Genomic DNA, 57,671 nt, shown 5'->3' with positions numbered 1-57,671 from the left:
CCCTGGACCGTTCGGTGATGCCCGATGTGCTGGGTACGATCGCGGGCGACGACACGGTGCTGCTGATCGCCCGCGACCCGGTCGGCGGGGAGCGGCTGGCCGCCCGCCTGCTCGACATCGCCGACGGCCGCCACGAGGAGGGGGAGTCCGAGCTCGACGACTCCATCCTCTGACCGACCCGTCGTCCCCCCGAACCTCCCGGGGACGCCGCCCGGCGTCCATCCGGACCCCTGCACCCCGACTCGCACCCAGGAGAACCATCCCGTGACCGACCGCATCGTCCTCGCCTACTCCGGCGGCCTCGACACCTCCGTGGCCATCGGCTGGATCCACGACGCCACCGGCGCCGACGTCATCGCCTGTGCGGTGGACGTCGGCCAGGGCGGAGAGGACCTCGAGGTGATCCGCCAGCGCGCCCTGGACTGCGGCGCCGTCGAGGCCTACGTGGCCGACGCCCGCGACGAGTTCGCCAACGACTACTGCATGCCCGCGCTGAAGACCAACGCGCTGTACATGGATGCCTACCCGGTGGTCTCCGCGATCTCCCGCCCCGTGATCACCAAGCACCTGGTGACCGCAGCCAAGCGCTTCGGCGCCTCCACCGTGGCCCACGGCTGCACCGGCAAGGGCAACGACCAGGTGCGTTTCGAGGTCTCGATCACCTCGCTGGCACCCGAACTGAAGTGCATCGCCCCGGTGCGCGACCTCGCCCTGACCCGCGACAAGGCCATCGACTACGCCGAGCGCAAGGGCCTGCCGATCGCCACCACCAAGCACAACCCCTTCTCGATCGACCAGAACGTGTGGGGCCGCGCCATCGAGACCGGCTTCCTCGAGGACATCTGGAATGAGCCCACCAAGGACGTCTACTCCTACACCGACGACCCGGCCTTCCCGCCGGTCGCCGACGAGGTGGTCCTCCGCTTCGAGCGCGGCATCCCCGTCGCCATCGACGGCCGCCCCGTCACCCCGCTGCAGGCCATCGAGGAGATGAACCGCCGTGCCGGCGCCCAGGGCGTGGGCCGCATCGACATCGTCGAGGACCGGCTGGTGGGCATCAAGTCCCGCGAGGTCTACGAGGCCCCCGGCGCGATGGCGCTGATCGCCGCCCACCAGGAGCTGGAGCGGGTCACCCTGGAGCGCGAGCAGTCCCGCTTCAAGCGCCAGGTCTCCGACCGCTGGACCGAGCTGGTCTACGACGGTCAGTGGTTCAGCCCGCTGAAGAAGTCCCTGGACGCCTTCGTCGACGACACCCAGCACTACGTCAACGGCGAGATCCGCATGCAGCTGCACGGCGGCCGCGCCACCGTCACCGGGCGCCGCTCCGAGACCGGCCTGTACGACTTCAACATGGCCACCTACGACGAGGGCGACGCCTTCGACCAGTCCCAGGCCCGCGGGTTCATCGAGATCTACGGGCTGGCCGCCAAGCAGGCCGCGGCCCGCGACGTGGCCAACGGCCGCGGCGAGGACCTCGGCGAGGACACCACCGGGGCGCAGGCGTGAGCCAGCACGACGCCGCGGCCGGACAGCCGGGCGCGAGCGCCGCCCTGTGGGGCGGGCGCTTCGGCTCCGGGCCCGCGGCGGCCCTTGCGGCGCTGTCGGTCTCGACCCACTTCGACTGGCGGCTGGCGCCCTACGACCTCGCGGGCTCCCGGGCCCATGCGGGCGTGCTGCACGCCGCCGGTCTGCTGGACGACGCCGAGCTGGCCGGCATGCGCGAGGCCCTGGACGTCCTGGGCGCGGACGTCGCCTCGGGCGCCTTCGCCCCGGCCCCGGACGACGAGGACGTGCACACCGCGCTCGAGCGCGGGCTCATCGAGCGGGCAGGCCCCGAGCTCGGCGGCAAGCTGCGTGCGGGACGCTCCCGCAACGACCAGATCGCCACCCTGATCCGGCTGTTCATCCGCGACCAGTCCCGGGCCGTCGGCGCGCAGGTGCTGGACCTGGTGGAGGTGCTCCTGGAGCGCGCACGGGAGGTGCACGGGGTGCCCATGCCGGGGCGCACCCACCTCCAGCACGCCCAGCCGCTGCTGCTGAGCCACCACCTGCTGGCCCACGCCTGGCCGCTGCTGCGCGACGTGCAGCGCCTGCGGGACCTTGATCGGCGGGCTGCGATCTCCCCCTACGGCTCCGGGGCGCTGGCGGGATCCAGTCTGGGCCTGGACCCGCAGACCGTCGCCCGCGACCTGGGCTTCACCGACTCGGTGTGGAACTCGATCGACGGCACCGCCTCCCGGGACCTCACCGCGGAGTTCTCCTTCGTGCTGGCCATGATCGGCATCGACCTCTCGCGGCTGGCGGAGGAGGTGATCCTGTGGAACACCAAGGAGTTCTCCTTCATCACCCTGGACGACTCCTTCTCCACCGGCTCCTCGATCATGCCGCAGAAGAAGAACCCGGACATCGCCGAGCTGGCCCGTGGCAAGGCCGGCCGCGTGGTGGGCGACCTGGTGGGGCTGCTGGCCACGCTCAAGGCGCTGCCGCTGGCCTACAACCGGGACCTGCAGGAGGACAAGGAGCCGGTCTTCGACCAGGTCGACTCCCTGGACCTGGTGTTGCCGGCCTTCACCGGGATGATGGCGACGCTGACCTTCCATCCCGAGCGGATGGCGGAGCTCGCGCCGCAGGGCTTCTCCCTGGCCACGGACATCGCGGACCACCTGGTGCGTCGCGGGGTGCCCTTCCGGGTGGCCCACGAGATCTCCGGCGCTTGCGTGAAGGTCGCCGAGGAGCAGGACAAGGAGCTGTGGGACCTCACGGACGCCGAGTTCGCGGGCATCTCCGAGCACCTGGACTCCTCCGTGCGCGAGGTGCTGACCGTCGAGGGCTCCATCGCCTCCCGCGACGCCAAGGGCGGCACCGCTCCCGTGCGCGTCGCCGAGCAGGGCGATGCGCTCGCCGCCGACGTCGCGGTGCTGCGTGATTTCGCCGCCTCCCCGGTGCTCCCGGCCTGACGGCACGGCGGGGGACCGGGCCGGTCGGTCCGGGACCCTGCCTCCCCGCCGTCCCCAGGCTGCCCGGTCACGCCCGGCGTGTATTCGGGCGACGCCACCGGCCCCCGTGGGGGAGAATGACCGCGGCGCCGTGACCACGCCGCCGCCCCGACCCGAGAGGACCCGATCGATGTCCACCGTCCTGGACGAGCTCGCCTGGCGAGGCCTCGTCGTGCAGACCACCGGGCGCGAGGCGCTCGGCCGCGCGCTGGCGGACGGACCGATCTCCCTGTATTGCGGCTTCGACCCGACCGCGGCCTCCCTTCACGTCGGCCACCTGACCCAGGTGCTCACCATGCGCCGCTTCCAGCTCGCCGGACACAAGCCCGTCGCCCTGGTCGGCGGGGCCACCGGCCTGATCGGCGACCCGCGCATGTCGGGGGAGCGGGTGCTGAACGACGAGTCCGTCGTCGCCGGCTGGGTGGATGCGCTGCGCGGCCAGATCTCCCGCTTCCTCGACCTGGAGGGGGAGCACGGCGTGCGGATGGTCAACAACCTCGACTGGATCGGGCAGATGGGCGCGCTGGAGTTCCTGCGCGACATCGGCAAGCACTACCGCATGGGCACGATGCTCGCGAAGGAGACCGTGGCCCGGCGGCTGGCCAGTGAGGAGGGCATCAGCTACACCGAGTTCTCCTACCAGGTGCTGCAGGGCATCGACTTCCTCGAGCTCTACCGCCGTCACGGCGTCACCCTGCAGTACGGGGGCAACGACCAGTGGGGGAACTTGCTCTCCGGGGTCGACCTGATCCACAAGGTGGAGGGCGCCGAGGCCCATGCGCTGACCACCCCACTGGTCACGAAGGCCGACGGCACCAAGTTCGGCAAGTCCGAGGGCGGCGCCGTGTGGCTCGACCCGGAGCTGACCAGTCCCTACGCCTTCCACCAGTTCTGGCTGAACGCCGCCGACGCCGACGTCATGAACTACCTGCGCTTCTTCACCTTCCGGGACCGGGAGGAGCTCGAGGAGCTGCAGGCCGTCACCGAGGCGGAACCGCATCGCCGCCGGGCGCAGCGGACCCTGGCGGACGACATGACCACCCTGGTCCACGGCGAGGAGGCCACCCGTCAGGCCACCGAGGCCGCGGCGGTCCTGTTCGGCCGGGGGGACGTGCGCTCCCTGGACGAGATGACGATAGGGGCCATTGCGGGGGAGCTGCCCGGGGCCGCGGCGGGCGGGACCACCGAGCTGGTGGACGCCTTCATCGCCGCCGGCATCGTGACCTCCAAGGGAGCCGCCCGCCGCGGCGCCGAGGAGGGCGGCCTCTCCGTGAACGGCCAGAAGGTGTCGACGGAGGACCTGGACCGGGAGCTGGGGGAGTTCGATCCCCTGCCCGGCGGGTACCTGCTGCTGCGCCGGGGCAAGAAGAACGCCGCCATGATCGAGCGCCGCGGCTGACCCCGGACCGATGACCATGCCACGCACCCCCATGACCCCCGCGGTCATGGGGGTGCGTCGCGTGCGGGGGAGCGAGGCCGGATGGGTGGGCCCGACGACGCGGACCCGACTGTGCGGACCCGTGGCCTCGGGCCGGGCGCGCACGTACCCCGCCCCCGGGCTTTTTGTCAGATCGACGTGATGGCCCTCTCAGACCTAGGTCACATCGGCCTCCGGGAGCGTTCACATTCACCCTTGATGATGCTCTGACCTGCGAAAACGGGGTGAACGGCGGGCGAACAGAGGGTCGCCCGGCCGGTTTGACGCGCCCCGCCGCGGCCCGTAGTGTTTTCTCTTGTCAGCACGGAAGATGCCGACACGGAAGGCCCGGAGGAACCCGCGAGGGGGGCACCGGAAGCCGGACGGGGACGCGACGGACGGACTGACCCGATCCCCTCGGGGAGCGGCCGTGGGAACGGAAGCGCAGGACTCTCCCCGCGAGAGGATGTGGCCCGGATCGCACGGAGCGGAGTTGAAACGGCTCCGGGGAACTGCTAGATTAGGTCCTCGTGCCGGAGCGACGAAGCGAACATCGCCGGTCGAACTGATCGCCGGCACGACGAGCCTCCGAAGCGAGCTGCAGAGCAGCGAGCGGACGATGTGCGCGTGTTGCTTGATATCTCAATAGCGTGTCTGTTTGTTGATGCCAATATTTTGATTGGCAGATTTTACGGATGATTAGCAGAAATGCTGGTTGTTTGTTGTTTGCCAGGTATGATTTTTCATTTTTTCATGGAGAGTTTGATCCTGGCTCAGGACGAACGCTGGCGGCGTGCTTAACACATGCAAGTCGAACGATGACGACCGTGCTTGCACGGTCTGATTAGTGGCGAACGGGTGAGTAACACGTGAGTAACCTGCCCCCCACTCTGGGATAACCTCGGGAAATCGGGGCTAATACCGGATATGAGCTCCTACCGCATGGTGGGTGCTGGAAAGTTTTTCGGTGGGGGATGGACTCGCGGCCTATCAGTTTGTTGGTGAGGTAATGGCTCACCAAGGCGATGACGGGTAGCCGGCCTGAGAGGGCGACCGGCCACACTGGGACTGAGACACGGCCCAGACTCCTACGGGAGGCAGCAGTGGGGAATATTGCACAATGGGCGAAAGCCTGATGCAGCGACGCCGCGTGGGGGATGACGGCCTTCGGGTTGTAAACCTCTTTCAGTAGGGAAGAAGCGAAAGTGACGGTACCTGCAGAAGAAGCGCCGGCTAACTACGTGCCAGCAGCCGCGGTAATACGTAGGGCGCAAGCGTTGTCCGGAATTATTGGGCGTAAAGAGCTTGTAGGTGGCTTGTCGCGTCTGCCGTGAAAACCCGAGGCTCAACCTCGGGCGTGCGGTGGGTACGGGCAGGCTAGAGTGTGGTAGGGGAGACTGGAACTCCTGGTGTAGCGGTGAAATGCGCAGATATCAGGAAGAACACCGATGGCGAAGGCAGGTCTCTGGGCCATTACTGACACTGAGAAGCGAAAGCATGGGGAGCGAACAGGATTAGATACCCTGGTAGTCCATGCCGTAAACGTTGGGCACTAGGTGTGGGGAACATTCCACGTTTTCCGCGCCGTAGCTAACGCATTAAGTGCCCCGCCTGGGGAGTACGGCCGCAAGGCTAAAACTCAAAGGAATTGACGGGGGCCCGCACAAGCGGCGGAGCATGCGGATTAATTCGATGCAACGCGAAGAACCTTACCAAGGCTTGACATGCACCGGACGACCTCAGAGATGGGGTTTTCTTTGGACTGGTGCACAGGTGGTGCATGGTTGTCGTCAGCTCGTGTCGTGAGATGTTGGGTTAAGTCCCGCAACGAGCGCAACCCTCGTTCCATGTTGCCAGCGCGTAATGGCGGGGACTCATGGGAGACTGCCGGGGTCAACTCGGAGGAAGGTGGGGACGACGTCAAATCATCATGCCCCTTATGTCTTGGGCTTCACGCATGCTACAATGGCCGGTACAATGGGTTGCGAAACTGTGAGGTGGAGCGAATCCCAAAAAGCCGGTCTCAGTTCGGATTGGGGTCTGCAACTCGACCCCATGAAGTCGGAGTCGCTAGTAATCGCAGATCAGCAACGCTGCGGTGAATACGTTCCCGGGCCTTGTACACACCGCCCGTCAAGTCACGAAAGTCGGTAACACCCGAAGCCAGTGGCCCATCCCTTGTGGAGGGAGCTGTCGAAGGTGGGATCGGTGATTGGGACTAAGTCGTAACAAGGTAGCCGTACCGGAAGGTGCGGCTGGATCACCTCCTTTCTAAGGAGCATCACCAAGTAATGGTGGCCATCTGCTCACCCGCGTGTGGTGGGGGTGGTTGCTCATGGGTGGAACATCAACGAATGGGCACTTCGCCGGCTCGGCGAGGCATGGAGTACTCCCTTGTGGATGGAAACGTGCTGGTTCGAGTGGGTTTGAGGTGGAGACACGCTATTGGGTTGTGAGGCTGCACGCGGCCTGCCGTCATCTTCGGGTGGCTGGTGGGTGTGTGGCTGGTCCTCCCCGTCATCGTCTGCATGTGGTGCAGGTGGTGGGGGTGTGGGGTTGTTTCTTGAGAACTACATAGTGGACGCGAGCATCTTGTAAGCAATTTTAGTGTCTTTGTGTGTTGCCAAGTCTTAAAGGGCGCACGGTGAATGCCTGGGCACGAGGAGCCGACGAAGGACGTAGGAGTCTGCGATAAGCCTCGGGGAGGTGACAACCGACCTGTGATCCGAGGATGTCCGAATGGGGAAACCCACCGGGAGTCATGTCTCGGTACCCGCCACTGAATGTATAGGTGGTGTGGAGGGAACGCGGGGAAGTGAAACATCTCAGTACCCGCAGGAAGAGAAAACAAATAGTGATTCCGTGAGTAGTGGCGAGCGAAAGCGGATGAGGCTAAACCTGGTCTGTGTGATACCCGGTAGGGGTTGCAGGCTGGGGGTTGTGGGACGCATGTGGTCTTTCTACCGGAAGGCCGGCGTGGACGTGTGATGGTAGTCGAAGTCGTGTTGAGAGCGACGGCGTAGAGGGTGTGACCCCCGTAGACGAAACTGTGACGCGGCGTTATTGCTGTTCCCGAGTAGCACCGGGCCCGTGAAATCCGGTGTGAATCTGCCAGGACCACCTGGTAAGCCTGAATACTACCTCGTGACCGATAGCGGACAAGTACCGTGAGGGAAAGGTGAAAAGTACCCCGGGAGGGGAGTGAAATAGTACCTGAAACCGTGCGCTTACAATCCGTCGGAGCCTTGAGGGGTGACGGCGTGCCTTTTGAAGAATGAGCCTGCGAGTTAGTGGTCGGTGGCGAGGTTAACCCGTGTGGGGTAGCCGTAGCGAAAGCGAGTCTGAACGGGGCGTTCAGTCGCCGGCTCTAGACCCGAAGCGAAGTGATCTATCCATGGGCAGTGTGAAGCGCGGGTAAGACCGCGTGGAGGCGCGAACCCACTTCAGTTGAAAATGGAGGGGATGACCTGTGGATAGGGGTGAAAGGCCAATCAAACTTCGTGATAGCTGGTTCTCCCCGAAATGCATTTAGGTGCAGCGTTGCGTGTTTCGTGCCGGAGGTAGAGCACTGGATAGGCGATGGGCCCCACCGGGTTACTGACCTTAGCCAAACTCCGAATGCCGGTACGTGAGAGCGCAGCAGTGAGACCGTGGGGGATAAGCTTCATGGTCGAGAGGGAAACAGCCCAGAACATCAGCTAAGGCCCCTAAGCGTGTGCTAAGTGGAAAAGGATGTGGAGTTGCTGAGACAACCAGGAGGTTGGCTTAGAAGCAGCCACCCTTGAAAGAGTGCGTAATAGCTCACTGGTCAAGTGATTCTGCGCCGACAATGTAGCGGGGCTCAAGTACACCGCCGAAGCTGTGTCATTCCGGTTTGTGCCGGGATGGGTAGGGGAGCGTCGAGCAGCCAGCGAAGCCGCGGGGTAACCCAGTGGTGGAGGCTGTTCGAGTGAGAATGCAGGCATGAGTAGCGAAAGACGGGTGAGAAACCCGTCCGCCGATTGATCAAGGGTTCCAGGGCCAGGTTAATCCGCCCTGGGTTAGTCGGGACCTAAGGCGAGGCCGACAGGCGTAGTCGATGGACATCGGGTTGATATTCCCGAACCGATCGTAGGAGGACCCATACCGAGGCGGCTGATGCTAACCACCCGATCTGTGTTCCCGCCCTTCGGGGCGGGTGTCATGGTGAGGCTGGGAACCAAGGCCGTAGTAGGTCAGCGTATGGAATGACGCAGAGAGGTAGCTTCCGCGGACTTAATGGAATAGTCCGTCTAAGCGTGCAGCCCGACCCCGGGTAATGCTGGGGTCATGAGGGTCAGACGTGATGGGGATCCCGTATGGGCGAAGGTGAGTGATCCTGTACTGCCTAGAAAAGTTCCGGCGTGACGAATACGGTCGCCCGTACCCTAAACCGACTCAGGTGATCAGGTAGAGAATACCGAGGCGTTCGAGAGAATCGTGGTTAAGGAACTCGGCAAAATGCCCCCGTAACTTCGGGAGAAGGGGGGCCCTCGGGGTGAGAGCCCTGTGGGCCGCAGAGACCAGGGAGAAGCGACTGTTTACTAAAAACACAGGTCCGTGCGAAGTCGTAAGACGCTGTATACGGACTGACGCCTGCCCGGTGCTGGAAGGTTAAGAGGACCGGTTAGATCTTCGGATCGAAGCTGAGAATTTAAGCCCCAGTAAACGGCGGTGGTAACTATAACCATCCTAAGGTAGCGAAATTCCTTGTCGGGTAAGTTCCGACCTGCACGAATGGCGTAACGACTTCTCCACTGTCTCAACCGCGAACTCGGCGAAATTGCATTACGAGTAAAGATGCTCGTTACGCGCAGCAGGACGGAAAGACCCCGGGACCTTTACTATAGTTTGATATTGGTGTTCGGGACGGCTTGTGTAGGATAGGTGGGAGACTGGGAAGCATTCACGCCAGTGAGTGTGGAGTCGTTGTTGAAATACCACTCTGGTCGTTCTGGATTCCTAACCTCGGTCCGTGATCCGGATCAGGGACAGTGTCTGATGGGTAGTTTAACTGGGGCGGTTGCCTCCCAAAAAGTAACGGAGGCGCTCAAAGGTTCCCTCAGCCTGGTTGGCAATCAGGTGTTGAGTGTAAGTGCACAAGGGAGCTTGACTGCGAGACAGACATGTCGGGCAGGTGCGAAAGCAGGAACTAGTGATCCGGCACCTCATTGTGGAATGGGTGTCGCTCAACGGATAAAAGGTACCCCGGGGATAACAGGCTGATCTTGCCCAAGAGCTCATATCGACGGCATGGTTTGGCACCTCGATGTCGGCTCGTCGCATCCTGGGGCTGGAGTTGGTCCCAAGGGTTAGGCTGTTCGCCTATTAAAGCGGTACGCGAGCTGGGTTTAGAACGTCGTGAGACAGTTCGGTCCCTATCCGCTGCGCGCGTTGGATATTTGAGAAGACCTGTCCCTAGTACGAGAGGACCGGGATGGACTGACCTCTGGTGTGCCAGTTGTTCTGCCAAGAGCATGGCTGGTTGGCTACGTCGGGAAGGGATAACCGCTGAAAGCATCTAAGCGGGAAGCCTGCTTCAAGATGAGATATCCGTGCACCTTGTGTGTGGGAGGCCCCCAGTAGATGACTGGGTTGATAGGCCAGATGTGGAAGCGCGGTAACGTGTGGAGCTGACTGGTACTAATGGCCGATGACTTATCAACACATTTCTTGTGCTTTTTGTGCGTTCGCGTCCACTGTGTGGTTCTGGAGGAACAACCCCGGGACACCTGCCCTTGCGGGGGTCTGGGTGTTCGTGGATCGGTTGGGTCTCATCGTGTTACGGCGGTCATAGCGTCGAGGAAACGCCCGGTTCCATTCCGAACCCGGAAGCTAAGCTCGATTGCGCCGATGGTACTGCACTCGGGAGGGTGTGGGAGAGTAGGTCGCCGCCGGACATCTTCACCGATCAAGGGGTGAGGACACGACGCAGAGATCCTGTGGGTCTCGCCGTGCCCTCGCCCCTTTTTCATGCCCGCACACCCCTCGGGGTGTGCGGGCGTTTCTGTGTCCGGTGGTCGTCGAGGGAGAGTCACCTGGGCACGCGAGTGCTTCCGTGCCCGCGGAAGTACACGGAGGAGGAGTGATCAGGGCGCGGGTGCCCTCGGGTGCGGGGAGTGCGCCCTATGCCACCCCGGGCGGTCGGTTCCTCCCGGGACCGCCCGGGTAGACTGGGCTCTCGCACGATCCGGTTCCACCGGCCCCGTGGCGGACCCCGCCACCACCCACCCTTCGACGGGGAGTACCGCTCCGACCGTCGCCGACCGTCAGGAGAGCCATGCCGCCCACGCTGCCGGCCGTTCCCGACATCGACGAGGATCTCGCGGGAAGCGTCGCCGACCGGCTCCTCCTGGTCGAGGACCGTCTGCGCGAGTCGGTCGCCACCAGCGATGACATGGCCCGCTGGACCGCGCGCCACCTGATGGACGCCGGTGGCAAACGCGTGCGCCCCATGCTGGTGCTGCTGGCCGCCTCCCTCGGCGACGTGGACGCCCCCGGCGTCGTGGACGCCGGAGCTCTGGTGGAGCTGACCCACCTGGCCAGCCTTTATCACGACGACGTGATGGACGCGGCACCCACCCGGCGCGGGGCACAGAGCGCCCACAGCATCTGGGGCAACAACGTCGCCATCCTCACCGGTGACTTCCTCTTCGCCCGCGCGAGCGCGCTCAGCGCCGGCATCAGCACCGAGGCCGTCCGTCTGCACTCCCACACCTTCGAGCGACTGTGCCTCGGCCAGCTGCACGAGACCGTCGGCCCGCAGGAGGGGGAGGACCCCTTCGACCACTACATCTCGGTGCTCGCCGACAAGACCGCATCCCTGCTCGCCCTCGCCGGTGAGCTCGGGGCCTCCCAGTCCGGCGCACCCGAGGGCAGCGCGGAGATCATGCGCCGCTACGGCGAGAAGGTCGGCGTGGCCTTCCAGCTCGCCGACGACGTGCTCGACCTCGGCAGCGACCACTCCACCAGCGGCAAGACCCCCGGCACCGACCTCCGCGACGGCGTGCCCACCATGCCCACCCTCCTGGTGCGCCGGCGTGCCGCCGAGCAGGACGACCCCCGCACCCGGGAGATCATCAAGCGCCTCGACGGCGACCTCTCCTCCGATGCGGAGCTCGCCACCCTGGTCACCTTGCTGCGGGAGGATCCCGCCCTCGCGGAGACCCAGGCCCTCGCGTCCCGGACCGCTGACGAGGCCGTGGAGATCCTCAGCGAGCTGCCTGAGGGGTCCGTCCGCGAGGCCCTCACCACCTTCACCCGCAGTCTGGTCGAGCGCCGCAGCTGAGCCCCGGGCCCACGGCGACCGCGGCCTTCGGTCTCCCCCACGGGCGCTGGTCCTCCCCACCGCCTGGTCGTCCCCGCCGGGGCGCCCTCCGCCTCGCCGCGTCCCTGCTCCTCCTAGCCTGGCCAGCATCACGGTCGGCGCAGCTGCCGGCCTGCCGCCGTGGCCGGCGGCCCGCAGGCGGAGGATCGAGGGGACCACATGGCACGCACACCGACACCCCGGGAACCACGGAGAGCATCCGGACCGACCGACCCCTTGGCACCGCCCCCGAGCCTCACCCGAAGCCGACTGCTCGGGCCCGGCTTCCTCGCGCTCGGTCTGACAGCCCTCGGCGCGCTCGCAGCGCGACAGCCCACCTCGCCGACCGTCGTCCCCGCGCCCTCGAGCGGAGGACTCTGGACCCTCGACGCCACGCGCGGACTCCTCGCCCGTGTCCACCTCGACGCCCGCCGGGTCGACGCCCTGGTCCCCGCGGCCGCGGGCACCACCGCCGTCCTCTCCACCGCGCACGCGCTGCTCCAGCTAGGGCCCGCTGGTCTCACCCCCGTCGACCCGTGCACCCTCCGCCAGGGCCTCCCGTTCACCCTGCCCGAGGGGAGCCGCATCGCGCTCGGGGCGGACCGCCTCGCCGTCGCGACCCCCGACGGCGCCGTGCGAGTCCTCGACGCCACGGCGCTGCCGCCCGGGGGACTGACCTCCGTGGCCCCCGCCCATCGTGCCGCCACCGGGCCGTGCCCGATCGTCGTCGACCTCCACGGCGGAGCCCACCTCCTCGACGGGACCACCCTGCACAGCCTGCCCCGCCGAGACGTCGCCTCCGAGATCATTCCGCGGTCCGCCATCGACCTCCCCGGACTCACAGCCGACCCCGCGGCCCTCGAGCTCAGCACCGTGGGGGAGCATCCGATCGTGCTGGACCGGGAGCATCGCCTCCTGCGCACACCCGGCCGCGTCCTGGACCCCTCGCGACACGGCGTCACCGACCTCGCCTCGGCCCGGCTGCAGCGTCCCGGTCCCGACGCCGCCGACATCCTGGTCGCCACGGGGGACGCCCTGATCGCGCTGCCTCGAGACGGATCCGCTCCGCGGCGACGACCGGCCGGGGCCTCCGCCGTCCCGCTTCCGCCGGTGCGCACCCGCCACGGAGCGTGCGGCGTCTGGCAGGACCCGGCCCGCGTGCTCCGGTGCGGCCCCGAGCACGCGCCGCAGCTGTTCGACCTGCCCTCCCTCCCCGCCGACGCGTCCCTCGCGCTGCACGCCCAGGGTGATCTGCTGCTGCTCGAGGACCGCCGCTCCGGCTGGTGCCACGTGCTCGACGAGGACCCGGCATCCCTGGAACTCGGCCCTGAACTCACGATCCTCCAGGAGCAGCGATGAGCGCCCCGGCCCCCGCCGTCCCGGGCATGACCGATGCCCAGGCCGGATGGTTCGCCGACACGGGAGACCTCATCGCCCGGGATCTCGACGACCAGCTCCCCGGCGCCCCGTACGCGGTCCGCTTCGGCGTCCTCGCCCTCATGGCCGGTGGTCCGCTCTGGCTCGCGGGCGCCCCCGGCACCGGGAAGTCCACCCTCGCCCACGCCCTGGGCGGCTGCGTCCAGGGACTCGCGCCGGTCACCGTCCCCGGACCGGACCCCCGGGTTGAGCTCCTGCTGCTCGATCTCTGCCCGGGGGAGTGGCGTGCCGTCCAGCCGGCGGTGCTCGGCCGAGAGGAGGCCGACGTCCGCCCTGCGCCGCTGCTGACGGTCATCTCCTCCCACGAGGACCCGGATACGGGTGAGAGCGGCCCGTCACAGGCCGTGCGCGACCGCATCCTGCTGCGGACGCCGATGGGTCTCCCCGATCATGCCGCCACCGTGCGGCTGCTCTCCCGGCATCCGGCGACGTCCGCCGCGCCCGCGCGCCCGCCGCTCCTGACCCGGGAGGCCCTGCACGACATGCGAGCACTCGCCTCCACGGTCGAGCTGAGCGCACCTCTGCACGGCTACCTCGCCCACCTGATGGAGGAGACCCACCGTCGCGCCGAGCTCCGCGGCGGCGTCTCCCCGCGTGCCGGTCTCGACCTCGTCCGCGCGGTGCGCACCCGAGCGGCCCTCGCGGGACGCCCCCGCGCCGTCCCCGCGGACATCCAGGCGCTTCTGCATCCCGTGTGGGCCCATCGCCTTTGTCTGGACGCCGAGGCGGAGTACGCCGGCAGCACCGTCGACGACGTCCTCCGGTCCGTCCTCGGGTCGGTCTCCGCCCCCCGAGTCCGCGGGCGCGGCGCATGAGCGGGGCCGGTCCCCGGGCGTCGAACCGGGCGGCGCGCTCCCTGGGCCTGACCTCCCGCGGGACGGGGGTCCTGCTGCTGGCCGCGGGCACTGCCGCACTGAGCATCCTCAGCCCTCTCGCGGAGCTGCGGGCCGTGGCGCTCACCCTGGTGCTCGGCCTCCTGGCCGCCGGCGTGGCCGCGCTGCCCGTCCGGAGGCGGCACCTCGGCCTGACCGCCTCGACACCGCGCACCCCGACCGGCACCGGGACCGTGCTGACCCTCTCCGCCCGCCACCCCGGGCGCCGGATGCTGCCCGCGGTGACCCTGCAGCTCCCGGAGACAGGGGAGGAGGCCGGCCCTGTCGCGGTCACGCTGCCGGCGATGCCCCCCGGAGCCGAGCACCGGCAGCGGATCCCGATCACCCCCGGTCGCCGTGCCGTGCGGATGCTCGGGCCCCTGCGAGAGATCCGGGAGGACTCGCTCGGTCTCTGGCGGCGCACCGTGCACCACGGGAGCGCGGCGACGGTCACCGTGGCCCCGCGCAGCGTGCGGCTGACGGGGGTGCCCGTCGCGGAGGTCCACGCCCGTCTGCATCCCCCGCTGATCGGCTCCGAGCACGCGCAGGAGCTCGCCCTCGCGGTGCTGCACTCCCTCGCCCTGCGCACGGCCGTGTCCGGGGCGCCGCTCCGCGTGCACCTGGAGGGTCGGGCGCGTGCGGTGCGCTCCCTCGCCGAGCTGCAGGACGAGCTGGCCCGCTGGACCTGGTCCCCCGCGGACATCCCCGCGGCCCCGCCGGCGCGCCACGGGACCTCTGCCCGGATCCTGGTCACCGGCTCCGGGGCGGGGCCGCGCGTGCTCGCCGCCTGGTCCGGGCCGTCCGCCGACGCCCGCCTCGTCATCCGCTGCGCGGGCACCGGATCCACCCGTCGGACCGCCGTGGCCGGCCTCCCCGTGGTGGACCTCGCCCGGCTCGAGGACCTCCCGCGCGCCCTCGACCCGGTCGGAGCCGCCTCCCGGGACCTGGCCCGGACCCCGACCGCGACGACGCCGGACGCGGGGGTGACCGCATGAGCTCGTCCCGCCGGCCCCCACGCGACGCCGCGGCCCCTCGTGACACCGCGGCCCCTCGTGACACCGTGGCTTCTCGTGACACCGTGGCCTCTCGCGGCACCGTGGTCCGCGACGCCGCCCGGCGTCTCCTGCCGATCCTCGGAGCCAGCGCCCTCACCCTGCCGGGGTTCGCCCCGCTGTTCCGCGACGAGCGGTACCTGGTCACCGGGGCGATCGCGTGCGCCGCCGGCCTGCTGATCGCGGTGCTCGTCCACCGGCGCCGCTGGGGTGTGCTGCGGGCGGCCGGCCTGGGTCTCGCGGCCACCCTGCTGCTCGGCACCGTCGCCATCGCCCCCGCGGAGGCCCGCTGGGGGCTCGTCCCCACCCGCAGCTCGCTCCTGACGCTGCTCACCGCTCCGGTCACGGCGTGGATGCGGCTGCTCGGCGCCGACGGTCCGTCGAGGGCCGCCGCCGGGGTGCTGATCGTGGTGTGGGTGCCGGTGCTGACCGCCACCGCCGTCGGCGGGGTGCTCGCCCTGCGGCGCCGTGCGCTCGCCGCCCTGGCCGCGTCGATGCTCGTGCCGGCCGTCGCGATCCTGCTGGCTCCGGCCCAGGAGGTCGCCGCGGCAGGGCGCGGGATCGGCCTGGGGATCCTCTGCCTGATGGCCCTCGTCCTCACCCCCCGCGCCGACCGGGACATCGACCCCCCGGCCGCCCCCGCCCCTGTCCCGTCCGCGAGCTCCACGCCGCGGACCGCCGCGGCACGTGCCCGTCTCTTCTCGTCGCCCGCGCCCCCGCCTCCGCCCAGCCTGCCCGGGGGAGTGACCCGACGCGCGGCCCTGGAGACCGCGGCCGTGCTCGGCGTGGCCGGGGGCGGTACCGCGGCCCTCACGCGGCTCCGGCCCGCGCCGGAGCCGCGCCCGGCACCGCGCGACGGGCTCGTGCCCGCCTGGGACCCCCGGCAGGAGCCGTCCCCGCTCAGCACCTTGCGCGGTCACCGCACCCGACGCGCCGATCGTCCCCTGCTGACCGTCGAGGGCCTGCTCGACGGCGACCGGCTGCGTCTGGCCGTGATGGACCGCCACGACGGCCAGGCCCTCCTCACCGCCGGCGGTGGGGAGCACCCGCGGCGCGACGGCGCGGACTCCGGTGCCTTCCTGCGGCACCCCTGGGGCGCCTCGCTCTCGCGGCCAGCCCCGTCCGACCGCCGGCTGGAAATCACCGTCCACGAGCTGCGGGGCCCCTGGCTGCCGCTGCCTGCCGGGCGGCTCGGGCTGCTCGAGCGGAGGGATCGCTCGGGCCGTGCGGAGACCGCCGAGCAGCCCGTCGTCAACCGGCGCAGCGGCACCCTGGCCCTGCCGGCAGGGTTGCGCGGAGGGGAGCGCTACCGGGTGGCGTGCCGCACGGAGCCCGCGGACCCCGCGCGCTGGCGCGCCGCGGCCGCCGCCCCCGACCTCCTGCCGCCCCCGCTGCCGCTCCCGGCGGCCTGGCGCCACGCCGTCCCCGTCCTCGGCCCCGGGCGTCGCGGCGCCCTCGACGCCCTGAACGGGCTCGCCGCGGAGCTCGCGGAGGCCCGGACGCCCCGCCCCGACGGCGACCCCCCGGGCCTTCCGGGCCACGGCCTGGCCCGGCTGCTCGCGATGACCGCGGGAAGCATGCTGGACCCCGGGCGTGCCGAGGAGGCGCCGCGCGGCCTGGACGGTGACGAGGAGCAGCTCACCGTCCTGCTGGTCCTGCTGGCGCGCGCCGCCGGCATCCCCGCCCGGGTGGTGATGGGCGCCCTCGCCCCGCCCTCGCCCCCGGACCGCCTGATGCTGCACGGCGCCGACATGACCGCCTGGGTGGAGCTGCGGCTCGCGGGCCACGGCTGGATCCCCCTGGACATCCCCGGGGCTGCGGTCCCCGGACGCGGCACGGGGGAGGGGCGATGACGGGCCCCGGAGAGTCCCCGCGGACCGGCGACGTCGGCCCCCGCTGCCGCCGCTGCCTCGCCCTGCTGGGACCGGCCGCCGCCGTCTGCGGGGAGTGCGGCACCCGCTGCGGCGACCCCGGCGGCACCGCCGGGCACCCCGTGTCCCTGCCCCGTGCCTGGGCCGCCGTCCCCCGTCCACCGTCGCCGAGCGCGCCCACCGGCCCGGGCCAGTACGATCGGGGGATGCTCACGCCCCCGGGAACGCGGCCGGCCGGCCCGCCCGCGGCGGCGCCGTCCCCCGAGCGCACCCCCTCTCCGGGGCGACGTGCATCCGCAACCCGTCCCGGGGAGCGCCGCCCCGCCCCGGCCGTGCGCCGCGCCCTCGCCAGCGGCCTCGACGCGCTGCTGCTGCTCCTGGCCGCCGCACCCCTCACGGCGGGCCTGCTGTGGATGCTGCGTGGAGAGGAGACAGGGGAGGGGACGTGGCCCGCCCAGCTGCTGATCGGGGCCGGCACCTCGCTGCTGTGCGCGCTCGCGCTGACCCTGCTGTGGTGCCAGGGCGTGCGGGGCCGCGCCCCGGGGGCCGCCGCGCTCGGGCTGCGGCTCGTGCGCGCCGTCGACGAGAGGCCTGCGGGAACGGCGCGGTCCCTGGCCCGGGCGGCCCTGTTCCCGGTGCTGCTGCCCGTCGCGCTCCTCGGCCTCCGTCGGGGGAGCGGCGTGCACGACCGTCTCACCGGCGCGCTGCTGCTGGACGTCCGCCGCGGGGAGGACCCCTGGCACCCGCGTCCCGTCCCCGCCTCCCGGGTCCCTGCCGCCCTCCGCCTCGGACCAGCCGCCGCCCCGGTGCTCGTCCCGGGATCCCCCACCGGGGGACGTCCCGTCCTCACCCCTCGTCCCCGACCCGTGGAGACCGCGCCGTGATCGACCCCTCGCTTGCCGCCCCCGATGGGCCGGGCACCATCCGGGTGGTGTCCACCGCCCGCACCCACGTGGGCCACGTCCGCGCCACCAACGAGGACAGCTACCTCGCCGACGCCCCCGTCTTCCTCGTCGCCGACGGCATGGGCGGGCACAACGCGGGCGAGGTGGCCAGCGCCATCGCCGTGGAGGAGTTCGAGAAGCTCACCCTGCAGAGCACCGTCACCGTGGCGCAGATGTCCGACGCCCTGCGCGGGGCGGGGGAGCGCATCGGAGCCCTCGGCGGCGAGACCCAGCAGGGTGCCGGCACCACCGTCGCCGCGGTCGCCACCGCCGTCGAGGACGGCATCGGCTACTGGGTGGTGATGAACCTCGGCGACTCCCGCGTCTACCGCCTCTCCGGCAACCTCTTCGAGCAGGTCAGCATGGACCACTCGGTGGTGCAGGAGCTGATGAACCGCGGGGACCTCACGCCCGAGGAGGCCCGTGTCCACCCCTACCGGCACATGGTCACCCGGGCCCTCGGCGCCGGCCCCGACTCGGAGCCGGACTTCTGGCTGATCCCCGCCGAGGTCGGCGACCGGATGCTGGTCTGCTCGGACGGCCTCACCGGGGAGGTCGAAGACCGGATGATCGAGCGGGTGCTGCGCAGCTCCGCCGCGGTGGAGAGCATCGGCCAGGACCTCGTCCGCCTCGCCCTCGACGGCGGCGGCCGCGACAACGTCACCGTGGTCGTCCTCGAGGCCACCGAGGTCGTCGGCCATGGCGGCCTGGTCCCCGGCGCCGCGAGCGAGGCACCCGCCGAGGACGGCACCTCCGAGGAGGACACCCAGCCCCGCCCCGTCGCCGAGCGGTCCCGGGACTGAGCATGACGGGGGAGGGCAGCGCCGCGACCGCCCCCCTGCTCGGCCCCGGTCTGTGGATCCACAAGGGGCCCGCCCGCCTGGTGGCACGGCCCGCCGGATGGATCGTGCTCGTCCCCACCGCGGCAGCCGTCGTGGTCGACGCGGCCTGGGACCTGCTCGCCGACCCGCCTCCGGCCCAGGAGGTCCCGGCCGCTCTCGCCGCCGCCTGCCCGGACCGGCCCCCGACCGACCTCGTCGTCGCCCTCCGCACGGGACCGACCTCGATCGACCTCGCCCTGCTCGGCACGGCCCCGCTCGCCGTGCACGACGCCGGGGGCGCCCGCCTGCTGCAGGGGGAGGAACGGGGCACATGCTGCTGGCAGCTCCCCGACGTCGACCGCCTCGCCTTCGGCGCCCTGCCCCCCGAGGAGTCCCGCGGTGCGCCCCGCCTCGAGGCCGGGGTGCTCGGCATCCGCGGACTGGTCCAGGTGCTGCAGGATCCCGCCGCGCTCGCCGCCGCACCCCGGGCGGCGCTCGCCGCCGAGGTGACCCGGCTCGGTCGCCGGATCGAGGAGCCCGAGCAGGCGGCACGCCGGGAGGCGGCAGACGCCGCCCGGAGCCACCCCGCCTCGTCCGCACCCCCGCCGGACCGTGCGGCCGCAGCGCGACCGCCCGTCGCCGGCATCACGGCACCTCCAGGAGGGCCCCGGCCCGCGGTCTCGGACGGCCCGCGGGCCGGCAGACACGAGCACGACCCCCGCGCCGGGCGCCTCGCGGGGCCCAGGGCGGGGACGGAACAGCCCGGCCCGACCGTCGCCCCCGACCGGATCGACCAGCTGTTCGCCGGGGAGTTCGCCCCCCTGCGGAACCTCCGGGGCCCCGGCCGCCCCTCGGAGGACCGCCCTGGACCCGCGCGGGGATCGCGCTCCGCGGCGGCCGCTGCGGCTCCGGTCCCCGTGGCTCCCCCCTCGGCCGCCCGGCTCCGCCCCGGCGGGATCGCCCCCGCCGGGCGATCCGCGTCCGGGCCTCCCTCGCTCGGCGATCCGACGACGGGCCCTCCCGTGTCCGGCCCTCGCACGCCCGGCACTCCCGCCGCCCCCGCCACCGCCCCGGAGGGTCGCGCCCGCGATGCCGAACCGGCGGTCGACACGTCGACGCCCGACCCCGCCCTCACCGGGCCCTCCCCGCAGCCCGCGTCGAGCTACGACGAGCTGTTCGGCTCCACCCGACAGCGCCGCGTCGAGGACGCCGCCGTCCGCGAGCACACCTCTCCCGACACCCCCGGGGACACGCTGCGCGGCAGGGACGTCCCGCCTGCCGTCGGCGGGAGCAGCCTCGACAGCCGGCCGCCGCGCGAGGCCGCGCCCCCCGACGACGGCCCTCTCCCGCCGCCCTCGTCGCCCCCGGCCCTCATCGAGCACGTGCCCGGCATCGACCGGCCCGAGCGGTTCCCCGGTGCCCCGTCGCCCGCCGCACCCGCGCAGCTCCCTGCACCCGCGCAGGGGGACGCGCCCGTGCGCCGCGTCCCCCGCCTGGTCGCTGTCCAGGCCGACGGCCCGCCCGGGGAAGGGGCCGTGCTGACCCTGGACCGGGACGCCGTGATCGGCCGTCGGCCCCGCGCCGCGCGCCCCGACGGGACTGCGCGGCTGCTCACCGTCCCCAGCCCCGCCCAGGGCCTCTCCCGCAGCCACCTCGCCGTGCACCTCGTCGACGGACAGGTGCGCATCAGCGACCTCGGCACCCTCAACGGCACGGTCCTGCACCCCCGCGGCGGCCGGAGCCGCGCCCTCCGCGCCCGCGAGCAGGTCGTTCTCGCCGACGGGGACCGGCTGGTGCTGGGCGGCGAGCTCGAGCTGACCTACCGGGAGGCGACGTGATCCCCGCCGGCCATACCCCGCCGCGACGTCCCGGCACGCGGGCGATGCTGCTCGCATCCCTGCTCGTGCTCGTCCCCGGCGCGGCCGCCGGGCTCACCGCACCCCACTGGCCGGGCGTGGACGGCCCCACCGGGCCCGCTGACGTGACGGGGACCCCCGCCCCGGCGCCGTCCCGAGCCCCGGACGCCCCCGCGCCGCCGGCCGACCTCGGCCTCGCCCTGCTGCTGCCCGCCGGGGAGATCGACGCCGCCGCCCGCGCCCGGGTCACCTGGTCCCACCCCGGCCCCGGGGGCGAGGAGCACGTGGAGCTGCGCTGGCACGAGCTGCCCGAGAACTACGCCGCCCATGCCGGGACCCATCCCGTGCACGGCCGCCGCAGCGCCGTCCTCACCGTGCCGCCCGGACTGGACGGGGTCTGCGTCGAGGCGCGCACCGTGCGCGAGGACGGCGCCGCGAGCGCTGCCGAGGTCGCCTGCCTCCCGGGGGAGGCGCCATGACGTGCCAGGATGGCCGCCGGGCCCCCGGAACGAGCCGGGAGCGCCGACATCGGGGGACGAGAGGGAGGAGACACGGATGACCGCGACGATCTCGGTCGAGTTCTGTGGGGAGTGGTACCGCATCGAGGAGGGCCAGGACTTCGTGATCGGCCGCGACGCCGATCTCAGCGTCGACGAGGACAACCCCTTCCTGCACCGCCGCTTCCTCACCATCACCCAGGTGGAGGGCATGTGGTGGCTGGTCAACATCGGCACCCGCCTCTCCGCCACCATCACCGACGGCGTAGGGGCGATGCAGGCCTGGCTCGCCCCCGGCGCGCGGCTGCCGCTGGTCTTCGACGTCACCAAGGTGGTGTTCACCGCCGGACCCACCACCTACGACCTCGCCGTCCACACCGAGTCGCCCTCCTTCGAGCGCACCGCCGGACCCGACGACCCCCTGGGCGAGACCACCGTCGGCGCCGTGCCGCTCACCCTCAGCCAGAAGCAGCTGATCCTCTCCCTCGCCGAGCCGCTGCTGCTGCGCGAGGGCAGTGGCATGAGCGCCGTCCCGACCTCCGCCCAGGCCGCGCAGCGCCTCGGCTGGGCCCTGACCAAGTTCAACCGCAAGCTCGACAACGTCTGCGACAAGCTCGACCGGCAAGGCGTGCGCGGCCTCCGCGGCGGGCCCGGCAAGCTCGCCAGCAACCGGCGCGCCCGCCTCGTCGAGCACGCCGTCTTCTCCCGACTGGTCACCAGCGAGGACCTCCCGCTGCTGGACCGGCGCGAGGACGCCGAGGACGACTGAGGACACCTGATGCGGATCACCCTCACGGTGCAGCGGGCCGGAGCCGGCCCCACGGACCTGGAGGTGACCGCCGACGCGACCGCCACCGTCGCCGACCTCGCCGAGGCGCTGCTGCGCGCCGACCCGCTGCACCCGCAGGACCCGCCACCCGAGCAGGCCACGCTGCAGGTCGGCGACGCCCCCGAGGCCGGCGGACGGGGCACCCGCACGCTGGCGCGGGACCAGGACCTGATCCAGGCCGGGCTGCGCTCCGGCAGCACCGTCCGCCTCGTGCCCGCGCCCGCCCCCGGCGACCCCCTCGACGACGCCGAGCGGGACGGCGCCGTCGCCCTGCTGCGGGTGCTCTCCGGTCCCGAGGCCGGCCGTGAGATCCCGCTCGGCAGCGGCTCCCACGTGATCGGCCGCGAGGGGGAGCTCGACGTGCGCCTCGCCGACCCGCAGCTCTCGCGCCGCCATGCCCGGCTGAACCTCGGGGAGGTCGTCGAGATCATCGACCTCGACTCCACCCACGGCCTGCACCACGGCGAACGGCGGGTGCCGCGCGTCGTCCTCGGCCCCGCCGACACCGTCCGGATCGGCGGCAGCACCCTCGCGGTGATCCCCCTGCAGCGCGTCGGTGGCCTGGATCCGACCGCGCCCGTCCTGGAGATCAACCGCTCCCCGCGTGTGGTGCCCCGGTTCCCGCCGCGCAGCCTGCGCGCCCCGACGCCGCCGCGGGAGCCGGCCCCCACCGTGTTCCCGATCTTCATGCTGTTCGCCCCGCTGCTGATGGGCGCCTTCCTCTTCGGCCTCACCCGCAGCCCCTTCGCCCTGGTCTTCGTCGTGATGATGCCGATGATGGCCGTCGCCGGCTACCTCAACCGCCGCTACCAGCAGCGACGTACCCTCGAGCAGCAGATCGAGACCTTCGAGCGGGCCCTGGCCGCCCTCACCCGACGCCTCGCCGCCGCGCAGGAGATCGAACGGGCGGTGCGCGACGTCGAGGCGCCCTCCACGGCGCAGGCCGTCGACGCCGCGCTGCGGATGGGACCCCTGCTGTGGACCCATCGTCCCGAGCATCCCGCCTTCGCCACCCTCCGCCTCGGGCTCGGCATCGCCCCCTCCCGGGTGGGCATCGAGGCGCCGAGCGAGATGGGCACCCTCCCCGAGTACCAGGACCTGCTCGACCAGGTGCAGGAGGACTACCGCGACGTCGCCGGGGTGCCGGTCGTCGCGGACCTGCGGGAGGCCGGGAACCTCGGGCTCGCCGGCAGCGGGGAGGACGCGGACGGCGCGGCCCGCGGGCTCGTGCTGCAGCTGTGCGCCCTGCACTCCCCGGCCGAGCTGGTCCTGGCCGCGCTGGTGCCCCCGCGCGGCCTGGGTCGATGGGGCTGGCTGCCCTGGCTGCCGCACACCGCGAGCCCGCACTCGCCGCTGCCCGGGGAGCACCTGGCCGACTCGGCGGCGGCGGGAGGCGCCCTGCTCGGCCGTCTGGAGGACCTCCTCGCCGAACGCGGCGGCGGGCCGGCGCGTCCCCGTCCGCCGATCCCGGAGACCCGGCCGGGGGAGGGGGAGGAGCCGCCCGCACCGGTCCTGCCCACCGTGGTGGTGCTCGTCGAGGACGACGCCCCCGTGGACCGCGCCCGCCTGGTGCGCCTGGCCGAGCGCGGCCCCGACGTGGGCGTGCACCTGATCTGGCACGCCCCCACCCCCGCCGACCTGCCGGCCGCCTGCCGCACCACGCTCGACCTGTCCGCGCCCCGCCCGGTCCCCGAGACCCCCGGCGCCGCCGCCACGGGGGAGGGCACGACCGTCGCCGGGCACGTCCGCCGCGGTGAGCGATTCGCCCCCGTCAGCGTCGAGACCCTCGACGCGGCCGCGGCCGCCACCACCGCCCGCCGGCTCGCCCCCATGGTCGACGCCGGGGTGCCCCTCGGCGACGACTCCGACCTGCCCCGCAGCATCGGTCTGCTCGCCCTGACCGGGCCCGCGCCCGCCGCGGACCCCGGCGCCGTCGCCCGCGCCTGGACGGGGACCGGCACGGACGCCGCGCCCGGTGACATCTCGCCCGGGGACACCGTGCCCGCGGATCCCGCCCGGGACGGCCTGGGGGCGCTGGTCGGCCACGACGGCCAGCACCCCTTCCGTCTCGACCTGCGCCGCCAGGGCCCCCACGCCCTCGTCGGCGGCACCACCGGCTCGGGGAAGTCCGAGTTCCTGCAGTCCTGGGTGCTCGGCATGGCCGCGGCCCACTCCCCGTCGCGGGTGTGCTTCCTGTTCGTGGACTACAAGGGCGGGGCCGCCTTCGCCGACTGCGTGCGGCTGCCCCACGCGGTGGGGCTGGTCACCGACCTGTCCCCGCACCTCGTGCGGCGCGCCCTGACCTCGCTGCGGGCCGAGCTGCGCCAGCGCGAGCACCTGCTGCAGCGCAAGGGCGCCAAGGACCTGCTCACCCTGGAGCGGCGCGGCGACCCCGACTGCCCGCCCTCCCTGGTGGTCGTGGTCGACGAGTTCGCGGCCCTCGCCACGGAGATCCCCGAGTTCGTGGACGGGATGGTCGACATCGCGGCCCGCGGGCGTTCGCTGGGCCTGCACCTGATCCTCGCCACCCAGCGACCCGCCGGCGTGATCAAGGACAGTCTGCGCGCCAACACGAACCTGCGGATCGCGTTGCGCACGGCCGACGCCGAGGACTCCACCGACATCCTCGGCGACCGCATGGCCGCCCACATCGACCCGGACCTGCCAGGCCGCGCCGTCGCCGCCAGCGGTCCCGGGCGGCTGGTGCCCTTCCAGGCCGCCTACGCCGGCGGACACACGGGCGCGGACGGACAGCGGCCCGACCTCGACATCGTCGAACGGCCCTTCTCCCGCGGCCGGGCCTGGGAGCAGCCGGCCCCCACGGCCCGCCCCGGCGGACCGCCCGACATCACCCGCATCGTCGCCACCCTCACCACCGCGGCACGCCACGCCGAGCTGCCCCCGCCGCGCCGCCCCTGGCTGCCCGAGCTCGCCGCCCGCTACGACCTGGCCCGCCTGCCCAGCACCCGCCGCGACGAGGAGCTGCTGCTCGGCGTGCAGGACCTCCCGCGGGAGCAGGAGCAGCCCACCGTCGCCTACCGCCCCGACCGCGACGGCACCCTGGCGATCCTCGGCACCGGCGGCTCCGGCAAGTCCACCGCCCTGCGCACCCTCGCGATCTCCGCCGCCTCCACGGTCCGCGGCGGCCCGGTCCACGTCTACGGCCTGGACCACGGCGCAGGCGGGCTGCGCCTGCTCGAGGAGCTGCCGCACGTCGGCGCGATCATCGACGACGACGACGAGGAGCGGACCGTGCGGCTGCTGCGCACCCTCCGCGGCGTCGTCGAGGAGCGCGCGCGGGACTTCGCCCGGCTGCGCGCCGGGTCCCTGGACCGCTACCGGGAGCTGGCCGGGGCGCCCGACACCCCCCGCATCCTGCTGCTGGTGGACGGCTTCGGCGCCCTCCGGGAGTCCCTGGACACCCCGGCGCTGGCCCCCTGGATGACCGTGCTGGGGCAGATCGCCACCGACGGGCGCCAGGTCGGGGTGCACCTGGTGCTCAGCGCGGACCGCGCCGGCGCGGTGCCCACGGCGATGGCCTCGACGATCCAGCACCGCCTGGTGCTGCGCATGGCCGGGGCGGACGAGTACGCCGTCCTCGGGGAGCCGCGGGACGTGCTGGGGCCCGCCTCACCGCCGGGCCGCGGACTGCTCGCGGGATCCGAGGTGCAGGTGGCCGTCCACGGCGGCGACGGGGACCTCGCGGTGCAGGCGCAGGCGGTCTCGGCGCTCGCCGGGGCGATGCGCCGCGCCGGCGTGGCCGAGGCGCCTCCGGTCCGTCGCCTGCCGGAGCACGTGCCGGCCTCGGCGCTCGCCCGAGCCCGCGACGGCTGCCCCGTGCTCGGTCTCGCCGACGAGGACCTGGACGAGCTGACGACAATCCCGCGCGGAGCGTTCCTGATCTCGGGACCGCCCGGGGCGGGCCGCAGCACCGCCGTGCTCACCCTCGCCACGCACCTGCGGGCCCTCCCCGGCCCGCGACGCCTGGTGCGCTTCTCCGGCCGCCGCACCACGCTGAGCGGCCGCGAGCTGTGGGACCTGGAGTCCTCCGAGCCGGAGGAGGTGGCCGAGCTGGCCGCGCAGCTGCGCGCGAGCATCGACGCCGGCGCCGTGGGGGATGACCGCCTCGCCCTCGTGCTCGACGGCCTCGCCGAGTTCGCCGGCACCCGGGCCGAGCGGGAACTGGAGCCCCTGATCCGCGCCTGCGTCCGCGAGGGGCTGTTCGTGATCGCGGAGAGCGAGTCGAGCACCTGGTCGCAGGCCTATCAGCTGGCCCGCCCCTTCAAGTCCGGCCGACGCGGCCTGCTGCTGCACCCGGCGGAGAACGAGGGTGACAGCCTGCTGGGCACCCCCACGGGGCGGCTGCGCCGGACGGACCTGCCGCCCGGGCGCGGGGTCCTCATCGGCGGCGGGCGCTCGCGGCTGCTGCAGGTCGCCCACACCCCCTGAGCCTCGGGACGGCGACGATCCGCCGCCGCTCCTCCGTCCCCGTCCCCACCGCGGCTCCTCCCCACCTCCCCGGGCACGTCCCGGCCTAGCGTCGGCCCCGGGCGCGCCGCGCGTCCCCCGCCCCGGCGGGACCTGACGGGAGGAGAGCCCCCATGAGCATCGACGGCATGGACGTGCAGGAGGTCCGCCGGATGGCGACCGGGCTGCGGGAGGCGGGGGAGGAGCTGGTGACCCTCGAGCAGGACCTCAGCGACCGCCTCGCCGCCGTGGAATGGACCGGCCCGGATGCCGATCAGCTCCGCGAGCACTGGACGGGGACCCTGGTGCCGGCCATCACGGCGACCTCCCGCCGCCTCACCGAGCTCGGCGAGGCGGCGACCCGCAACGCCGACGACCAGTCCGCCACCTCCGCGCGCTGACGAGCCCGCCGCCCGCTGTGTCCACACCCCGCAGGCACCCCGCCCGTCCCTGACCGGCGCCGATGGACACCGGCTCGCGGTGGAGGACCAGCCCCTGTTCCCGACCGGATCCCCGCTTCCTAGCGTGGGGAGCACCCACGGACCCCGTGGTCCACCGGGCCGAGCACCGCGCCGGCCGTGACGAGAGGAGACCCACGATGCCGATCAAGGGCATGACCCCCGAGATCACCGAGAAGACCGCCACCCGCCTCGAGGAGACCGGGCACGACGTGCTCACCCTCGTGGAGGACACCCAGGCGAAGATCGTCGACCTGGACTGGAGCGGCGAGGACCGCGACACCTGCGTCGCCCGCTACGAGGACGAGGTGCTGGCGATCGCCCGCACCGTCCGCGACGCCCTCCGCGGCCTCGCCGAGCAGGCCGAGTCCAACGCCCAGCACCAGCGCGTCACCTCCACCACCTGAGGCACGCCGCCGCAGGGACCCGCCGAGCCCAGGGCACGGCACCACCCGCCGCCCCGTGCGGCCCGATCCCGGAAGAGGGAGATCATGAACAGCACCACCTACATGGGGATGGATGTGGAGCAGGCCCGCGAGGTCGCCACCGCCGTCGCCGACTGCGGCACCCGCATCGCCGAGCTCATCGAGGACGCCGGCACCGAGGTGCGGGCGATGGACTGGGTCGGCCCCGATGCCGACCACTACCAGCAGGCCTGGACGGACTTCGTCTCCCAGACCGTCTCGAAGCTCACCGCTGCGCTCTCCACGGTGTCCGAGGACATCAGCACCCACGCCGACGACCAGGACGCGACCTCCCTGCGCGACTGACCGGCCCCGCCCACGCGACGGGCCCCTGACCTCCCGGAACCGGGAGGTCAGGGGCCCGTCGGATGCGCGGCCGGGGCCGGGGGAGTCTCAGCGGAAGTTCGTGAACTGCAGGGCGACCTCGAGGTCCTTGCCCTTGAGCAGCGCGATCACGGACTGCAGGTCGTCGCGGCTCTTGGAGCTGACCCGCAGCTCGTCGCCCTGGATCTGGGCCTTGACGGACTTGGGGCCCTCCTCGCGGATGATCTTGGAGATCTTCTTGGCCTGCTCGGAGCTGATGCCCTCGACCAGGGCGCCCACCAGGCGCACCTCCTTGCCGGACTGCTTGGGCTCGCCCACGTCCAGGGACTTCAGGGAGATGCCGCGGCGGATCAGCTTGGACTGCAGCACGTCGAGCACGGCCATCACCCGCTCCTCGGCGTTCGCGGTCATGACGATCTCGTCGCCGGACAGGGTGATCGTGGCGCCGGTGCCGCGGAAGTCGTAGCGGTTGCCGACCTCCTTCACGGCCTGGTTCACGGCGTTGTCGACCTCCTGGCGGTCGAGCTCGGAGACGATGTCGAAGGTGGAGTCGGCCATCGGGTGGTTCCTCTCGGTGGGGTGGACGGGGTCGGTGCGGTGGACGGGGTCGGTGGGCCGCGGGCATCGGGCCCGGATCGCGGTGCGGCGGGCGGCCCGGCGGCCGGGCGCCCCTGCATGATCCCCCGGGCACTCGGCGCACCGCCATCGCGGCAGGTCAGGTGCCCTGTGACCATGCTCATGCCGCGATCGGGGCCGCTCGGTTCGCGTGCCCCGCACGGCCCCGCTATGCTGGTCCAGGTCCGCTTCCGGCGGTCCGGATCGCAGAGTGCTCCCGCGAGGGGGTGATCGACATCCGGGCGACGGGGAGCGTTCCGTCCCGGCAGGTTACCCGAGTGGCCAAAGGGGGCTGACTGTAAATCAGCTGGCATTGCCTACGGGGGTTCGAATCCCTCACCTGCCACCGCCGAGGATCGCTTGTGATCCGAGGCACCGCGGACATCGCAGGAATTGCCCAGGTGGCAGCGCTTGTGTAGAGTCCTTCGGGTTGCCCTGATAGCTCAGTCGGCAGAGCATCTCCATGGTAAGGAGAAGGTCAAGGGTTCGATTCCCTTTCAGGGCTCTGGATGGATGGCGGCCCGGTCTCCGAGCGAGATCGGGCCGAACATCTGTCAGGCCGGGGTAGCTCAGACGGTCAGAGCGCACGACTCATAATCGTGAGGTCGCGGGTTCGATCCCCGCCCTCGGTACCACACCGGCACCGCCGGAGTGCTATTCCACCTCCCCATCCGGGGACCCACGAGGCGCGCGGGTCAGCGCGCCACTCGGAACGAAAGAGGCGAGCCGTGGCGAGCAAGAGCTCTGACGTGCGTCCCAAGATCACCATGGCCTGCACCGAGTGCAAGGCCCGGAACTACATCACCAAGAAGAACCGGCGCAACACCCCGGATCGGCTGGAGCTCTCGAAGTTCTGCCCGACCTGCGGCAAGCAGACCGCGCACCGCGAGACCCGCTGAGCGGGCCGAGCGCAGCAGAGGAAGGCCACTCGGGTCCCACCCGGGTGGCCTTTCGTGCATCCTGAGGGCATCCGCCCCGCGGCCCGCGCCGCGCCCCTCGCCACCACGGGAGAGCATCCATGAGCACCAGCCCGGACCCCGCCTTCGCGGGCCGCACCTACCCGGCGTCCCCGGCGCACACCGTCTCCGTCGCCAAGATCGCGGAGTTCGCGGCCGCCACCGGCGCCACCTCCCCGCTGCACACCGACCCCGGGGCCGCCCGCGCCGCCGGGTACGAGGACGTGCTGGCGCCGCCGACCTTCCTGGTCTCCCTCGCGCAGGCCACCGAGGCCCAGTACATCGAGGACCCCGCCGCCGGCATCGACTTCTCCCGTGTCGTCCACGGCGAGGAGGCCTTCACCCTGCACCGCCCGATCGTCGCCGGGGACGTGCTGGTCCCCACCCTCACCGTCGAGAAGGTCCGCGCCGCCGGCGGCCACGCGATGGTCACCACCCGCGTGGACCTCGCCGACCCCGAGGGCATCGAGGTGGCCTCCGTCCGCAGCATGCTCGTCGTCCGCGGCGACTGAGCCGCGCCAGCACCCCTCCCGCAGCCCGGCGACCCCAGGAGCAGCCATGAGCACCCCCGCCCTCGACCTCACCGCCCTCACCGTCGGCCAGGAGCTGGCCCGCCGCGAGCACCGCCTCAGCCGCGACACCCTGGTCCGCTACGCCGGCGCCTCCGGCGACTTCAACCCGATCCACTACAACGACGCCGTCGCCACCGCCGCCGGCCTGCCCGGCGTGATCGCCCACGGCATGCTCACGATGGGCACCGCGATCACCGGGCTGCTGGAGGAGATCGCCGACCCCGGCCTGCTGCGCTCCTACTCCACCCGCTTCACGAACCCCATCGAGGTTCCCCCCACCGGCGAGGCCGTCCTCGAGGTCGTCGCGGTCGTCGGCCAGATCGACGAGGACGCCCGCACCGCCCGCGTTGACCTCACCGCGACCGTCGAGGGCACCGCCGTGCTCGGCCGCGCCCGCGCCGTGATCGCCCTGCCGGAGCAGGCATGAGGCTCGCCGACCTCACCACCCTGCGCATCGGCGGGCAGATCGAGCACCTGGTCGAGGCCACCACCGAGCAGCAGGTGATCGACGCGGTCCGCGAGGCCGATGAGGCCGGACGCCCCCTGCTGGTCCTCGGCGGCGGCTCCAACCTGGTGGCCTCTGATGCGCCCTTCGCCGGCACCGTGGTGCTGCTGCGCGACCCCGAGGAGGCGCCGCGGCTCGACGCGAGCTGCGAGATCCCCTCCGCCGGCGAGCCCGACGGGATCCCCGCCGACCCGGCCGCCCTCACCCCCATCGACGCCACCTGCGGCGGGGCGATCGTCGAGCACTTCGCCGGGGTCGCCTGGGACCGCGCCGTCCGCTACGCCGTGGCGCGGGAGATGGTCGGCATCGAGGCCCTCTCCGGTATCCCCGGCTCCGTGGGCGCCACCCCCATCCAGAACGTCGGCGCCTACGGCCAGGAGGTCGCCTCCACCATCACCCGGGTGCGCACCTGGGACCGCGAGCGCGGCGCCGTGCACACCTTCGCGGCCGCCGACTGCGGCTTCGGCTACCGCGACAGCCTCTTCAAGCGCACCCGCTACGGCGGCCCCGTGCCCTCGGCGACCGGCCGCTACGTGGTGCTCGCGGTGAGCTTCCAGCACACCCTCGGCTCCCTCTCTGCCCCGATCCGCTACGCCCAGCTCGCCACAGAGCTCGGCGTCGAGGTCGGCCAGCGGGTTCCGATGGCCGAGGTGCGCGAGGCGGTGCTGCGCATCCGCGCCACCAAGGGCATGGTCCTGGACGCCGAGGACCACGACACCTGGAGCGCAGGCAGCTTCTTCACCAACCCGATCCTGCCCGAGGCGGAGGCCGCGGCCCTGCCGCCCGAGGCGCCCTGCTTCCCGGCGGGGGAGGGCATGGTGAAGACCTCCGCCGCCTGGCTGATCAGCCATGCCGGGATCGAGAACGGCCACGCCGTCGGGCCCCGCGCCTCCGTGTCCACCAAGCACTCCCTGGCGCTGACCAACCGCGGCGGCGCGAGCAGCGAGGACCTCGTGGCCCTCGCCCACGACGTGCAGGCCCGCGTGCGTGGCAGCTTCGGCGTCGCGCTCGAGCCGGAGCCCGTCCGCCTCGGCATCGACCTCTGACCCCTGCCCGGACGGGCCGCGACCTGCGCCCGCCCGCGCCCCTAGGATTGACCCAGCGGCCCGGCGGCCGCCCACCCCACCATCGTGCAGGAGGCCCTGTGAACGTCCTCGACCAGTCCATCGCCGAGCTCGACCCGGACATCGCCCGGGTGCTGGACCGTGAGCTCGGTCGCCAGCAGCGCACGCTGGAGATGATCGCCAGCGAGAACTTCGTGCCGCGCGCGGTGCTGCAGGCGCAGGGCAGCGTGCTGACCAACAAATACGCCGAGGGCTACCCGGGCCGTCGCTACTACGGCGGCTGCGAGGAGGTCGACGTCGCCGAGGAGATCGCCATCGCCCGCGCCACGGAGCTGTTCGGCGCCGACCACGCCAACGTGCAGCCCCACTCCGGCGCCACCGCCAATGCCGCGGTGATGCACGCCCTGGCCCGCCCCGGCGACACCCTGATGGGCCTGTCCCTCGCCCACGGCGGCCACCTCACCCACGGCATGAAGATCAACTTCTCCGGCCGCCTCTACGACATCGCCGCCTACGAGGTCGACCCCGCCACCGGCCGGATCGACATGGACGCCGTGCGCGCCCAGGCCCTCGAGGCGAAGCCCTCCGTGATCGTCGCCGGCTGGTCCGCCTACCCGCGCCAGCTGGACTTCGCGGCCTTCCGCTCCATCGCCGACGAGGTCGGGGCGAAGCTCTGGGTGGACATGGCGCACTTCGCCGGCCTGGTCGCCGCGGGCCTGCATCCCAGCCCCGTGCCGCACGCCGACGTCGTCTCCACCACCATCCACAAGACCATCGGCGGCCCCCGCTCCGGGATGATCCTGTCCACCGAGGAGTGGGCCAAGAAGATCGACTCGGCCGTGTTCCCCGGCCAGCAGGGCGGCCCGCTGATGCACGTCATCGCCGCCAAGGCCGTGGCGCTGAAGGTCGCCGCCACCGAGGACTTCGTCGAGCGCCAGCGCCGCACCCTGGAGGGCGCCCAGCTGATCGCCGAGCGCCTGCAAGCCCAGGACACCGCCGCCGCGGGCGTGAAGGTGCTCTCCGGCGGCACCGACGTGCACCTGGTGCTGGTGGACCTGGTCGACTCCGAGCTCGACGGCCAGCAGGCCGAGGACAAGCTCCACGAGGTCGGCATCACCGTGAACCGCAACGCCGTCCCCAACGACCCGCGGCCCCCGCGGGTCACCTCCGGCCTGCGCATCGGCACCCCGGCGCTGGCCACCCGCGGCTTCGGCGCCGACGAGTTCCGCGAGGTCGCCGACGTGATCGCCCTGACCCTCACCGGCGGCGCCGACGTGGAGTCGCTGCGCGCCCGCACCGCGGCCCTGGCCGACAGGAAGCCGCTGTACGCGGGGCTGCAGCAGTACTGAGCCGCCCGCGTCCGTGACCGACCCCCGGAGACCCGGCGCCCCCGCCCCGTGCGGGGGCGCCGGTGCCCGTCCCGCATCGAAGGAGCCCGCATGACCGCCCAGATCCTCGACGGCAAGGCCACCGCCGCCGCCATCAAGGCGGAGCTCGCCGAGCGCGTCGCCGCCCTCACCGCCGCTGGGCACCCCGCGCCGGGCCTGGCGACCGTGCTGGTGGGGGACGACCCCGGCAGCGCCGCCTACGTGCGCGGCAAGCACCGCGACAGCTCCGCCATCGGCCTCACCTCGATCCAGAAGCACCTGCCCGCCGAGACCACGCAGGCCGAGCTCGAGGCCGTCATCGACGAGCTGAACGCCGATCCCGCCTGCACCGGCTACATCGTGCAGCTGCCGCTGCCGGGCCACATCGACACCGACGCGATCCTGGAGCGGGTGGACCCGGCCAAGGACGCCGACGGCCTGCACCCCACGAACCTCGGGCGTCTGGTGCTGAACGCCAACCGGCCGATCACCACGCCGCTGCCCTGCACCCCGCGGGCCGCCGTGGAGCTGATGCTCCGCCACGACCTGGACCTGAAGGGCAAGGACGTGGTGGTCGTCGGCCGCGGCGTCACCGTCGGCCGCTCCATCGGCCCGCTGCTGACCCGCCGCGCGATCAACGCGACCGTCACCCTCACCCACACCGGCACCGTCGACCTGCCCGCGCACCTGCGCCGCGCCGACGTGATCATCGCCGCCGCCGGGGTCGCGCACCTGGTGCGCCCCGAGGACGTCAAACCCGGCGCCGTCGTGCTGGACGTCGGCGTCTCCCGGGTGGAGGGCGCCGAGGGGGAGAAGGCCCGCCTGACCGGCGACGTCGACCCGGCCGTCGCCGAGGTGGCCTCCTGGATCTCCCCGAACCCGGGCGGGGTCGGCCCCATGACCCGCGCCCTGCTGATGACCAACGTGGTGGAGATGGCCGAGCACGATGCCGGCATCGACCTCCAGACCCCTGAGACCGCCGGAGGCGCCCTGTGAGCCTGACCCTCGCCACCGTCAACGTGAACGGACTGCGCGCCGCCGCCCGCAAGGGCATGGCCGAGTGGCTCGCCGCCACCGAGGCCGACGTCGTCACCCTGCAGGAGGTCCGCGCCCCCGAGGAGCTGCTGGCCGGCCTGATGGGGGAGGACTGGCACATCGTCGGTGAGCCCTCCCGGCTGAAGGGCCGCGCCGGCGTCGCGATCGCCGCCCGCACCGGGGTCGAGAGCATCGACCTGGACGCCGTCCGTCCCGGCCTGCCGGGCCTCCAGGAGGAGGACGCCCACTCCGGCCGCTGGCTGGAGGCGGACCTCACCGACCCCCTCGGCGACGGCACCGCGCTGACGGTCATCTCCTGCTACATGCACTCGGGCAACACCGAGAAACCGCAGACCATGACCGACAAGTACGCCTTCCTCGACGTGATGATGGAGCGCCTGGCCGCGCTGCGGGCCGACGGCCGCCACGTGGTCCTCACCGGCGACATCAACATCGCCCACACCGAGTGGGACATCAAGAACTGGAAGGGCAACAAGAAGTCCGCCGGCTTCCTGCCCGAGGAGCGCGCCTACCTGGACCGCCTCACCACCGAGGCCGGCTTCGTGGACGTGCACCGCCGCGTCCACGGCGACGGCCCCGGCCCCTACACCTGGTGGTCCCAGCGCGGCCAGGCCTTCGACAACGACTCCGGCTGGCGCATCGACTACCAGCTGGCCACCGAGGCCCTCGCTGCCCGCGCCACCACCGCCCAGGTGGACCGCGCCCCCAGCTACGACACCCGCTGGTCCGACCACGCCCCGCTGGTCATCGCCTACGCCTGAGCCGACCGCGACCGCACCGGAGGACACCATGAGCGAGGACACCACCGCCGGGCTGGTCCTGGTCGCCAACGCCGTCGAGGGCAGCATCTCGGTGTTCCGCTGCGCGGACGGCGCGCTGACGCGGCTCTCCGTGGCCGAGGGCCTCACCCGCTGCGCCACTTTCGTCGTGGATGCCCGGCGCGACCTCGTGCACGCCGCGGTGCGGGGCGAGCCCGCCGGGGTGGTCACGCTTCACCTGAACCGGCGCACCGGGACGCTGACCCCTCGCGGCCGCCTGGACCTGCCCGGCGACAGCCCGCTGGCCTACGTGTCGCTCACCCGGGAGGGCACCGTCCTGCTCGGCGCCTCGTACCACGGGGACCACGCCTTCGTCGCCCCGGTCGGCGAGGACGGCGTCGGCGCGCCGGTCTCCGTCGTGGACCATGCCCGGTCCCACGCGATCCTGCCGTCCCCGGACGGCCGCCACGCCTACATCGCCTCCCTCGGCGACGACGTGATCGCGCAGTACGCGATCGGTGAGGACCTGCGGCTCACCCCGCTCGGCCCCGGCCCCGTCGCGGCGCCGGGGGGCTCCGGCCCCCGGCACCTCGTGCTCGATGCCGACGGCACGGCGGTCCACGTGCTCACCGAGTTCTCCGGTGAGCTGCTGAGCTACCGCCGCGACCCCCGCAGCGGCCTGCTCACCGGCCCGGACACGGTGGCGGTGGTGGACCCCGAGGGATCGATGCCGCGCGGTGCCCTGGGGGAGGACCCCCGTGAGAACGACGCGATCTGGTCGGCCGACCTGCACTGGGGTGCCGGGCGGCGCACCCTGTGGGCCTCCGACCGCACCCGCAGCACGCTCACCTGCGTCGGCGTCCGCGAGGACGGTACCCTCACCCCGCCGCTCACCTCCGCCCCCACGCTGCCGCAGCCGCGCGGCTTCGACCTCAGCGCCGACGGCTCACGGATGGTGGTGGCGGGGGAGGCCTCCACCGAGGTGGCGCTGTACGCCGTCGAGGGCGGGGAGCTGCGCCTGCTGGACCGCGCCGAGACCGGCGAGGGTCCCAACTGGGTGCGGTTCGTGGAGGACCCCGAGGCCTGACCTCGCCGGAGGCGGTTCCTCGGCGCCACCACGGTCCCGGAACGACCGAGATCTTCGTCCGTGCGTCTCTGGGTGATCGGAGACGCTCCAACGAAGATCTCGGTGTGCTGCGGGTGGGACGGACCGGAGGCCGCCCCGGCGGGGTCAGACGCGGCCGCGGATGACCGCCTGCTTCACCTCGGCGATGGCCTTGGTGACCTGGATGCCGCGGGGGCAGGCCTCGGAGCAGTTGAAGGTGGTGCGGCAGCGCCACACGCCCTCCTTGGAGTTCAGGATCTCCAGGCGCTGCTCCCCGGCGTCGTCGCGGGAGTCGAAGATGAAGCGGTGCGCGTTCACGATCGCGGCGGGCCCGAAGTACTGCCCGTCGGTCCAGAACACGGGGCAGGAGGAGGTGCAGGCCGCGCACAGGATGCACTTGGTGGTGTCGTCGAAGCGCTCGCGCTGCTCGGCGGACTGCAGGCGCTCCCGGCTGGGCTCCTGGCCCTTGGCGACCAGGAAGGGCATCACCTCGCGGTAGGAGTCGAAGAACGGCTCCATGTCCACGATCAGGTCCTTCTCCACCGGCAGGCCCTTGATCGGCTCCACCGTGATCGGCTTGTCGATATTGAGGTCCTTCAGCAGCGTCTTGCAGGCCAGACGGTTGCGGCCGTTGATCCGCATCGCGTCGGAGCCGCAGACGCCGTGCGCGCAGGAGCGGCGGAAGGTCAGCGAGCCGTCCAGGTGCCACTTGATCTCGTGCAGCGCATCGAGCACCCGGTCGGTGCCGTGCATGGTGACGGTGAAGTCCTCCCAGCGGTGCCCCTTGTCGGAGTCCGGGTCGAAGCGGGCGATCCGCATCGTGACCTGGAAGGACGGCACCTCCTCGGCCTTGGCCTCGGGAGCCTCGTTCCTCTCGGCGACGGCAGTCATCAGAAGGTGCGCTCCTTCGGCTCGTAGCGGGTGATCACGACCGGCTTGGTGCCCAGGCGGATCTCGGTGCCCTCGGTGCCCGCCTCGCCCGGCAGGGTGCGGTAGGCCATCGTGTGGTGCAGGAAGTTCACGTCGTCGCGGGCCTCGTAGTCCTCGCGGAAGTGGCCGCCGCGCGACTCCCGGCGGTAGAGGGCGCCGACGGTGACGACCTCGGCCAGGTCCAGCAGGAAGCCGAGCTCGACGGCCTCCAGCAGGTCCAGGTTGTAGCGCAGGCCCTTGTCCTGCACGGCCACCGTCTCGTAGCGCTTCTTCAGCGCCTCGATGTCGGACAGGGCCTTCCGGCAGGTCTCGTCGGTGCGGAACACCTGGACGTTGGCGTCCATGGTCTCCTGCAGGTCGCGACGGATGTCGGCGATGCGGTCCTCGGTGGCCGGACGGTCCCGCAGGCGCTGCAGCAGCTCCACGGTGGGGACCTCCACGCCCTCGTCGATCTCGGCGAGCTCGACGGTGGCGGCGTGCTCGGCCGCGGCGATGCCGGCGCGCTTGCCGAAGACGTTGATGTCCAGCAGCGAGTTCGTGCCCAGGCGGTTGCCGCCGTGCACGGAGACGCAGGCGGTCTCCCCGGCGGCGTACAGCCCGGGGATCACGTCCTCCTCGTTGCGCAGCACCTCGCCGCGGATGTTGGTGGGGATGCCGCCCATCGCGTAGTGCGCGGTGGGGAACACCGGCACCGGCTCCGTGTACGGCTCGACACCCAGGTAGGTGCGGGCGAACTCGGTGATGTCGGGGAGCTTGGCGTCGATGTGCGCCGGTTCGAGGTGGGTGAGGTCGAGGTAGACGTAGTCCTTGTTCGGACCGGCGCCGCGGCCCTCGCGCACCTCGTTGGCCATCGCCCGCGCCACCACGTCGCGCGGGGCGAGGTCCTTCAGCGTGGGGGCGTAGCGCTCCATGAAGCGCTCCATCTCGCTGTTGCGCAGGATGCCGCCCTCGCCGCGCGCCGCCTCGGACAGCAGGATGCCGAGGCCGGCCAGGCCGGTCGGGTGGAACTGGAAGAACTCCATGTCCTCCAGCGGCACGCCGCGGCGCAGGATCATCGCTGGGCCGTCGCCGGTCAGCGTGTGCGCGTTCGAGGTGGTCTTGAAGATCTTGCCGAATCCGCCGGAGGCGAAGACCACGGACTTGGCGCGGAAGACGTGGATCTCGCCGGTGGCCAGCTCGTAGCAGACCACGCCGGAGGCGCGCACGTCGCCGTCGGTGCGGGGGTCGCCGGTCATCAGCACGTCCAGCACGTAGAACTCGTTGAAGAACTCCACGCCCTGCTTCACGCAGTTCTGGTAGAGCGTCTGCAGGATCATGTGGCCGGTGCGGTCCGCGGCGTAGCAGGCGCGGCGCACGGGCGCCTCGCCGTGCTCGCGGGTGTGCCCGCCGAAGCGGCGCTGGTCGATCTTGCCCTCGGGGGTGCGGTTGAAGGGCAGGCCCATCTTCTCCAGGTCGAGCACCGCGTCGATGGCCTCCTTGGCCATCACCTCGGCGGCGTCCTGGTCCACCAGGTAGTCACCGCCCTTGACGGTGTCGTAGGTGTGCCACTCCCAGTTGTCCTCCTCGACGTTGGCCAGGGCAGCGCACATGCCGCCCTGGGCCGCGCCGGTGTGGGAGCGCGTGGGGTAGAGCTTGGTGATCACGGCGGTGCGCGCCCGGGAGGAGGACTCCAGGGCGGCGCGCATGCCGGCGCCGCCGGCGCCGACGATCACCACGTCGTAGGAATGGGTCTGCATGAGCGGTCTCAGCTCCGTTTCGTTCAGGCCGGGGGAGGAGGGCGGGGCGCGGGGCCCGCTCAGCCCTCGCAGATGGCGGGCAGCAGGCTCGGCTCGGCGCCGGCGGGGCAGGGGTCGAAGGTGAAGATCACCAGGGTGCCCAACACGATCGTCACCACCACCGCGACATACAGCAGGCCCTTGAGGACCAGGCGGGAGGTGGAGCCGCGGGCGTAGTCGTTGATGATGGTGCGCACGCCGTTGCCGCCGTGGATCAGGCCCAGCCACAGCATCATCAGGTCCCAGATCTGCCAGAACGGGGAGGACCACTTGCCGGCCACGAAGGCGAAGTCGATGCCCTTGACGCCGAGGCCCAGCCACAGGTTCACGAACAGGTGGCCGAAGACGAGGATCACCAGCAGCAGGCCCGAGGCGCGCATGAACAGCCAGGACAGCATCTCGGTGTTGATGCCGCGCTGCCCGGTGCGGCGGTACCGCGTGGTGGGGTTCGGGATCGCGGTGGGGGAGTTCGAGGAGGTATTCGTCGCCATGATCAGCCTCCGAACATGTGCATGAGGTGACGGGGGAGGAAGCCGGCCATCAGCACCACCCAGGTGATGATGACGCCCCAGAACAGCTTGCGCTGGTGGACGGTGCCCTTCGACCAGAAGTCGACCAGGATGATCCGCAGGCCGTTCAGCGCGTGGAACATGACCGCGCCGACCAGGCCGATCTCGCCGAGGCCGAAGACGACGGTCTTGTAGTGGCCGATGACCTCGTTGTACGCCTCGGGGGACACCCGCACCAGGGCGGTGTCCAGGACGTGCACGAGCAGGAACAGGAAGATGAGCATGCCCGAGATGCGGTGGGCGACCCAGGACCACATGCCCTCGCGGCCGCGGTAGAGCGTCCCGGTTGCGGCGGAAGCCACGGGTGTCCTCCAGAAACGTCGGGGTGGGACCGGAGGACGGGATGGGCGGTCACGGCCCGTGCGCGGAGCTCGCGACATGACACGGCGACATCATCATCGCCCCCGGTAGGGGCGCTGTCAGGTTACCACCGCGGAGGACGGGCACCCGTCCACCGGGAGGGCGCGGCGCGGTCCGGAGCGACCGCCCGGCGGCGTGGGGCGCGGCGTGCCCGACGGCCGTGCAGGCCACCTACGCTGGTCGCATGAACCAGGCGCCCTTCGTCCCCGTGATCCCGGCCGGCGGCTCCGGCACCCGGCTGTGGCCGCTCTCACGCCCGGAGCGCCCGAAGTTCCTGCTCGACCTCACCGGCAGCGGCCGCAGCCTGCTGCAGCAGACCCTGGACCGGCTGGCCCCGATCGCCGAGGCCCCGCCGCTGGTGGTCACGGGCGCCGCCCACGCCGCGGCCGTGCGGGATCAGCTGGAGGGCACCGGGGCGCGGGTGCTGGTCGAACCGTCCCCGCGCAACTCCATGCCCGCCATCGCCCTGGCCGCGGCCGTCGCCGAGCGGGAGCACCCCGGCGCCGTGATCGGCTCCTTCGCCGCCGACCACCTGGTGGCAGACGTCCCCGCCCTGCATGCCGCGATCGCCGCGGCCCGCGCCGCCGCCGCGCAGGGCTACCTGGTCACCCTCGGCATCCGCCCCACCGCGCCCGCCACCGGCTTCGGCTACATCGAACGGGCCGACGGGGCCGACCGAGCCGACCGGGCCGAGGGAACTGATGGGGCCGTGGGGGAGCAGGCCCGCGGGGACCTGTCGGGCACCGGCGCCGAGCCCGTCGCCGCCTTCGTGGAGAAGCCCGACCGGGCCCGCGCCGAGGAGTTCCTGGCCGGCGGCCGTCACCTCTGGAACGCCGGCATGTTCGTGGTGCGCGCCGCGGTGCTGCTCGAGGAGCTCGCCGCCGAGCTGCCGCCGCTGGCCGCCGGGGCCCGGGAGATCGCCGCCGCCCTCGGCACCGAGCACGAGGAGGAGGCCGTGGCGCGCCTCTGGCCCACCCTCACCCGCATCGCCATCGACCACGCCCTCGCCGAGCCGCTCGCCGCCCGCGGCCGCGTCGCCGTCGTCCCTGTCGACCTCGGCTGGGACGACGTCGGCGACTTCCGGGCCCTGGCGCGCCAGCTCCGCGCCCCCGGTGCCGGACCCGCCGTCCGCACCGTCGAAGGTCGCGCGGGGGACGCAGAGGCCGTGGATGTCCGGGTGCTGGGCGCGGGCCCGGTGGATGCGCTGGACGCGCGGGCCACGGTGTACGGTTCCACGCATCGCCGCATCGCCCTGGTCGGGGTGGACGGCATCAGCGTGGTCGACACCGAGGACGTCCTGCTGGTGATCGCCGACGAACGGGCGCAGGACCTCGCCGCCCTCGTCGCCGCGCTCCCGCCCGCACCCCGCTGAGCCCCGTCCCGCCGACCGACCGGATCCCGATCCGCGGCGCCGGACCAGGCCCGCCCGGGCCCGGTCGACACCGCGCCCCGGACGAAGGACACGCACCGTGCAGCTGCACCAGGACCAGCAGGGCCACCGGAGCACCGGGGCGGAGGTGGCCGACATGCTCGGCCCCGAGGGGATGATCGCCCGCACCGTCCGCGAGCGCGCCGTGACCCTGCAGGAGCTGCGCCGGCACATCCACCGCCACCCCGAGCTGTCCATGCAGGAGTACGCCACCACCGACCTGGTCGTCGACCAGCTGCAGTCCCTGGGCCTGTCCCCGCGGCGCCTCGAGAACACGGGCGTGGTCTGCGACATCCCCGGCACCGACCCGCACCTGGCGCCCGTGGGCCTGCGCGCCGACATGGACGCCCTCGGCATCCCCGAGCTGTCCACCGTGCCCTTCCGCTCCACCGTCGAGGGCGTCTCCCACTCCTGCGGGCACGACGTGCACATGGCCGCCGTGATGGGCGCCGCGATGGCCCTGGTCCGCGTCGCCGGCGCCGGGGCCCTGCGCCGCGGCGTCCGCCTCGTCTTCCAGCCCTCCGAGGAGCGCCACCCCTGCGGCGCCCTCGACCTGATCCGCCAGGGCGTCGTGGACGGCCTCGACTCGATCTTCGCCCTGCACTGCGACCCGGGCGTCGACGTCGGCCACCTCGGCCTCAAGGTCGGCCCCATCACCTCGGCCACCGACCCGGTGAAGATCGAGGTGCGCGGCGCCGGCGGCCACACCTCCCGGCCCCACCTCACCCAGGACCTGGTCTACGCGCTCGGCTCCATCGCCACCCAGCTCCCGGCGGCCCTGTCGCGGCGGATGGACCCCCGTTCCGGGGTGAACCTCACCTGGGGCAGCATCCACGCCGGCTCCGCCTTCAACGCGATCCCCAGCTCCGGGGTGCTCGAGGGCACCCTGCGCTGCCTGGACCACGAGGCCTGGGACCAGGCCGAGGCGCTGCTGGAGCAGGTGCTCTCCGAGCTGGTGAAGCCCTGGGGCATCGAGGCCCGCGTGACCCACGACCGCGGCGTCCCCCCGGTCTCCAACTCCGCCGGCTCCACCGCCGTGCTCGAGGCGGCGGTCTCCGACGTCCTGGGCCGGGAGAACGTCGACCCCACCGCCCAGTCCCTCGGCGGCGAGGACTTCGCCTGGTACCTGGAGAAGGTGCCCGGAGCCCTCGCCCGGCTCGGCACCCGCACCCCCGGCGGCCGCACCTACGACCTGCACATGGGCGACCTGATGATCGACGAGCGCGCCATCGGCATCGGCGCCACAGTGCTCGCCTCGGCCTGCCTGCAGCGCGACCTCGTGCTCTGAGCCCTCCGAGCTCCCCGGTGAGGGGACGGGGGACCGGTGCGGCGACCGGGGGTATGCATCGACCCCCGAGGGCGGGCGCGTCAGTTTCATAACGGTTGATGCACCATCGGGCATCCGGGCCGTGGGGCCCCTCCCGCCCGGCTAGGGTCCGAGGAACCGTGACGTGGTGACGCCCGAGAACCGGGCGCGTGCGGCCCCTTTTTCCCCGGAGGACACATATGAAGAGCATCTCGCGTGCGGCGGCCCTGGCCGGCGCCGGCATCCTCACCCTGGCCGCCTGCGGCTCCGCCCCCGAGGAGTCGTCCTCGGGCGGCGAGGGCGGCGACTCGGCGAGCTCCGACTTCAAGGCCTGCATGGTCTCGGACGCCGGCGGCTTCGACGACAAGTCGTTCAACGAGTCCGGCTACGCCGGTCTGACCGCTGCGGAGAGCGAGCTCGGCATCGAGATCGCCACCGCCGAGTCCAGCGACCCCTCGCAGTTCGAGACCAACATCGACAACCTGGTCAACCAGGACTGCAACCTCATCTTCACCGTCGGCTTCCTGCTCGCCCCCGCCACCGGCACCCAGGCGCAGGCCAACGAGGACACCGAGTTCGCGATCATCGACTCCACCGCGCAGGACGAGAACGGCGACGCCATCGAGGTCGACAACGTCAAGCCGCTCTCCTTCGACACCGCGCAGGCCGCCTACCTGGCCGGCTACGTCGCCGCGGGCACCAGCGAGACCGGCACCGTCGCCACCTACGGCGGCGTCGAGATCCCGACCGTCACCATCTTCATGGACGGCTTCGCCGACGGCGTGGCCGCCTACAACGAGGCCCACGACGCCGATGTCGAGCTGCTGGGCTGGGACAAGGAGGCCCAGGAGGGCTCCTTCACCGGTGACTTCGAGGACCAGGCCAAGGGCAAGGCCCTCTCGGACACCTTCTACTCCCAGGGCGCCGACATCATCATGCCGGTGGCCGGCCCCGTCGGCTCCGGCACCCTCGCCTCCGCCAAGGAGGCCGACGGCCGCTACGTGATCTGGGTCGACACCGACGGCTACGAGTCCATCGACGACGAGGAGGCCAAGCCGCTCATCCTGACCTCGGTGATGAAGGGCATCACCCCCGCCGTGCAGGACGTCGCCACCGCTGCCGCGAACGACGAGTTCGACAACGAGCCCTACATCGGCACGCTGGAGAACGAGGGCGTCGGCATCGCGCCGTACCACGACCTCGAGGGGCAGGTCCCCGCCGAGCTCCAGGACGAGGTCGAGCAGCTGAAGCAGGACATCATCGACGGCACCGTCGTCGTCGAGTCCGACGCCTCGCCGCAGAACCTCGGCTGATCCCCGACCCTCCCGCACCCGCCGCTGACGACGGGCGCGGGAGGGTCCTCGCCGTGACGGCCCCCGGGACCTTCCGGGGGCCGTCACCGGCTCGAGTCCCTCCGGACCACGGGGCGCCGTGCGCGGCACGGCGCCCCCTCTCCCCACCCCCTGAACGAAAGAGCAGGCGTGAAGCTCGAGCTCCAGGGCATCACGAAGGTCTTCGGCACCTTCGTGGCCAACGATGCGATCGACCTCGTGGTCGAGCCCGGCGAGATCCACAGTCTTCTGGGCGAGAACGGCGCGGGGAAGTCCACGCTGATGAATGTGCTGTACGGGCTGTACCGGCCCGACGGCGGCGAGATCCTGCTGGACGACCGCCCCGCGCACTTCTCCGGTCCCGGCGACGCGATGCGCGCCGGCATCGGCATGGTCCACCAGCACTTCATGCTGGTCCCGCCCTTCACCGTCGCCGAGAACGTGATGCTGGGCCACGAGCCCACCAGCAAGGGCCTGCTGGACCTCGCCACCGCGCGCCGGACCGTGCGCGAGATCTCCGAGCGCTTCGGCTTCGACCTGGAACCCGACGCCGTCGTCGAGGACCTCCCGGTCGGCGCCCAGCAGCGCGTCGAGATCGTCAAGGCCCTCTCCCGCCGCGCCGAGGTCCTGGTGCTGGACGAGCCCACCGCCGTGCTCACCCCGCAGGAGACCGACGAGCTGATGGGCATCATGCGCCAGCTCCGCGACGAGGGCACCTCCATCGTCTTCATCACCCACAAGCTGCGCGAGGTCAAGGCGGTCGCCGACCGCATCACCGTGATCCGTCGCGGGAAGGTCGTCGGCACCGCCGACCCCACCGCCGACCAGACCGACCTGGCCTCCCTGATGGTCGGCCGCGCCGTCTCCCTGGACCTCGACAAGGCCCCCGCCACCCCCGGTGAAGTGGCCCTCGAGGTGCGCGGGCTCAGCGTGCGCGACGCCGCCGGCACCCCGGTGCTGGACCGCGTGGACCTCGACGTCCACGAGGGCGAGGTGCTCGGCGTCGCCGGCGTGCAGGGCAACGGCCAGACCGAGCTCACCGAGGCCCTGCTGGGGCTGCAGTCCGAGGCCCGCGGCTCCATCCGCCTGCGCGGTCAGGAGCTGGTGGGCCGCAACACCCGGCAGATCCTCGACGCCGGGGTGGGCTTCGTGCCCGAGGACCGCACCCACGACGCCCTCATCGCCGACTTCACCGTCGCCGAGAACCTCATCCTGGACCAGCACCACCGACCGCCGTTCGGTTCCGGGCTGTCCCTGCACCCGGCGGCGATCCGCGAGCGCGCCACCGCGGAGGTCGCCGAGTTCGACGTCCGCACCGGCTCCATCGAGGACCACGTCTCCACCCTCTCCGGCGGCAACCAGCAGAAGGTGGTGATGGCGCGGGCGCTCGGCCGTGAGCTGTCCCTGTTCATCGCCTCCCAGCCGACCCGCGGCGTCGACGTCGGCTCCATCGAGTTCCTGCACCGCCGGATCATCGCCGAGCGCGACAAGGGCACCCCCGTGGTGATCGTCTCCACCGAGCTGGACGAGGTGATCCAGCTGTCCGACCGGATCGCGGTGATGTACCGCGGGGCGATCCTCGGGATCGTGCCCGCCACCGAGGACCGCGACGTGCTCGGCCTGATGATGGCCGGCTACACCGTCGAGGCGGCCCGCGAGGCCGTCGCCGCCGGCCGCGGTCGCACCGCCGACTCCACCCTCGCCCACGAAGGAGAACCCGCATGAGCGCCCGTCACGAGGGCGAGGGGCAGCACGTCGCCCCCGGCACGGTGACCGAGACCGGCACCGACGCCGCCGACACCCCCGCGGACACCGCCCCCGCGGCCGAGACGGCCCCCACCGCGAGCTCGACCGCGGGCGGCGGCTCGGCGCCCGAGGCCTCCGGCCCCTCGGTCCTGCAGCGGATCGCCCGCGGCAACCTGCTGGTGATCGTGCTGGCCTTCGTCTTCGCCTTCCTGGTGGGGTCGATCCTGATCCTCGTGTCCGACCAGGCATTCCGCGAGGCCGCCGGCTACTTCTTCGCCCGCCCCGCCGACACCTTCACCGCGGCCTGGCAGGCGATCACCGAGGCCTACGCGGCGATGTTCCGCGGCGCCGTCTACGACTACTCGGGTGCCGCCCGCGTGGCCGAGGACATCCGCGAGCGCGGAGGCAGCGGCCTGTACGTCCTGGGTCCGGCCTTCCTGCGCGGCATCGAGCCGCTGCTGGAGACCCTCACCGTCGCCACCCCGCTGATCATCGCCTCCGTCGGCATCGCCATCTCCTTCCGCTCGGGGCTGTTCAACATCGGCGGCACCGGGCAGCTGCTGGCCGGCGCCACCGCCGCCGGCTACGTCGGCTTCGCCGTCTCCCTGCCCCCGGTGATCCACCTGATCGCGGCGCTGCTCGCCGCGATCGTCGCAGGCGGCATCTGGGGCGGCATCGCAGGTCTGCTGAAGGCCCGCTTCGGCGCCAGCGAGGTGATCTCCACGATCATGCTGAACTGGATCGCCGTCTACGGCCTCGCCTTCGCACTGACCACGGCCGCTTTCACCGGCGCCAACCAGGCGCAGCCCACCTCGCCCGCCGTCGCCGGCACCGCCCGGCTGCCGCTGTTGGCCGGGGACGACTTCCGCCTCCACGCCGGGCTGGTGCTCGCGCTCGCCGCGATCGTGTTCCTGTGGTGGCTGATGAACCGCTCCACCGTCGGCTTCCGCTTCCGCGCCGTGGGCTCGAACCCGCGGGCCGCCGAGGTGGCCGGCATCGACGTGGGCCGCAGCGCCGTCGGTGTGATGGTCGTGGCCGGCGCCCTGGTGGGCCTCGCCGGCGCCACTCACGTGCTGGGCACCGAGCACCGCCTCACCGGCGACGTCGCCGGCTCCATCGGCTTCGACGCGATCACCGTGGCCCTGCTGGGCCGCTCCGGGCCCGTCGGCATCCTGCTGGCCGGTCTGCTGTTCGCGGGCCTGTCCACCGGGGGCCGCTACATGGAGACCTCCGAGGGCGTCCCGATCGACCTGGTGCAGGTGATCCAGGCGCTGGTGGTGCTGTTCATCGCCGCCCCGCCCCTGGTGCGCTACCTGGTGGGCCTGCGCCGCATCGACCGGCCCCGCCGCCCCCGTCCCTCCCGCCGCGCCGCGGCGTACGCCGCCGAGAAGGCCGAGACCTCGAAGGGAGCGGCCGCATGAGCACCGCCCTCGCCCCCGACTCCCCGGCCGCCTCCACCCGGGAGGCTCCGGGCCGCCCGGAGCGCCCCCGCTCCTGGTGGTATCTGCCCGCCGGGCTCGCCGCGCTCGCCGTGATCGCCCTGGGCGTCTTCGCCCGCGGGGCGGCCGCCGGTGCCACCACCACCTTCCGCCTGGCTCGCGAGGGGGACCTGAACCCCGGCGGGATCGTCCCCGGGGACGTCGCCCTCCCCGCCGGCGGCACCGCGCTGGTGCTGGGCCTGCTGTGCCTGGCGATCGCCGTGGTCCTCGGCGTGCTCGCGGCGATCTCCCGCCCCCTGGCCCCGCGCTGGCGGATCACCCTCGTCGTGGTCTTCGGCCTGGCCTGGGTGACGGCGTTCCTCACCTGGGCCTTCAACGGGGCCCGGGTGGACCTCGGCACCCTGCTGCAGACCATGATGGTGCTGGCCGTGCCGCTCGCCTTCGGCGCCCTCTCCGGCGTGCTCTCCGAGCGGGCCGGTGTCATCAACATCGCCATCGAGGGCCAGCTGCTGTTCGGCGCCTTCGGGGCCGTGCTGATCGGCTCCATGGCCGGCAGCGCCTGGGTGGGCCTGCTCGCCGCCCCGCTGATGGCCCTGGTCATCGGTGCCCTGCTGGCGCTGTTCGCCATCGGCTACCAGGTGCAGCAGATCATCGTCGGCGTCGTCCTGAACGTCTTCGCGATCGGGCTGACCAGCTTCTTCTTCGGCTCCGTGATGAAGCAGAACCCGGGCCTGTTCAACCGGCCGCTGCGGCTGCCCACGCTGCGGATCCCCGTGCTGGCCGACCTGCCCGTCATCGGCACCGTGCTGTTCGAGCAGACCATCCTGGTGTACCTGATGTTCCTCATCGTGGTGGGCCTGACCATCGCCCTGTTCCGCACCCGCTGGGGCCTGCGCGTGCGCGCCGTCGGCGAGCACCCCCGGGCCGCGGACACCGTCGGCATCGACGTGAACCGCACCCGCTGGACCAACGTGCTGCTGGGCGCGGCCGTCGCCGGCCTCGGCGGCGCCACCCTCACCATCGGCACCGGCGTCGCCTTCGGCGAGGAGATGAGCTCCGGCAAGGGCTACATCGCCCTGGCCGCGATGATCCTGGGCCGCTACCACCCGGTGGGGGCGCTGCTGGCGGCGCTGGTCTTCGCCTTCGCCGACGCCCTGCAGCTGAACATCGGCACCCTGCCCGCGGGCGCCGGGGCCGGCATCCCCAGCCAGTTCCTGCTGATGCTGCCCTACATCGTGACCCTGTTCGCGGTGGCCGGCGTGGTGGGCCGGGTGCGGGTGCCCGCGGCCGACGGCGTCCCCTACGTGAAGCAGTGACCGATCGTCCCGCGGCGACAGGTCCCGGGCACTGCCCGGACGGGGATGGCACAGTGGCGCCCATGAGCACCGCCGCCACCCCGTCCGCGCCGGAACCCGACTTCGCCCCGCTGCTGGAAGAGGCGCGCGTCATGGCCACCCGCGCCTACGCGCCCTACTCCCGCTTCCGGGTGGGTGCCGCCGCCCTCACCGCCGACGGCCGCGTGGTGCGCGGCTGCAACGTGGAGAACGCCGGCTACGGCGTCACCCTCTGCGCCGAGTGCGGCCTGATCAGCGAGCTGATCGCCGGCGGCGGCGGGCGGCTGTCGCGCTTCGTCTGCGTCGGCGGCGAGGAGCACCTGGAGCCGGGGGAGCGGCCCGTGGTGATGCCCTGCGGGCGCTGCCGCCAGCTGCTGTCCGAGCACGCCGCCGAGGACCTCGTGATCCTCACCCCCGAGGGACCCCGCGGCATGGCCGAGGTGCTGCCGCAGGCCTTCGGCCCCGCCGACCTCGCCCGCTGAGCACGCCGCCTCCGGGCCCCTTCGTCGCGAGGGACCGCTCGGCCCCTCGGGAGGCCAGGTCGCTCTGGCATCCTGGGGTCGTGACCACCGCCGCGCCCCGCCCACCGTCGAAGGAGACCCCATGACCGACGCCCCCGCCCCCTCCGCCGTGGAGCCCTTCGACGCGGTGGACGTGATCCGCACCAAGCGCGACCGGGGCGTGCTGAGCCCCGAACAGATCGACTGGGTGATCGACGCCTACACCCGCGGCGTCGTCGCCGAGGAGCAGATGTCGGCCCTGGCCATGGCCGTGTTCCTGAACGGCATGGAGCGCGAGGAGATCGCCCGCTGGACCCGCGCGATGATCGCCAGCGGTGAGCGGATGGACTTCGGCTCCCTCTCCAAGCCGACCACCGACAAGCACTCCACCGGCGGCGTGGGCGACAAGATCACCCTGCCGCTGGCCCCGCTGGTCGCCTCCTACGGGGTGGCGGTGCCGCAGCTCTCCGGCCGCGGCCTCGGCCACACCGGCGGCACCCTCGACAAGCTCGAGGCGATCCCCGGCTGGCGCGCGAACCTCTCCAACGAGGAGATGATGCGGCAGCTCGAGGAGGTCGGCGCCGTGATCTGCGCGGCCGGCTCCGGCCTGGCCCCCGCCGACAAAAAGCTCTACGCGCTGCGCGACGTTACCGGCACCGTCGAGGCGATCCCGCTGATCGCCTCCTCCATCATGTCCAAGAAGATCGCCGAGGGCACCGCCTCGCTGATCCTCGACGTGAAGACCGGCGCGGGCGCGTTCATGCGCGAGGAGTCCGACGCTCGCGAGCTGGCCCGCACCATGGTCGACCTCGGCACCGACGCCGGCGTGCACACCGTCGCCCTGCTCACCGACATGTCCGCCCCGCTCGGCCGCACTGCCGGCAACGGCCTCGAGGTCCGCGAGTCCCTCGAGGTGCTGGCCGGCGGCGGCCCCGCCGACGTGGTCGAGCTGACCTGCGCCCTGGCCCGCGAGATGCTCGAGGCTGCCGGGGTGGAGGACCCCGATGTGGAGGCCGCGCTGGCCGACGGCCGCGCGATGGACTCCTGGCGCGCCATGATCGCCGCCCAGGGCGGGGACGTGGACGCCCCGCTGCCGGAGGCCAAGCACGTCGAGGAGCTGCGCGCCGAGCAGGACGGCGTCGTCACCGGCCTGGACGCGATGGGCGTGGGCGTGGCCGCCTGGCGCCTCGGCGCCGGCCGCTCCCGTCCCGGGGAGGCCGTGCAGGCCGCCGCGGGCGTCGAGATCGTCGCGCACGTCGGGGACGAGGTGCGCTCCGGCGACGTCCTCGCCCGCCTGCACACCGACACCCCGGAGCGCATCGGCCGCGCCCAGGAGGCCATCGACGGCTCCTGGAGCTACGCGGCGCCCGGCACCGCGGTGCCGGAGCGGCAGATCGTGAAGGACCGCATCGCCTGAGCCGCGGCGAACGTGCGGCACGGCCCCGGGGGAGCGATCACCCGGGGCCGAGCCCGGTCCGGCGCCGGCCGGGGTGGCGCGGCTCAGCGGGCGCGGAGCAGCGGCAGCAGGTGGTCCCGCATCAGCGGGGCGATGCGCACCCCGGTGGCGTCCTCGTGCAGCGGGAACCAGCGCAGGTCGGCGATCTCGGCGCGGGCCCGCAGGTCCGCGGGCATCGCGGCGCGGGAGAGGAACAGGCTCGCGTGCACCAGGGTGTCAGGCTCATTGGCGGCGGCCACCCGCACCTCGCCGAGGTCCTCGAGCTCGGCCGGGTCGAGCCGCACGTCGAGCTCCTCGGCGACCTCGCGGACGGCCGCGGCGCGCGCCTCCTCCCCGGGCTCCAGCTTCCCGCCGACCTGCATCCAGGTGCCCGTGGCGCGCTTGCGGACCGTCAGCAGCTCCGTGCCGCGCTCGCCCTCGCGCAGCACCGCCACCGCGGCGATCCGCAGCACCTGCGGAGTGCGCGCCTCGGCGCGGTGATGGGACTCGGCCTCGGCCAGCGCGGTGTGACCGCGCAGGCAGTCGACCCCGCCGTGCAGGCCCACGGGCCGCATCCCCGCGCGGCGCCAGGCCTCCACGTCGCCGCGCTGCTCCCGGGCCAGGGCCCAGCCGCGACGCAGCAGCGTCAGCGGCGGCTTGCGGTGCTCGCGCAGGTCGCGGGCCAGGCGGAGGGAGAACACCAGCGCGGTGGGGCGGCGCAGCACCACGGCGTCGGCCAGCAGGCCCATCGCGGCCAGCGGGGCGATCAGCTCGGCGGCGAAGATGCCCTCGGCGACGATCAGCGGGGCCTCGCCCACGTCCATCACAGCGGAGCCGGTGCGGCGGGAGGCGGAGATCGAATAGGTCGGCACCTGCGCCACCCCGTCGTGGGCGAGCGCCGTCAGCGCCTCCAGCGCAGCCCCGGCGTCCCAGGAGGCCGGGTCGTCCCAGTCCACGATGCCGAAGCGGCGCGGCAGCCCCGGGTCGTCCAGCTCCCGGTAGAACTCGTCCAGCGCCAGCGCCGGCAGGCCCGAGCGGCGCGACATCTCGCCCTTGCCGCTGCCGGAGGGCCCGGCGACGAGCACGATGCGGCGGGGCGGGCGCGGGCGGGTTCCGGTGGACGTCACGGGGAGTGATCCTATCGCCGACGGGGGAAGGCAGGGCGGGCGTCGTCGCCATGGGAGGATCGGGCCATGAACACCACCGATCTCGCCCCCCTCATCGACCACACCCTGCTCAAGCCCGAGTCCACCCGAGCCGACGTCGACGCGCTGGCCCGCGAGGCCGAGGAGCTGGGCACCTACTCGATCTGCGTCTCGCCCTCGATGCTGCCGGTCGAGACCAGCGTGCACGTGGCCACCGTCTGCGGCTTCCCCTCCGGGCAGCACGCCAGCGGCATCAAGGCTGCCGAGGCTCGCGACTCCGTCGCCAAGGGCGCCGACGAGGTCGACATGGTGATCAACGTGGGCCTGGCCCGCGCCGGGGACTTCGCGGCCGTCGAGGCCGACATCGCGGCCGTCCGCGAGGCCGCCCCCGCGCCCGTGGTGCTGAAGGTGATCATCGAGTCCGCCGCGCTGGACGACGCGCAGATCGTCGCCGTGTGCGAGGCCGCCGAGCGCGCCGGCGCCGACTTCGTGAAGACCTCCACCGGCTTCCACCCGGCCGGCGGCGCCTCCGAGCACGCCGTCGCCCTGATGCGTCGCACCGTCGGCGACCGTCTCGGGGTCAAGGCCTCCGGCGGCATCCGCACCCGTGAGGCCGCCGACGCGATGGTTGCCGCCGGGGCGTCGCGCCTCGGCCTGTCCTCCTCCCGCGCCATCCTCGAGGGCGGCACCGGCACCGGCTACTGAGCCCCGTCCCGGCATCCACAGACTTCTGGGCGCTCAGCTTCCACAGATGGAAGCTGAGCGCCCAGAAGTGTGTTCGGCGACCGGAACGGGCGGGACCGGCGTGCGGTGCGGGCTCAGGCGACGCCGAGGGCCTCGCGGAGGTCGGCGGTGACGGCCTCCAGGTGCTCGGCGGCGCGGCGACGGGCCGCGCCGAGGTCCTCGGCCGTGGCGGCGGCGTCCACCGGCTCCACGACCTCCAGGTAGCACTTGAGCTTCGGCTCGGTGCCGGAGGGGCGGATCACCACCCGGGTGTCGTCCGCGCACTCCAGCAGCAGGCCCTCCGTGGGCGGCAGGCCCGTGGTCTGCACCGAGCCCTTGGCGAGGTCCCGGGTGACGGTGACCTCGGAGCCGGTCAGCTCCCTCGGCGGGGCGCTGCGCACGGTCGCCATCATGGTGCCGATGCGGGAGAGGTCCTCCACCCGGATCGACAGCGGCGCGGTCGCGAACAGGCCGTCGCGGCGGGCCAGCTCGTCCAGGCGCCCGATCAGGGTGGAGCCCTCGGCTTTCGCCAGGGCCGCCATCTCGGCCACCATCAGCGCGGTGGACAGGCCGTCCTTGTCGCGCACCACCTCGGGCAGCACGCAGTAGCCGATGGCCTCCTCGTAGCCGAAGGCCAGGTCGGGGGCGCGGGCGATCCACTTGAAGCCGGTCAGGGTGGCGACGGACTCCACCCCGGCGTGGTCCGCGAGCCGCCCCAGCCAACGGCTGGAGACGATCGAGCGGGCCAGGGTGCCGCGGTAGCCGTGGCGGCGCAGCAGGTGGTCGCCCAGCAGCACGCCCAGCTCGTCGCCGGTCAGCATCCGCCAGCTGCCCAGGTGGGGGTCCACCACGGCGGCCGCGCAGCGGTCCGCGTCCGGGTCGTTGGCGATCACCACGTCGGCCTCGACGGTGCGGGCCAGCTCGAGGGCCAGGTCGATCGCGCCGGGCTCCTCCGGGTTCGGGAACGCGACGGTGGGGAAGTCCGGGTCCGGGTCGGCCTGCTTGGCCACCGGGTCCACCTGGGTGAATCCGGTGCGGTGCAGGGCCGCGAGCGCCGTCTCGCTGCCCACCCCGTGCAGGGCGGTGTGCACGATGCGCACGTCCCGGGGGCCCTCGGGGTCCGGCAGGGAGCAGATCGCGGCGAGGTAGTCCTCGATCAGGCGCTCGCCGATCAGCTCGGCGCCCTCGGCGCGGGGGATGTCCCGCACCGGGCCGACGGCGGCGATGCGCTCGGCGATCTCCGCGTCGGCGGGCGGCACGATCTGCACGCCGCGGCCCTCCGGGGCGGCCGCGCGACCGCCCAGGTAGACCTTGTAGCCGTTGTCGGCGGGCGGGTTGTGGGAGGCGGTGACGACGATGCCGGCGTCCGCGTCCAGATGGCGCACCCCGAAGGCGACCAGCGGGGTGGGCAGCGCCCGGTCCAGCAGCCGCACCCGGCAGCCGGCGGCCACCAGGATCTCGGCGGAGCGGTGGGCGAAGTCGCGGGAGTTGTAGCGGGCGTCGTAGCCGATGACGACCAGCGGATCCTCGAGGCCGAGGGTGCGCACCAGGTAGTCGCCGATGCCGCGGGCGGCCCGGGACACCACTGCGAGGTTCATCCGCAGCGGCCCCGGCCCCATCTTCCCGCGCAGCCCGGCGGTGCCGAACTGCAGGGTGCCGGAGAAGGCGTCCTCCAGCTCCGCGACCGCGGCGTCGTCCCCGGCCTCGGCCTGGCCCAGCAGGGCACCCAGGGCCTCGGCGGTCGCCGGGTCCGGGTCGTCGGCGCGCCAGGCCTCGGCCCGCTCGCGCAGGGCGGCGGAGAGCTCGCTCATCGGCCGGACTCCGGGGCGGGCCCGGCGAGGCGCCGCACCGTCTCGGCGAGCAGGCGGGAGATGCGGGGGCCGGCATCGCGGCCGGCCTGCAGCACCTCGGCGTGGTCCAGCGGCTCCGGGCTGATGCCGGCGGCGAGGTTGGTGACCAGGGAGATCCCGAGCACGTCCATGCCGGCCTCGCGGGCGGCGACGGCCTCCAGCGCGGTGGACATCCCCACCAGGGTGGCGCCCATCGCGCCGGCCATCTTCACCTCGGCGGGGGTCTCGTAGGTGGGGCCGTGGAACTGCATGTACACGCCCTCGTCGAGGGAGGAGTCGACCTCGCGGGCGATGTCCCGCAGCGCCGGGGTGTAGACGTCGGTCATGTCCACGAAGGTCGCGCCGCGCAGCGGGGTGGCGCCCGTGAAGTTGATCTGGTCGGCGATCAGCACCGGGGTGCCGGGCGACCACTCGGGGTCGAGTCCGCCGCAGCCGTTGGTCAGGACCATGGTGCGGACCCCGGCAGCGGCCGCGGTGCGCACGCCGTGCACCACCGGGTCCACGCCGGCGCCCTCGTACAGGTGGGTGCGGGCGCCCAGCACCAGCGCGCGGGCGCCGGTGCCCTCGACGCGCACGGAGCGCAGGGTGCCCACGTGCCCGGCGACGGCGGGGGCGCGGAAGCCGGGGATGGTGGTGGCGTCGGCCTGCCAGACGGTCTCGCCCAGCAGGTCGGCGGCCCCGGCCCAGCCGGAGCCGAGCACCAGGGCGATGTCGTGGGAGGCCACCCCGCTGGCCTCGGCGATCGCGGCCGCGGCGTCGCGGGCGAGCTGATAGGGATCGGGGCTCGGGGCGGAGATTTCGCTCATGCCCCCGACGGTAGCGCAGGCGTGGGCATCCGGGCACCGCGAACGGGCCCGTCACCGGGTGATCCTGGGCGACAATGGAGCGGTGAGCGATCCCAGCACCGCCCTGCCCCCCGACCCCTCCCGTCGCGCCGAGGACGACACCCGGGTGGTGATCCTCGGTGGCGGCCCCGGCGGCTACGAGGCCGCCCTCACCGCCGCCCGCGCCGGCGCCGACGTGGTGCTCGTCGAGGACCGCGGCCTCGGCGGCGCGGCCGTGCTCACCGATGTGGTGCCCTCGAAGTCGCTGATCGCCACCGCCGACGTGCTGGACCTGGTCGCCGGCTCCACTGCGCTGGGCATCCGCGACGCCGACTCCGCCTCCAGCCCCGCCTCCGGCAGCCTCACCGTGGACCTGGCCACCACCAACGCCCGGCTGCGGCGCCTCGCCCGCGCGCAGTCCATGGACATCCGCGCCTCTCTGGCCGAGGCCGGGGTGCGGATCCTCGACGGCCGCGGCCGCCTGCTCGGCCCGCAGCGGGTGGTCGTCAGCCCGACCGCCCCCGATGCGGAGCGGGTCGAGCTGGAGGCCGACGTGATCCTGCTGGCCGTCGGCGCCCGCCCCCGCCAGCTGGAGGCCGCCCCCTGCGACGGGGAGCGCATCCTCACCTGGACCCAGCTGTACGAGCTGGAGGGCCTGCCCACTCACATGATCGTCGTCGGCTCCGGCGTCACCGGCGCGGAGTTCGCCAGCGCCTACCGGGCCCTCGGCAGCGAGGTCACCCTCGTCTCCTCCCGCGACCAGGTGCTGCCCGGCACCGACCGCGATGCCGCCCAGGTGCTCGAGGACGCCTTCGCCCGCCGCGGCGTGCGGGTGCGCGCCCGCTCCCGGGCAGCCGCCGCCCGCCGCGAGGGCAACGGCGTGGTGGTCACCCTCACCGACGGCTCCGAGATCCGCGGCTCCCATGTGCTGATGGCCCTCGGCGGCGTGCCCTCCACCTCCGACCTGGGCCTGGAGGCGGCCGGGGTGCGCGTCCGCGACAGCGGCCACATCGAGACCGACCGGGTCTCCCGCACCAGCGTGCGCGGCATCTACGCGGCCGGCGACTGCACCGGCGTGTACCCCCTGGCCTCGGTCGCGGCGATGCAGGGCCGGATCGCCATGCACCACGCGCTGGGGGAGGCGGTGAGCCCGCTGATCGCCGCGCAGGTGTCCTCGGCCGTGTTCACCAGCCCCGAGATCGCCGTGGTCGGTCACTCCGAGGCGGAGGTCGAGAGCGGGGAGGTCGCGGGGGAGGTGCGGATGCTGCCGCTGGACACCAATCCGCGCGCGAAGATGGAGGGCATCACCGAGGGCTTCGTGAAGCTGATCGTGCGGCCCGGCTCCCATACCGTGACCGGCGCCGTGGTGGTCGCGCCGCGGGCCAGCGAGCTGATCCTGCCCTACACGATGGCGGTCGCCCACCGGCTCACGGCGGAGCAGGTGGCGAGCACCTTCACCGTCTACCCCTCGTTGACCGGCACGCTCGCGGAGGTCGCGCGGGGCCTGGAGGGGTAGGGCAGGGCGTCAGTCGTCGATGGTGCAGAGCACGGCGCCCGCCGAGACGGTCGCACCGATCTCCGCGGAGAGCCCGGAGACGACGCCCGAGCGGTGCGCGGTGATGGGCTGCTCCATCTTCATCGCCTCGAGCACCAGCAGCAGATCGCCGTCGGCCACGTGCTGTCCGTCCTCGACCATCAGCTTCACGATGGTGCCCTGCATCGGCGCGGTCACCGAGCCGCCGGAGACGGCCTGTTCGGTGCTCTTGTGGGCGCGCTTGCGGCGCTGGCGCACCGCCTGCTGCGGGGCCCGCAGGGAGGCCGGCAGGGAGATCTCCACCCGGCGCCCGTCGACCTCGACGACGACGGACTCGCGGTCCTCGGCCTCCTCAGGCTGCGCGGGCAGCGGGGCGGCGGGGATGTCCCCGTCGAACTCGGTCTCGATCCAGCGGGTGTGCACCGCGAAGGGCTCCTCCGGATCCGCGGGGGCGAAGGCCGGGTCCTGGACGACGACCCGGTCGAAGGGCAGCACGGTCGGCACGCCGTCGATGCGGAACTCGGCCAGGGCGCGGCGGGAGCGCTCGAGGGCCTGCTGGCGGGTGGCGCCGGTGACGACGAGCTTGGCGAGCATCGAGTCGAAGGCGCCGGAGACCTCGTCGCCGGTGCGGACGCCGGACTCCAGGCGCACGCCGGGGCCGGTCGGCGGCTCGAAGCGCTGGATGCGTCCGGGGGCGGGCATGAAGCCGCGGCCCGGGTCCTCGCCGTTGATGCGGAACTCGAAGGAGTGCCCGCGCACCACCGGGTCGGTCTCGGAGACGGTCTCGCCGGCGGCGATGCGCAGCTGCTCGCGCACCAGGTCGATGCCGGTGACCTCCTCGGTGACGGGGTGCTCCACCTGCAGGCGGGTGTTCACCTCGAGGAAGGAGATGGTGCCGTCGTTGCCGACCAGGAACTCGCAGGTGCCGGCGCCGACGTACCCGGCTTCGCGCAGGATCGCCTTGGAGGAGGAGACCAGCTGGGCGTTCTGCTGATCGGTGAGGAAGGGCGCGGGCGCCTCCTCCACCAGCTTCTGGTGACGGCGCTGCAGGGAGCAGTCGCGGGTGGAGACCACCTGCACGTTCCCGTGCATGTCGGCCAGGCACTGGGTCTCGACGTGGCGGGGCTTGTCCAGGTACTTCTCCACGAAGCACTCGCCGCGGCCGAAGGAGGCGATGGCCTCGCGCACCGCTGAGTCGAACAGCTCGCGCACCTCGGACTCCTCGCGGGCCACCTTCAGGCCGCGGCCGCCACCGCCGAAGGCCGCCTTGATCGCGATGGGCAGGCCGTGCTCGCGGGCGAAGTCGACGACCTCGTCGGAGGACGCCACCGGGTCCTTGGTGCCGGCGACCAGCGGGGCCCCGGCCTTCTGCGCGATGTGGCGGGCGGAGACCTTGTCGCCGAGCTTCTCGATGGCCTCGGGCGGCGGGCCGATCCAGGTCAGGCCCGCGTCGATGACGGCCTGGGCGAAGTCGGCGCGTTCGGAGAGGAAGCCGTAGCCGGGGTGGACGGCGTCGGCGCCGGCGCGCTTGGCGATGTCCAGCAGCTTGTCCACCACCAGGTAGGAGCTGGCGGCGGTGGAGCCGCCCAGGGCGTAGGCCTCGTCGGCGACCAGCGTGTGCAGGGCGTCGCGGTCCGGGTCCGCGTACACGGCCACGGAGCGCAGGCCGGCATCGGCGCAGGCCCGGGCCACGCGCACCGCGATCTCGCCGCGGTTGGCGATGAGCACCGTGGAGATCGGGCGGGGCTTGGGCTGGCGAGAGGCCATGTCGGGGAGGTCCTTTGCGTCGGGGGCGGCGAAAGTCGGGGGGGGGG

Annotated in this window: 45 protein-coding genes, 3 tRNA genes and 3 rRNA genes (1 of these 51 running past the window's edge); 42 read left to right on the top strand and 9 right to left on the bottom strand. The window is 72.7% G+C overall.

Annotated elements, in window-relative coordinates; all coding sequences use genetic code 11:
* From OM98_RS13605 to OM98_RS13505, 21 genes are all read left to right on the top strand, one after another.
* Positions 1 to 173 carry the final stretch of an arginine repressor gene (locus tag OM98_RS13605; RefSeq protein WP_010535181.1) on the top strand. 385 nt of this gene lie to the left of the window's left edge, so only the last 173 of its 558 coding nucleotides appear in the window; its start codon lies beyond the left edge, outside the window; it ends in the stop codon at positions 171 to 173.
* A gap of 91 nt (positions 174 to 264) precedes the next feature.
* The gene (locus OM98_RS13600) at positions 265 to 1,506 is read left to right on the top strand and encodes an argininosuccinate synthase (RefSeq protein WP_010535180.1); all 1,242 of its coding nucleotides are present in this window, start codon (positions 265 to 267) and stop codon (positions 1,504 to 1,506) included.
* On the top strand, positions 1,503 to 2,957 hold the full coding sequence (gene argH, locus OM98_RS13595; RefSeq protein WP_010535179.1) for an argininosuccinate lyase: 1,455 nt from the start codon (positions 1,503 to 1,505) through the stop codon (positions 2,955 to 2,957). The genes OM98_RS13600 and argH overlap by 4 nt, the downstream gene beginning before the upstream one ends.
* A 169-nt stretch (positions 2,958 to 3,126) precedes the next feature.
* Positions 3,127 to 4,395: a tyrosine--tRNA ligase gene (gene tyrS, locus OM98_RS13590; protein ID WP_010535178.1), complete on the top strand. Its 1,269-nt coding sequence runs from the start codon at positions 3,127 to 3,129 to the stop codon at positions 4,393 to 4,395.
* A gap of 768 nt (positions 4,396 to 5,163) precedes the next feature.
* Positions 5,164 to 6,684: ribosomal RNA gene (locus OM98_RS13585) — 16S ribosomal RNA — on the top strand.
* Positions 6,685 to 7,034: 350 nt separating this feature from the next.
* Positions 7,035 to 10,097, top strand: a 23S ribosomal RNA gene (locus OM98_RS13580).
* Positions 10,098 to 10,214: 117 nt separating this feature from the next.
* Positions 10,215 to 10,331 (top strand): 5S ribosomal RNA (rrf, locus tag OM98_RS13575).
* Together the 16S, 23S and 5S rRNA genes form the textbook arrangement of a ribosomal RNA operon.
* Positions 10,332 to 10,711: 380 nt before the next feature.
* A complete protein-coding gene (locus tag OM98_RS13570; RefSeq protein WP_010535177.1) occupies positions 10,712 to 11,719 on the top strand; it encodes a polyprenyl synthetase family protein in 1,008 nt (335 codons plus the stop codon).
* 255 nt (positions 11,720 to 11,974) lie between these two features.
* Complete coding sequence (locus OM98_RS13565; protein ID WP_010535176.1) at positions 11,975 to 13,096, top strand: hypothetical protein; 1,122 nt, start codon at positions 11,975 to 11,977, stop codon at positions 13,094 to 13,096.
* On the top strand, positions 13,093 to 13,989 hold the full coding sequence (locus tag OM98_RS15690) for an AAA family ATPase (protein WP_010535175.1): 897 nt from the start codon (positions 13,093 to 13,095) through the stop codon (positions 13,987 to 13,989). The genes OM98_RS13565 and OM98_RS15690 overlap by 4 nt, the downstream gene beginning before the upstream one ends.
* The gene (locus OM98_RS13555) at positions 13,986 to 15,041 is read left to right on the top strand and encodes a hypothetical protein (RefSeq protein WP_010535174.1); all 1,056 of its coding nucleotides are present in this window, start codon (positions 13,986 to 13,988) and stop codon (positions 15,039 to 15,041) included. The genes OM98_RS15690 and OM98_RS13555 overlap by 4 nt, the downstream gene beginning before the upstream one ends.
* A gap of 65 nt (positions 15,042 to 15,106) precedes the next feature.
* A complete protein-coding gene (locus OM98_RS15685) occupies positions 15,107 to 16,951 on the top strand; it encodes a transglutaminase-like domain-containing protein (RefSeq protein ID WP_139017753.1) in 1,845 nt (614 codons plus the stop codon).
* Positions 16,948 to 17,853 carry an RDD family protein gene (locus OM98_RS15365; RefSeq protein ID WP_083837789.1) on the top strand — a complete coding sequence of 302 codons (906 nt, stop codon included), beginning with the start codon at positions 16,948 to 16,950 and terminating at the stop codon, positions 17,851 to 17,853. The genes OM98_RS15685 and OM98_RS15365 overlap by 4 nt, the downstream gene beginning before the upstream one ends.
* Positions 17,850 to 18,716 carry a PP2C family protein-serine/threonine phosphatase gene (locus tag OM98_RS13540; protein WP_010535171.1) on the top strand — a complete coding sequence of 289 codons (867 nt, stop codon included), beginning with the start codon at positions 17,850 to 17,852 and terminating at the stop codon, positions 18,714 to 18,716. Before OM98_RS15365 ends, OM98_RS13540 begins: the two co-directional genes overlap by 4 nt.
* A gap of 2 nt (positions 18,717 to 18,718) precedes the next feature.
* Positions 18,719 to 20,572, top strand: coding sequence for an FHA domain-containing protein (locus OM98_RS13535; RefSeq protein ID WP_010535170.1), 1,854 nt, complete (start codon positions 18,719 to 18,721; stop codon positions 20,570 to 20,572).
* Positions 20,573 to 20,616: 44 nt separating this feature from the next.
* Complete coding sequence (locus OM98_RS15680) at positions 20,617 to 21,069, top strand: hypothetical protein (RefSeq protein WP_010535169.1); 453 nt, start codon at positions 20,617 to 20,619, stop codon at positions 21,067 to 21,069.
* Between the two features lie 76 nt (positions 21,070 to 21,145).
* On the top strand, positions 21,146 to 21,856 hold the full coding sequence (locus OM98_RS13525; protein ID WP_010535168.1) for an FHA domain-containing protein: 711 nt from the start codon (positions 21,146 to 21,148) through the stop codon (positions 21,854 to 21,856).
* Between the two features lie 9 nt (positions 21,857 to 21,865).
* Positions 21,866 to 26,365, top strand: a complete 4,500-nt coding sequence (locus OM98_RS13520; protein WP_010535167.1) for a type VII secretion EssC family protein — start codon at positions 21,866 to 21,868, stop codon at positions 26,363 to 26,365.
* Positions 26,366 to 26,517: 152 nt separating this feature from the next.
* On the top strand, positions 26,518 to 26,784 hold the full coding sequence (locus OM98_RS13515) for a hypothetical protein (RefSeq protein ID WP_010535166.1): 267 nt from the start codon (positions 26,518 to 26,520) through the stop codon (positions 26,782 to 26,784).
* Positions 26,785 to 26,981: 197 nt separating this feature from the next.
* The gene (locus tag OM98_RS13510) at positions 26,982 to 27,248 is read left to right on the top strand and encodes a hypothetical protein (RefSeq protein WP_010535165.1); all 267 of its coding nucleotides are present in this window, start codon (positions 26,982 to 26,984) and stop codon (positions 27,246 to 27,248) included.
* Between the two features lie 84 nt (positions 27,249 to 27,332).
* On the top strand, positions 27,333 to 27,611 hold the full coding sequence (locus tag OM98_RS13505) for a hypothetical protein (protein WP_010535164.1): 279 nt from the start codon (positions 27,333 to 27,335) through the stop codon (positions 27,609 to 27,611).
* An 87-nt stretch (positions 27,612 to 27,698) separates the two neighbouring features.
* Here OM98_RS13505 and OM98_RS13500 read toward each other — a convergent pair whose 3' ends face one another.
* Positions 27,699 to 28,187, bottom strand: a complete 489-nt coding sequence (locus OM98_RS13500) for a YajQ family cyclic di-GMP-binding protein (protein WP_010535163.1) — start codon at positions 28,185 to 28,187, stop codon at positions 27,699 to 27,701.
* A gap of 321 nt (positions 28,188 to 28,508) precedes the next feature.
* Between OM98_RS13500 and OM98_RS13495 the strand changes: the two genes are divergently transcribed.
* The 11 genes from OM98_RS13495 to OM98_RS13445 all read left to right on the top strand — a co-directional run bounded on the left by OM98_RS13495 (position 28,509) and on the right by OM98_RS13445 (position 35,609).
* Positions 28,509 to 28,590: transfer RNA gene (locus tag OM98_RS13495), tRNA-Tyr, on the top strand.
* Between the two features lie 86 nt (positions 28,591 to 28,676).
* A tRNA-Thr gene (locus tag OM98_RS13490) sits at positions 28,677 to 28,749 on the top strand.
* 53 nt (positions 28,750 to 28,802) lie between these two features.
* Positions 28,803 to 28,879, top strand: a tRNA-Met gene (locus OM98_RS13485).
* Between the two features lie 93 nt (positions 28,880 to 28,972).
* Entirely contained in the window at positions 28,973 to 29,143 is a 171-nt protein-coding gene (rpmG, locus tag OM98_RS13480; protein WP_017823818.1) for a 50S ribosomal protein L33, read from the top strand.
* A gap of 119 nt (positions 29,144 to 29,262) precedes the next feature.
* A complete protein-coding gene (locus OM98_RS13475; RefSeq protein ID WP_010535161.1) occupies positions 29,263 to 29,712 on the top strand; it encodes a MaoC family dehydratase in 450 nt (149 codons plus the stop codon).
* Between the two features lie 46 nt (positions 29,713 to 29,758).
* Positions 29,759 to 30,199, top strand: a complete 441-nt coding sequence (locus tag OM98_RS13470; RefSeq protein ID WP_010535160.1) for a MaoC/PaaZ C-terminal domain-containing protein — start codon at positions 29,759 to 29,761, stop codon at positions 30,197 to 30,199.
* The gene (locus tag OM98_RS13465) at positions 30,196 to 31,323 is read left to right on the top strand and encodes a UDP-N-acetylmuramate dehydrogenase (RefSeq protein WP_010535159.1); all 1,128 of its coding nucleotides are present in this window, start codon (positions 30,196 to 30,198) and stop codon (positions 31,321 to 31,323) included. The genes OM98_RS13470 and OM98_RS13465 overlap by 4 nt, the downstream gene beginning before the upstream one ends.
* Before the next feature lie 98 nt (positions 31,324 to 31,421).
* On the top strand, positions 31,422 to 32,690 hold the full coding sequence (gene glyA, locus OM98_RS13460; protein ID WP_029362873.1) for a serine hydroxymethyltransferase: 1,269 nt from the start codon (positions 31,422 to 31,424) through the stop codon (positions 32,688 to 32,690).
* 90 nt (positions 32,691 to 32,780) lie between these two features.
* Positions 32,781 to 33,704: a bifunctional methylenetetrahydrofolate dehydrogenase/methenyltetrahydrofolate cyclohydrolase gene (locus OM98_RS13455; RefSeq protein WP_010535157.1), complete on the top strand. Its 924-nt coding sequence runs from the start codon at positions 32,781 to 32,783 to the stop codon at positions 33,702 to 33,704.
* On the top strand, positions 33,701 to 34,525 hold the full coding sequence (locus OM98_RS13450; RefSeq protein WP_010535156.1) for an exodeoxyribonuclease III: 825 nt from the start codon (positions 33,701 to 33,703) through the stop codon (positions 34,523 to 34,525). The genes OM98_RS13455 and OM98_RS13450 overlap by 4 nt, the downstream gene beginning before the upstream one ends.
* Before the next feature lie 28 nt (positions 34,526 to 34,553).
* Complete coding sequence (locus OM98_RS13445) at positions 34,554 to 35,609, top strand: lactonase family protein (RefSeq protein ID WP_010535155.1); 1,056 nt, start codon at positions 34,554 to 34,556, stop codon at positions 35,607 to 35,609.
* A 144-nt stretch (positions 35,610 to 35,753) separates the two neighbouring features.
* Here OM98_RS13445 and OM98_RS13440 read toward each other — a convergent pair whose 3' ends face one another.
* Genes OM98_RS13440 through sdhC form a run of 4 tightly spaced genes read right to left on the bottom strand, consistent with a single transcriptional unit; the run spans position 35,754 to position 39,203 of the window.
* Entirely contained in the window at positions 35,754 to 36,518 is a 765-nt protein-coding gene (locus tag OM98_RS13440) for a succinate dehydrogenase iron-sulfur subunit (RefSeq protein ID WP_010535154.1), read from the bottom strand.
* Entirely contained in the window at positions 36,518 to 38,293 is a 1,776-nt protein-coding gene (sdhA, locus tag OM98_RS13435; RefSeq protein ID WP_010535153.1) for a succinate dehydrogenase flavoprotein subunit, read from the bottom strand. Before sdhA ends, OM98_RS13440 begins: the two co-directional genes overlap by 1 nt.
* 59 nt (positions 38,294 to 38,352) lie before the next feature.
* Positions 38,353 to 38,823, bottom strand: coding sequence for a succinate dehydrogenase hydrophobic membrane anchor subunit (locus OM98_RS13430; RefSeq protein WP_010535152.1), 471 nt, complete (start codon positions 38,821 to 38,823; stop codon positions 38,353 to 38,355).
* Between the two features lie 2 nt (positions 38,824 to 38,825).
* A complete protein-coding gene (sdhC, locus tag OM98_RS13425; protein WP_010535151.1) occupies positions 38,826 to 39,203 on the bottom strand; it encodes a succinate dehydrogenase, cytochrome b556 subunit in 378 nt (125 codons plus the stop codon).
* A gap of 242 nt (positions 39,204 to 39,445) precedes the next feature.
* On the opposite strand from sdhC, the gene OM98_RS13420 reads away from it, so the two are divergent.
* The 8 genes from OM98_RS13420 (at position 39,446) to OM98_RS13385 (ending at position 49,763) form a co-directional block, all read left to right on the top strand.
* On the top strand, positions 39,446 to 40,633 hold the full coding sequence (locus OM98_RS13420; protein WP_010535150.1) for a mannose-1-phosphate guanylyltransferase: 1,188 nt from the start codon (positions 39,446 to 39,448) through the stop codon (positions 40,631 to 40,633).
* A gap of 97 nt (positions 40,634 to 40,730) precedes the next feature.
* Positions 40,731 to 41,978: an amidohydrolase gene (locus tag OM98_RS13415; RefSeq protein ID WP_010535149.1), complete on the top strand. Its 1,248-nt coding sequence runs from the start codon at positions 40,731 to 40,733 to the stop codon at positions 41,976 to 41,978.
* A 218-nt stretch (positions 41,979 to 42,196) separates the two neighbouring features.
* Positions 42,197 to 43,309 carry a BMP family lipoprotein gene (locus tag OM98_RS13410; protein WP_010535148.1) on the top strand — a complete coding sequence of 371 codons (1,113 nt, stop codon included), beginning with the start codon at positions 42,197 to 42,199 and terminating at the stop codon, positions 43,307 to 43,309.
* Between the two features lie 168 nt (positions 43,310 to 43,477).
* The gene (locus OM98_RS13405; protein WP_010535147.1) at positions 43,478 to 45,052 is read left to right on the top strand and encodes an ABC transporter ATP-binding protein; all 1,575 of its coding nucleotides are present in this window, start codon (positions 43,478 to 43,480) and stop codon (positions 45,050 to 45,052) included.
* A complete protein-coding gene (locus OM98_RS13400) occupies positions 45,049 to 46,494 on the top strand; it encodes an ABC transporter permease (RefSeq protein ID WP_010535146.1) in 1,446 nt (481 codons plus the stop codon). Before OM98_RS13405 ends, OM98_RS13400 begins: the two co-directional genes overlap by 4 nt.
* Positions 46,491 to 47,828: an ABC transporter permease gene (locus OM98_RS13395; protein ID WP_010535145.1), complete on the top strand. Its 1,338-nt coding sequence runs from the start codon at positions 46,491 to 46,493 to the stop codon at positions 47,826 to 47,828. The genes OM98_RS13400 and OM98_RS13395 overlap by 4 nt, the downstream gene beginning before the upstream one ends.
* A 62-nt stretch (positions 47,829 to 47,890) precedes the next feature.
* A complete protein-coding gene (locus OM98_RS13390; protein WP_010535144.1) occupies positions 47,891 to 48,328 on the top strand; it encodes a cytidine deaminase in 438 nt (145 codons plus the stop codon).
* Positions 48,329 to 48,449: 121 nt separating this feature from the next.
* The gene (locus OM98_RS13385; protein WP_010535143.1) at positions 48,450 to 49,763 is read left to right on the top strand and encodes a thymidine phosphorylase; all 1,314 of its coding nucleotides are present in this window, start codon (positions 48,450 to 48,452) and stop codon (positions 49,761 to 49,763) included.
* An 83-nt stretch (positions 49,764 to 49,846) separates the two neighbouring features.
* On the opposite strand, the gene OM98_RS13380 is transcribed toward OM98_RS13385, so the two are convergent.
* The gene (locus tag OM98_RS13380; RefSeq protein WP_010535142.1) at positions 49,847 to 50,908 is read right to left on the bottom strand and encodes an NUDIX domain-containing protein; all 1,062 of its coding nucleotides are present in this window, start codon (positions 50,906 to 50,908) and stop codon (positions 49,847 to 49,849) included.
* 66 nt (positions 50,909 to 50,974) lie between these two features.
* Here OM98_RS13380 and deoC point away from each other — a divergent pair, with 66 nt between their 5' ends.
* Positions 50,975 to 51,631 carry a deoxyribose-phosphate aldolase gene (gene deoC / locus OM98_RS13375; RefSeq protein WP_010535141.1) on the top strand — a complete coding sequence of 219 codons (657 nt, stop codon included), beginning with the start codon at positions 50,975 to 50,977 and terminating at the stop codon, positions 51,629 to 51,631.
* Between the two features lie 113 nt (positions 51,632 to 51,744).
* On the opposite strand, the gene OM98_RS13370 is transcribed toward deoC, so the two are convergent.
* Positions 51,745 to 53,460, bottom strand: coding sequence for a phospho-sugar mutase (locus OM98_RS13370; RefSeq protein ID WP_010535140.1), 1,716 nt, complete (start codon positions 53,458 to 53,460; stop codon positions 51,745 to 51,747).
* Positions 53,457 to 54,305 (bottom strand): purine-nucleoside phosphorylase, encoded by an 849-nt coding sequence (locus OM98_RS13365; protein WP_010535139.1) that lies wholly within the window; start codon positions 54,303 to 54,305, stop codon positions 53,457 to 53,459. Before OM98_RS13365 ends, OM98_RS13370 begins: the two co-directional genes overlap by 4 nt.
* Positions 54,306 to 54,387: 82 nt before the next feature.
* Between OM98_RS13365 and OM98_RS13360 the strand changes: the two genes are divergently transcribed.
* Entirely contained in the window at positions 54,388 to 55,839 is a 1,452-nt protein-coding gene (locus tag OM98_RS13360) for an NAD(P)H-quinone dehydrogenase (protein ID WP_010535138.1), read from the top strand.
* Positions 55,840 to 55,848: 9 nt separating this feature from the next.
* On the opposite strand, the gene OM98_RS13355 is transcribed toward OM98_RS13360, so the two are convergent.
* Positions 55,849 to 57,624 carry an acetyl/propionyl/methylcrotonyl-CoA carboxylase subunit alpha gene (locus OM98_RS13355; RefSeq protein ID WP_010535137.1) on the bottom strand — a complete coding sequence of 592 codons (1,776 nt, stop codon included), beginning with the start codon at positions 57,622 to 57,624 and terminating at the stop codon, positions 55,849 to 55,851.
* Positions 57,625 to 57,671 lie beyond the last annotated feature (47 nt).

Source organism: Brachybacterium squillarum M-6-3 (genome assembly GCF_000225825.1).
Taxonomy (GTDB): domain Bacteria; phylum Actinomycetota; class Actinomycetes; order Actinomycetales; family Dermabacteraceae; genus Brachybacterium; species Brachybacterium squillarum.
This window is presented reverse-complemented; position numbering and strand designations above follow the sequence as displayed.

Excerpts from the sequence above, each read along its gene's own strand:
- OM98_RS13390 (WP_010535144.1), top strand. The coding sequence starts at position 47,891 with ATGAGCACCGCCGCCACCCCGTCCGCGCCGGAACCCGACTTCGCCCCG.
- deoC (WP_010535141.1), top strand. The coding sequence starts at position 50,975 with ATGAACACCACCGATCTCGCCCCCCTCATCGACCACACCCTGCTCAAG.
- OM98_RS13515 (WP_010535166.1), top strand. The coding sequence starts at position 26,518 with ATGAGCATCGACGGCATGGACGTGCAGGAGGTCCGCCGGATGGCGACC.
- OM98_RS15680 (WP_010535169.1), top strand. The coding sequence starts at position 20,617 with ATGCTGCTCGCATCCCTGCTCGTGCTCGTCCCCGGCGCGGCCGCCGGG.
- OM98_RS15365 (WP_083837789.1), top strand. The coding sequence starts at position 16,948 with ATGACGGGCCCCGGAGAGTCCCCGCGGACCGGCGACGTCGGCCCCCGC.
- OM98_RS13440 (WP_010535154.1), bottom strand. The coding sequence starts at position 36,518 with ATGACTGCCGTCGCCGAGAGGAACGAGGCTCCCGAGGCCAAGGCCGAG.
- OM98_RS13500 (WP_010535163.1), bottom strand. The coding sequence starts at position 28,187 with ATGGCCGACTCCACCTTCGACATCGTCTCCGAGCTCGACCGCCAGGAG.
- OM98_RS13470 (WP_010535160.1), top strand. The coding sequence starts at position 29,759 with ATGAGCACCCCCGCCCTCGACCTCACCGCCCTCACCGTCGGCCAGGAG.
- sdhA (WP_010535153.1), bottom strand. The coding sequence starts at position 38,293 with ATGCAGACCCATTCCTACGACGTGGTGATCGTCGGCGCCGGCGGCGCC.
- OM98_RS13410 (WP_010535148.1), top strand. The coding sequence starts at position 42,197 with ATGAAGAGCATCTCGCGTGCGGCGGCCCTGGCCGGCGCCGGCATCCTC.
- OM98_RS15690 (WP_010535175.1), top strand. The coding sequence starts at position 13,093 with ATGAGCGCCCCGGCCCCCGCCGTCCCGGGCATGACCGATGCCCAGGCC.
- OM98_RS13420 (WP_010535150.1), top strand. The coding sequence starts at position 39,446 with ATGAACCAGGCGCCCTTCGTCCCCGTGATCCCGGCCGGCGGCTCCGGC.
- OM98_RS13465 (WP_010535159.1), top strand. The coding sequence starts at position 30,196 with ATGAGGCTCGCCGACCTCACCACCCTGCGCATCGGCGGGCAGATCGAG.
- OM98_RS13400 (WP_010535146.1), top strand. The coding sequence starts at position 45,049 with ATGAGCGCCCGTCACGAGGGCGAGGGGCAGCACGTCGCCCCCGGCACG.
- OM98_RS13385 (WP_010535143.1), top strand. The coding sequence starts at position 48,450 with ATGACCGACGCCCCCGCCCCCTCCGCCGTGGAGCCCTTCGACGCGGTG.
- OM98_RS13520 (WP_010535167.1), top strand. The coding sequence starts at position 21,866 with ATGCGGATCACCCTCACGGTGCAGCGGGCCGGAGCCGGCCCCACGGAC.
- OM98_RS13430 (WP_010535152.1), bottom strand. The coding sequence starts at position 38,823 with ATGGCGACGAATACCTCCTCGAACTCCCCCACCGCGATCCCGAACCCC.
- OM98_RS13445 (WP_010535155.1), top strand. The coding sequence starts at position 34,554 with ATGAGCGAGGACACCACCGCCGGGCTGGTCCTGGTCGCCAACGCCGTC.
- OM98_RS13365 (WP_010535139.1), bottom strand. The coding sequence starts at position 54,305 with ATGAGCGAAATCTCCGCCCCGAGCCCCGATCCCTATCAGCTCGCCCGC.
- OM98_RS13525 (WP_010535168.1), top strand. The coding sequence starts at position 21,146 with ATGACCGCGACGATCTCGGTCGAGTTCTGTGGGGAGTGGTACCGCATC.
- OM98_RS13395 (WP_010535145.1), top strand. The coding sequence starts at position 46,491 with ATGAGCACCGCCCTCGCCCCCGACTCCCCGGCCGCCTCCACCCGGGAG.
- OM98_RS13455 (WP_010535157.1), top strand. The coding sequence starts at position 32,781 with ATGACCGCCCAGATCCTCGACGGCAAGGCCACCGCCGCCGCCATCAAG.
- OM98_RS13535 (WP_010535170.1), top strand. The coding sequence starts at position 18,719 with ATGACGGGGGAGGGCAGCGCCGCGACCGCCCCCCTGCTCGGCCCCGGT.
- OM98_RS13505 (WP_010535164.1), top strand. The coding sequence starts at position 27,333 with ATGAACAGCACCACCTACATGGGGATGGATGTGGAGCAGGCCCGCGAG.
- OM98_RS13370 (WP_010535140.1), bottom strand. The coding sequence starts at position 53,460 with ATGAGCGAGCTCTCCGCCGCCCTGCGCGAGCGGGCCGAGGCCTGGCGC.
- tyrS (WP_010535178.1), top strand. The coding sequence starts at position 3,127 with ATGTCCACCGTCCTGGACGAGCTCGCCTGGCGAGGCCTCGTCGTGCAG.
- OM98_RS13510 (WP_010535165.1), top strand. The coding sequence starts at position 26,982 with ATGCCGATCAAGGGCATGACCCCCGAGATCACCGAGAAGACCGCCACC.
- OM98_RS13570 (WP_010535177.1), top strand. The coding sequence starts at position 10,712 with ATGCCGCCCACGCTGCCGGCCGTTCCCGACATCGACGAGGATCTCGCG.
- OM98_RS13555 (WP_010535174.1), top strand. The coding sequence starts at position 13,986 with ATGAGCGGGGCCGGTCCCCGGGCGTCGAACCGGGCGGCGCGCTCCCTG.
- OM98_RS13475 (WP_010535161.1), top strand. The coding sequence starts at position 29,263 with ATGAGCACCAGCCCGGACCCCGCCTTCGCGGGCCGCACCTACCCGGCG.
- OM98_RS13355 (WP_010535137.1), bottom strand. The coding sequence starts at position 57,624 with ATGGCCTCTCGCCAGCCCAAGCCCCGCCCGATCTCCACGGTGCTCATC.